46 protein-coding genes, 1 tRNA gene and 2 pseudogenes (1 of these 49 cut by a window edge) are annotated in these 56,434 nt (G+C 67.6%); 25 read left to right on the forward strand and 24 right to left on the reverse strand.

The window, feature by feature from the left end; genetic code table 11:
* The 3 genes and pseudogenes from J2728_RS17500 to J2728_RS17510 all read left to right on the forward strand — a co-directional run.
* A pseudogene (locus J2728_RS17500) lies at positions 1 to 1,147 on the forward strand (ice nucleation protein); the annotation flags it as partial.
* Positions 1,148 to 1,303: 156 nt separating this feature from the next.
* Entirely contained in the window at positions 1,304 to 3,316 is a 2,013-nt protein-coding gene (locus J2728_RS17505) for an O-linked N-acetylglucosamine transferase, SPINDLY family protein (RefSeq protein ID WP_310001233.1), read from the forward strand.
* Entirely contained in the window at positions 3,313 to 5,727 is a 2,415-nt protein-coding gene (locus J2728_RS17510; protein ID WP_404979791.1) for an FkbM family methyltransferase, read from the forward strand. Before J2728_RS17505 ends, J2728_RS17510 begins: the two co-directional genes overlap by 4 nt.
* 6 nt (positions 5,728 to 5,733) lie before the next feature.
* Here J2728_RS17510 and J2728_RS17515 read toward each other — a convergent pair whose 3' ends face one another.
* From J2728_RS17515 to J2728_RS17525, 3 genes are all read right to left on the reverse strand, one after another.
* On the reverse strand, positions 5,734 to 6,534 hold the full coding sequence (locus J2728_RS17515) for an HTD2 family dehydratase (protein ID WP_310001234.1): 801 nt from the start codon (positions 6,532 to 6,534) through the stop codon (positions 5,734 to 5,736).
* Complete coding sequence (locus J2728_RS17520; RefSeq protein WP_310001235.1) at positions 6,534 to 7,700, reverse strand: acyl-CoA dehydrogenase family protein; 1,167 nt, start codon at positions 7,698 to 7,700, stop codon at positions 6,534 to 6,536. The genes J2728_RS17515 and J2728_RS17520 overlap by 1 nt, the downstream gene beginning before the upstream one ends.
* A gap of 122 nt (positions 7,701 to 7,822) precedes the next feature.
* Positions 7,823 to 7,898, reverse strand: a tRNA-Lys gene (locus tag J2728_RS17525).
* An 84-nt stretch (positions 7,899 to 7,982) separates the two neighbouring features.
* Between J2728_RS17525 and J2728_RS17530 the strand changes: the two genes are divergently transcribed.
* Positions 7,983 to 8,321: an Hpt domain-containing protein gene (locus J2728_RS17530; protein WP_013078407.1), complete on the forward strand. Its 339-nt coding sequence runs from the start codon at positions 7,983 to 7,985 to the stop codon at positions 8,319 to 8,321.
* Positions 8,322 to 8,397: 76 nt separating this feature from the next.
* On the forward strand, positions 8,398 to 9,225 hold the full coding sequence (locus J2728_RS17535) for an AIM24 family protein (RefSeq protein WP_310001237.1): 828 nt from the start codon (positions 8,398 to 8,400) through the stop codon (positions 9,223 to 9,225).
* 132 nt (positions 9,226 to 9,357) lie between these two features.
* On the opposite strand, the gene J2728_RS17540 is transcribed toward J2728_RS17535, so the two are convergent.
* Together J2728_RS17540 and gcvA are read right to left on the reverse strand one after the other, a co-directional pair.
* On the reverse strand, positions 9,358 to 9,690 hold the full coding sequence (locus tag J2728_RS17540; RefSeq protein ID WP_310001238.1) for a chorismate mutase: 333 nt from the start codon (positions 9,688 to 9,690) through the stop codon (positions 9,358 to 9,360).
* Between the two features lie 48 nt (positions 9,691 to 9,738).
* Complete coding sequence (gcvA, locus tag J2728_RS17545; protein ID WP_310001239.1) at positions 9,739 to 10,695, reverse strand: transcriptional regulator GcvA; 957 nt, start codon at positions 10,693 to 10,695, stop codon at positions 9,739 to 9,741.
* A gap of 231 nt (positions 10,696 to 10,926) precedes the next feature.
* Between gcvA and cobA the strand changes: the two genes are divergently transcribed.
* Genes cobA through J2728_RS17570 form a run of 5 tightly spaced genes read left to right on the forward strand, consistent with a single transcriptional unit; the run spans position 10,927 to position 15,044 of the window.
* Positions 10,927 to 11,793 (forward strand): uroporphyrinogen-III C-methyltransferase, encoded by an 867-nt coding sequence (cobA, locus tag J2728_RS17550; RefSeq protein ID WP_310001240.1) that lies wholly within the window; start codon positions 10,927 to 10,929, stop codon positions 11,791 to 11,793.
* Complete coding sequence (locus J2728_RS17555) at positions 11,790 to 12,155, forward strand: DUF2849 domain-containing protein (RefSeq protein WP_310001241.1); 366 nt, start codon at positions 11,790 to 11,792, stop codon at positions 12,153 to 12,155. The genes cobA and J2728_RS17555 overlap by 4 nt, the downstream gene beginning before the upstream one ends.
* A 6-nt stretch (positions 12,156 to 12,161) precedes the next feature.
* The gene (locus J2728_RS17560; protein WP_310001242.1) at positions 12,162 to 13,820 is read left to right on the forward strand and encodes a nitrite/sulfite reductase; all 1,659 of its coding nucleotides are present in this window, start codon (positions 12,162 to 12,164) and stop codon (positions 13,818 to 13,820) included.
* On the forward strand, positions 13,804 to 14,310 hold the full coding sequence (locus J2728_RS17565) for a DUF934 domain-containing protein (protein ID WP_310001243.1): 507 nt from the start codon (positions 13,804 to 13,806) through the stop codon (positions 14,308 to 14,310). Before J2728_RS17560 ends, J2728_RS17565 begins: the two co-directional genes overlap by 17 nt.
* Positions 14,310 to 15,044: a phosphoadenylyl-sulfate reductase gene (locus J2728_RS17570; RefSeq protein WP_310001244.1), complete on the forward strand. Its 735-nt coding sequence runs from the start codon at positions 14,310 to 14,312 to the stop codon at positions 15,042 to 15,044. Before J2728_RS17565 ends, J2728_RS17570 begins: the two co-directional genes overlap by 1 nt.
* Here J2728_RS17570 and J2728_RS17575 read toward each other — a convergent pair.
* The gene (locus J2728_RS17575; protein WP_310001246.1) at positions 15,041 to 16,141 is read right to left on the reverse strand and encodes an ATP-binding protein; all 1,101 of its coding nucleotides are present in this window, start codon (positions 16,139 to 16,141) and stop codon (positions 15,041 to 15,043) included. The two genes, J2728_RS17570 and J2728_RS17575, sit on opposite strands and share 4 nt — an antisense overlap.
* Before the next feature lie 47 nt (positions 16,142 to 16,188).
* Positions 16,189 to 16,878 carry a response regulator gene (locus J2728_RS17580; RefSeq protein ID WP_310001248.1) on the reverse strand — a complete coding sequence of 230 codons (690 nt, stop codon included), beginning with the start codon at positions 16,876 to 16,878 and terminating at the stop codon, positions 16,189 to 16,191.
* A gap of 248 nt (positions 16,879 to 17,126) precedes the next feature.
* Here J2728_RS17580 and J2728_RS17585 point away from each other — a divergent pair, with 248 nt between their 5' ends.
* Positions 17,127 to 17,762, forward strand: a complete 636-nt coding sequence (locus J2728_RS17585; RefSeq protein WP_310001249.1) for an outer membrane protein — start codon at positions 17,127 to 17,129, stop codon at positions 17,760 to 17,762.
* Positions 17,763 to 17,808: 46 nt separating this feature from the next.
* On the opposite strand, the gene J2728_RS17590 is transcribed toward J2728_RS17585, so the two are convergent.
* Positions 17,809 to 19,992: an acylase gene (locus J2728_RS17590; RefSeq protein WP_310001251.1), complete on the reverse strand. Its 2,184-nt coding sequence runs from the start codon at positions 19,990 to 19,992 to the stop codon at positions 17,809 to 17,811.
* A 95-nt stretch (positions 19,993 to 20,087) separates the two neighbouring features.
* The gene (locus J2728_RS17595; protein ID WP_310001253.1) at positions 20,088 to 20,612 is read right to left on the reverse strand and encodes a 3D domain-containing protein; all 525 of its coding nucleotides are present in this window, start codon (positions 20,610 to 20,612) and stop codon (positions 20,088 to 20,090) included.
* Between the two features lie 199 nt (positions 20,613 to 20,811).
* Between J2728_RS17595 and J2728_RS17600 the strand changes: the two genes are divergently transcribed.
* Genes J2728_RS17600 through J2728_RS17610 form a run of 3 tightly spaced genes read left to right on the forward strand, consistent with a single transcriptional unit; the run spans position 20,812 to position 22,894 of the window.
* Positions 20,812 to 21,399, forward strand: a complete 588-nt coding sequence (locus J2728_RS17600; RefSeq protein ID WP_310001590.1) for a glutathione S-transferase family protein — start codon at positions 20,812 to 20,814, stop codon at positions 21,397 to 21,399.
* 15 nt (positions 21,400 to 21,414) lie between these two features.
* Entirely contained in the window at positions 21,415 to 22,443 is a 1,029-nt protein-coding gene (locus tag J2728_RS17605; RefSeq protein ID WP_310001254.1) for a phospholipase C/P1 nuclease family protein, read from the forward strand.
* A gap of 4 nt (positions 22,444 to 22,447) precedes the next feature.
* Positions 22,448 to 22,894: an NUDIX domain-containing protein gene (locus J2728_RS17610; protein ID WP_310001255.1), complete on the forward strand. Its 447-nt coding sequence runs from the start codon at positions 22,448 to 22,450 to the stop codon at positions 22,892 to 22,894.
* Here the strand turns inward: J2728_RS17610 and J2728_RS17615 are convergent.
* The 4 genes from J2728_RS17615 to J2728_RS17630 all read right to left on the reverse strand — a co-directional run bounded on the left by J2728_RS17615 (position 22,891) and on the right by J2728_RS17630 (position 29,540).
* Positions 22,891 to 23,238, reverse strand: a complete 348-nt coding sequence (locus tag J2728_RS17615) for a UrcA family protein (RefSeq protein ID WP_310001256.1) — start codon at positions 23,236 to 23,238, stop codon at positions 22,891 to 22,893. The two genes, J2728_RS17610 and J2728_RS17615, sit on opposite strands and share 4 nt — an antisense overlap.
* A gap of 144 nt (positions 23,239 to 23,382) precedes the next feature.
* A complete protein-coding gene (pleC, locus tag J2728_RS17620) occupies positions 23,383 to 25,914 on the reverse strand; it encodes a cell cycle histidine kinase PleC (RefSeq protein WP_310001592.1) in 2,532 nt (843 codons plus the stop codon).
* Between the two features lie 149 nt (positions 25,915 to 26,063).
* Positions 26,064 to 28,655 carry an aminopeptidase N gene (gene pepN, locus J2728_RS17625; RefSeq protein ID WP_310001257.1) on the reverse strand — a complete coding sequence of 864 codons (2,592 nt, stop codon included), beginning with the start codon at positions 28,653 to 28,655 and terminating at the stop codon, positions 26,064 to 26,066.
* A gap of 48 nt (positions 28,656 to 28,703) precedes the next feature.
* A complete protein-coding gene (locus tag J2728_RS17630; RefSeq protein ID WP_310001259.1) occupies positions 28,704 to 29,540 on the reverse strand; it encodes a hypothetical protein in 837 nt (278 codons plus the stop codon).
* 330 nt (positions 29,541 to 29,870) lie between these two features.
* Here J2728_RS17630 and J2728_RS17635 point away from each other — a divergent pair, with 330 nt between their 5' ends.
* The 3 genes from J2728_RS17635 to J2728_RS17645 all read left to right on the forward strand — a co-directional run bounded on the left by J2728_RS17635 (position 29,871) and on the right by J2728_RS17645 (position 33,232).
* Entirely contained in the window at positions 29,871 to 30,785 is a 915-nt protein-coding gene (locus tag J2728_RS17635) for a CPBP family intramembrane glutamic endopeptidase (protein ID WP_310001261.1), read from the forward strand.
* Between the two features lie 94 nt (positions 30,786 to 30,879).
* A complete protein-coding gene (locus J2728_RS17640; protein WP_310001263.1) occupies positions 30,880 to 31,995 on the forward strand; it encodes an acyl-CoA dehydrogenase family protein in 1,116 nt (371 codons plus the stop codon).
* Positions 31,996 to 32,008: 13 nt separating this feature from the next.
* Positions 32,009 to 33,232, forward strand: a complete 1,224-nt coding sequence (locus J2728_RS17645) for an acyl-CoA dehydrogenase family protein (RefSeq protein WP_310001265.1) — start codon at positions 32,009 to 32,011, stop codon at positions 33,230 to 33,232.
* Here J2728_RS17645 and J2728_RS17650 read toward each other — a convergent pair whose 3' ends face one another.
* The 8 genes and pseudogenes from J2728_RS17650 to J2728_RS17685 form a co-directional block, all read right to left on the reverse strand.
* Positions 33,233 to 35,011 carry a vWA domain-containing protein gene (locus J2728_RS17650; protein WP_310001267.1) on the reverse strand — a complete coding sequence of 593 codons (1,779 nt, stop codon included), beginning with the start codon at positions 35,009 to 35,011 and terminating at the stop codon, positions 33,233 to 33,235.
* Positions 35,012 to 35,143: 132 nt separating this feature from the next.
* Positions 35,144 to 36,687, reverse strand: a pseudogene (locus J2728_RS17655) (amidase).
* A gap of 51 nt (positions 36,688 to 36,738) precedes the next feature.
* A complete protein-coding gene (locus J2728_RS17660; RefSeq protein ID WP_310001269.1) occupies positions 36,739 to 37,527 on the reverse strand; it encodes a thioesterase family protein in 789 nt (262 codons plus the stop codon).
* Positions 37,528 to 37,576: 49 nt separating this feature from the next.
* Complete coding sequence (locus J2728_RS17665) at positions 37,577 to 39,616, reverse strand: S9 family peptidase (protein ID WP_310001271.1); 2,040 nt, start codon at positions 39,614 to 39,616, stop codon at positions 37,577 to 37,579.
* A gap of 83 nt (positions 39,617 to 39,699) precedes the next feature.
* Positions 39,700 to 39,897, reverse strand: coding sequence for a hypothetical protein (locus J2728_RS17670; protein WP_310001273.1), 198 nt, complete (start codon positions 39,895 to 39,897; stop codon positions 39,700 to 39,702).
* Between the two features lie 128 nt (positions 39,898 to 40,025).
* Entirely contained in the window at positions 40,026 to 42,248 is a 2,223-nt protein-coding gene (locus J2728_RS17675; protein ID WP_310001274.1) for a S9 family peptidase, read from the reverse strand.
* 73 nt (positions 42,249 to 42,321) lie between these two features.
* A complete protein-coding gene (locus J2728_RS17680; protein WP_310001275.1) occupies positions 42,322 to 43,224 on the reverse strand; it encodes a polysaccharide deacetylase family protein in 903 nt (300 codons plus the stop codon).
* 3 nt (positions 43,225 to 43,227) lie between these two features.
* Entirely contained in the window at positions 43,228 to 44,466 is a 1,239-nt protein-coding gene (locus J2728_RS17685) for an SGNH/GDSL hydrolase family protein (RefSeq protein ID WP_310001276.1), read from the reverse strand.
* A gap of 293 nt (positions 44,467 to 44,759) precedes the next feature.
* On the opposite strand from J2728_RS17685, the gene J2728_RS17690 reads away from it, so the two are divergent.
* Entirely contained in the window at positions 44,760 to 45,089 is a 330-nt protein-coding gene (locus J2728_RS17690; RefSeq protein WP_310001277.1) for an EF-hand domain-containing protein, read from the forward strand.
* 5 nt (positions 45,090 to 45,094) lie between these two features.
* On the opposite strand, the gene lepB is transcribed toward J2728_RS17690, so the two are convergent.
* Positions 45,095 to 45,865, reverse strand: coding sequence for a signal peptidase I (gene lepB / locus J2728_RS17695; RefSeq protein WP_310001279.1), 771 nt, complete (start codon positions 45,863 to 45,865; stop codon positions 45,095 to 45,097).
* A 155-nt stretch (positions 45,866 to 46,020) separates the two neighbouring features.
* Positions 46,021 to 48,330: a TonB-dependent receptor gene (locus J2728_RS17700; RefSeq protein WP_310001281.1), complete on the reverse strand. Its 2,310-nt coding sequence runs from the start codon at positions 48,328 to 48,330 to the stop codon at positions 46,021 to 46,023.
* 228 nt (positions 48,331 to 48,558) lie between these two features.
* Here J2728_RS17700 and ettA point away from each other — a divergent pair, with 228 nt between their 5' ends.
* Together ettA and J2728_RS17710 are read left to right on the forward strand one after the other, a co-directional pair.
* A complete protein-coding gene (gene ettA / locus J2728_RS17705; protein WP_310001283.1) occupies positions 48,559 to 50,226 on the forward strand; it encodes an energy-dependent translational throttle protein EttA in 1,668 nt (555 codons plus the stop codon).
* A gap of 220 nt (positions 50,227 to 50,446) precedes the next feature.
* Positions 50,447 to 52,090 (forward strand): M10 family metallopeptidase C-terminal domain-containing protein, encoded by a 1,644-nt coding sequence (locus tag J2728_RS17710; RefSeq protein ID WP_310001284.1) that lies wholly within the window; start codon positions 50,447 to 50,449, stop codon positions 52,088 to 52,090.
* 101 nt (positions 52,091 to 52,191) lie between these two features.
* On the opposite strand, the gene J2728_RS17715 is transcribed toward J2728_RS17710, so the two are convergent.
* Complete coding sequence (locus J2728_RS17715; protein ID WP_310001285.1) at positions 52,192 to 52,632, reverse strand: hypothetical protein; 441 nt, start codon at positions 52,630 to 52,632, stop codon at positions 52,192 to 52,194.
* Between the two features lie 211 nt (positions 52,633 to 52,843).
* Between J2728_RS17715 and J2728_RS17720 the strand changes: the two genes are divergently transcribed.
* From J2728_RS17720 to metF, 5 genes are all read left to right on the forward strand, one after another.
* Positions 52,844 to 53,809 carry a 2-hydroxyacid dehydrogenase gene (locus J2728_RS17720; RefSeq protein WP_310001287.1) on the forward strand — a complete coding sequence of 322 codons (966 nt, stop codon included), beginning with the start codon at positions 52,844 to 52,846 and terminating at the stop codon, positions 53,807 to 53,809.
* 81 nt (positions 53,810 to 53,890) lie between these two features.
* Positions 53,891 to 54,094 carry a hypothetical protein gene (locus tag J2728_RS17725; RefSeq protein ID WP_310001289.1) on the forward strand — a complete coding sequence of 68 codons (204 nt, stop codon included), beginning with the start codon at positions 53,891 to 53,893 and terminating at the stop codon, positions 54,092 to 54,094.
* Positions 54,095 to 54,187: 93 nt separating this feature from the next.
* Complete coding sequence (locus tag J2728_RS17730; protein WP_310001291.1) at positions 54,188 to 54,562, forward strand: VOC family protein; 375 nt, start codon at positions 54,188 to 54,190, stop codon at positions 54,560 to 54,562.
* A 43-nt stretch (positions 54,563 to 54,605) separates the two neighbouring features.
* A complete protein-coding gene (locus tag J2728_RS17735; RefSeq protein WP_310001292.1) occupies positions 54,606 to 55,583 on the forward strand; it encodes an ArsR/SmtB family transcription factor in 978 nt (325 codons plus the stop codon).
* Positions 55,580 to 56,434, forward strand: the 5' portion of a protein-coding gene (gene metF, locus J2728_RS17740) for a methylenetetrahydrofolate reductase [NAD(P)H] (protein ID WP_310001293.1). 90 nt of this gene lie beyond the right edge of the window; the window shows 855 of its 945 coding nt (coding positions 1-855); it begins with the start codon at positions 55,580 to 55,582; its stop codon lies off the right edge, out of view. The genes J2728_RS17735 and metF overlap by 4 nt, the downstream gene beginning before the upstream one ends.

Raw genomic sequence — 56,434 nt, forward strand, 5'->3', positions numbered from 1 at the left:
TCTGTCCTCGACGCAGCTTGGCGCGATCAGCACGGCCAACATCAGCCAGCTGGCGACCACGCAGCTGGCGGCGCTGACGACGACGCAGGTCAAGGCGCTGACGGCGGGCCAGTTGGGGGCGTTGAACGCCACCAACGTGGGCGCGCTGGCCACCACCCAGATCGCGGCGCTGACCTCGACCCAGATCGCTGGCCTGGGCGCGGGGAACTTCTCGGCGCTGAACGCCACGCAGATCGGAGCCCTGGCCGACACGCAGATCAAGGCGCTGACGACGTCGCAGCTGAAGGGTCTGACGACGACCGACATCGGCGAGCTGTCGAGCACGCAGGTGGCGACCTTGTCGGTGGCGCAGCTGACCTCGCTGTCGGCGACCAACGTCTCGGCGCTGAGCGCGACGCAGACCAAGGCGCTGACGACGACGCAGATCAAGGGTCTGACCACGGATCAGCTGAAGGGTCTGTCGGCGACGGACCTGGGCGAACTGGCCGACACCCAGATCGCGGCTCTGACGACGCCGCAGGTCGCTCTGCTGACCTCGACCCAGACCGGGCAGCTGTCGACGACGCAGGTGGCGGCGCTGGCCACCACGCAGATCACCGCGCTGACGACGACGGCGTTCTCGTCGCTGACGGCGACGCAGGCGGGGGCGCTAACGACGACGCAGGTCGCGGCGCTGACGACGGCGCAGCTGAACGGGCTGACGACCACGGATATCGGCGAGCTGGCCACCACGCAGGTGGCGGCGCTGACGACGAGCCAGGTGGCGGCGCTTTCGGTGACCAACCTCACGGCGTTGAACGCCACGCAGTCCAAGGCCTTGACCGCCACGCAGCTCAAGTCGCTGCTGAGCACTCAAATCAAGGGCCTGTCCTCGGTGGATGTCGGCGAACTGGCCAGCACCCAGGTCGGCGCCTTGACGTCGACGCAGATCGGCCAGCTGACCACCACGGTGATCGGCGCGCTGACGACGACCCAGGTGGGCATGCTGCAGGCCAGCCAGATGGCGGGCCTGACGATCACCCAGCTGGACTCACTGTCGACGACGAACATCGAGGCGATGAGCAGCACCCAGGCCAACGCCTTGACCCAGACCCAGGTGCAGAGCTTCAGCGCCGCCCAGGTCGAATCGTACATCAAGGTCATCTAGTCGAGGTTCCCGGCGCCCGCGTCTTCACGCGCGGGCGCCGGGCGCCGCCTCTGGCCCATTGGTCGAGGCTCCCTTCACATGTCATGATCCCGTTCGGCTGACTCGCGCGCCGTCCTCGTCGACGCCTGTCCGCCGTCCAAGTGCTTCAGGAAGACCATGGCCGACGTCGATACGCTGGACCTGCTGACCCAATTGACCGCCGAGAGCTTTTCGCTCGGCGACCTGATCGTCCTAACGGCCGGTATGGCGGATCGCCCGGCGCTGGCGGATCAGGCCTACAAGATCTGGATTCAGTTCAACGCCGGGCACCCGCAACTGAGCGTCGCCCACTTCAATCGCGCCGTTCTGCAGGCGGTTTTGGGCGACTCCGCGGGCGCGGCGGCGTCTCTGGAGGCCGCGATCGCGCTGAACGCCGATTTCCTTCCGGCCTATGTCAATTTGGGCGGCATCCAGGAACGCGCTGGCCTGACCGAATTGGCGATCGCCACGTGGGAGGCCGGGGCCAACCGCTCGGCTGTGCCCAGCGGCGTCAACACCGGCTACGCCTTCACCTGCCTCAAGCAGATCGCGCGCGTGCTCAGCGAGACGCATCAGACCGCCCGCGCCGAGATCGCGTTGCAGCGGGCGGCCGATCTGGATCCCCACGCGCTGGACGTCCTGGGCCAGCTCGTCGCGGTCCGCATGACCCAGTGCAAGTGGCCGCCCATTCAGCCCAATGACCGGCTGAGCCGAGATGTGCTGTTGAAGGGGGTCAATCCGCTGTCGATCGCGGCCCTGACCGATGATCCCCTGCTACAGCTGGCCGCCGCCAATCGCTTCATCGAGCGCGAGGCCATGGCGACGCCCGAGCAGATCCGGATCGATCGTCGCGACGCGCCGATCGATCCGACGGGGCGTCGCCCCCGGATTGGCTACATCTCGTCGGACCTGAGAGATCACGCCGTCGGCTATCTGATGGCGGAGCTGTTCGAGGTGCATGACAAGGAGAAGGTCGAGGTCTTCGCCTACTACTGCGGCCCCGAGTCCAGCGACGGCCTGAACACCCGCATCCGCGCGGCGGTCGAGCATTTCACCGACATCCGTCCGTTGACGGATGATCAAGCCGCCCAGCGCATCGCCGACGATGGGATCGACATCCTGGTCGACGTCAATGGCCACACCCGCGACGCGCGGACCGCCGTGTTCGCGCGCCGTCCGGCTCCCATCCTGGTCAACTGGCTGGGCTATCCCGGCACGATGGGCAGCGACTATCACCACTACATCATCGGCGATGACTGGATCATCCCGCCGGAGATGGAGCGCTACTACTCGGAGGCTGTCCGCCGGATTCCCTGCTATCAGCCCAATGATCGTCGCCGGAAAGTGGCCGAGACCTGCCCGACCCGGGCGGAGGCCGGCCTGCCAGAAGACGCCTTCGTATTCTGCTGCTTCAACGGCCCGCAGAAGATCACCTCGCACGTCTTCGACCGTTGGATGGAGATCCTGAAGCGCGCGCCTGGCAGCGTTCTGTGGCTGCTGGACAGCAATCCGGAAACGAACACCCGTCTACGCGAGGCGGCCGAGGCACGCGGGGTGGACCGCGCTCGCTTGGTCTTCGCGCCGAAGATGCCGAACGCGCATCACCTGGCGCGCTATCCGCTGGCTGATCTGTTCCTCGACACGACCCCCTATGGCGCGCACACCACGGCGTCCGACGCCCTCTGGATGGCCGTGCCCGTGCTGACGTGGTCGGGCCGCTGCTTCGCCTCGCGGGTCTGTGGCAGCCTGGTGCGGAGCGCGGGGCTTCCGGAACTCGTGGTCGACAGCGCCGAAGCCTATGTCGAGAAGGCCATCGAAATTGGTGCCGATCGCGAGAAGGCCAAGGCCTTGCGCCAAGTCCTCGAGGCTAGCCGCGACAGCTGCGTGCTCTTCGACATGGATCTGCTCGCCGGCAAGCTCGAGGCGCTATACGGCGAGATGATCGCTGAATACCAGGCCGGCCGTCGCCCCCGGCCGAACCTGACCAACCTTCCGACCTATCTCGAGATCGGGACCGCCCTGGATCGCGACGACCGCGAGATGCAGGCCGAGCCGGACCTCGACGCCCTGTATCGGTCCGAACTGGCCCGTCGCCATCTGGTCAAGGCCCAACCGGCTGATGGCCGCCTCTGGGAGGGCGGCGATCAATGAACCGCGCGCAGCTGGAAGCCCTGAAGCTGGACGGCTACGCGCCGCGCACGATGCTGGACGTCGGCGCGCATATCGGCACCTTTTCCTTGGGCTTTCTGCAGGCGTTTCCCGACTGCGTCCCCACGATGGTCGAGCCCAATCCCTTCTGCGAGGAGGCCCTGGCCAAGCTGCCGTTCGAGCGCCACATGGCCGCCGCCTCGGACGAGAATGGCGAGGCCGAGCTGTTCCTGACCCAGGAGTGGCTGCAGTCGACCGGCACCTCGCTCTATCGCGAGAACACCGACTTCTTCCGTGACGAGGTGACGATCAAGCGCACCGTGCCGAAAGCGCGGCTTGACGACCTGTTCAGAGGGCGTCGGTTCGACTTCGTCAAGATCGACACCCAGGGGTCCGAGCTGGACGTATTGCGCGGCGGCGAGACCGTCCTTCGCGGCGCGGACTACATCCTGATCGAGATCTCGCTGGTCAACTACAACGCCGGCGCCGCGCCGGCCGAGGCGGTGTTCGCCCAGCTGGCCGCGATGGGCTTCGAGCCGGTCGACGTCACCGACTTCCATCGCCTGCGCGGCGTCCAGGAGGGCGGTCTGCTGCAGATCGACCTGCTGTTCCGCCGCCGCACGGCGCGACCGTCGCAGTTCGGCCGTCTGACGGCGCTCAACGACCTGGGCGGTCTGTTCGCGCATCTGCGCGCTCGCAAGGCCCAGAGCCCGGATTTCCGCGTGCTGCTGATCGGCGGCGGCCCGGCCGGATGGCCCGAGGATCTGCGCGACGCCACCCTGGGGGGCGACGGCGAATTTCCTGGCGACTTGTCCGACGCGGGGACCTATCGCGCGATCCTGGCCCATGTGGCGCGTCACGGCCGCTTCGACTACTGCGTCGCGCCGCACGTGCTGCAAACCCTGGCTCGGCCGTCGGTGCTTCTGGAACACCTGCCGCTGATCGCGGAAGCGGGTTGGATCACCACGCCGTCGCGTTATCTTGAGGTCCTGAAGCCCGAAGGGCGGCATCGCGGCTACGCCCATCATCGGTGGATCGCCGACCATCTCGACAACGCGTTGGTCCTGGCGCCAAAGGCCCCGCTGATCGAACACATGGACTTTCCGGACGAAGCGGCCTGGAGCCAGGCGCCCGAACGGTTCGAGCTGCAGGTCGGATGGCGCGGCGGACTACGCTTCGAGCTTCTGGCCGGGGAGGGCGCTCTGCCGCCGCACGAACGGGCGGTGTCGTTGCTGTCGCGGTTCCTCGAAGGCGGCGTGATTGACGGGCCCGTTTCGCATTCGGCGCCGGTGGCCATCGATATCGAGGGCGAACTGAAGGCGGCCTTGGCGCAGGCGCGCGATCCCAATTCCGGACTGCATCCGCTGGGCCGGCTGAAGTTCTACCACGACGCGCTGGGCCTGATCCTCTGCGCGCCGCTGACGGCGGAGCGTCTGGAGATGTTCGAGGCGCTTCTCGTCGAGGCGAGGGCGATGGATGTCCAATCGCCGGGTCCGCAATGGGACGGCTGGGCCATGCACTATCGCGTGGTGCTGGACGCTCTGACGGACGCGAATATCGCCGGACCGACGCCCCCGGCGGTCGATGACGGGCCGGGGACCTTCCTGACGGGGAAGGGCAAGACCCTCAACGCCAAGGGTCTCAAGGCGCACGCCGACAAGCTGGGAGCCCAGGTCGTCTTCTTCGCGGCCGCCGACGCGCGCTATGTCGAGCTCTACGGACGGCTGCTGGCTCGCTCGGTGTTCAAGCATAGCGATACGCCATGCCTGGTGGTCATCCACGTCATCGGCGGCGCCGGGCGGCTGGCCGAGGCCGCCGCCACGGTCGGCGTCGACGACGCCCGCTTGATCCTGACCGGCGATGACTTCGACGCCTCGGCCCTGACAACGCGCTGCTATGAAGCGCCGCCGACGGAGTTGATCGAAATTCCGGTGGCGCATTACCAGTCCGTGCGCTTCCAGCGGCTGGGCGGCTTGTTGGACTTGCTGCAACGGCCGGTCTTCGTGTCCGACATCGATCTGCTGTTGCAGCGTGGCGTGGAAGACCTCCTAGAGCGCTGGAGCGACGCCGATTTCGTGATCAACGAGAACGAGGGCAACACCCAGGCGGGCTCGCGCGTCACCGCCAACCTGCTGCTGGCCCGCCCGACGCCCGCGACCGCCGTGATGCTGCGCTGGCTGCGCGCTTATCTGGATGAGCGTCTGTCGCGCGAGACCGTCACCCGCTGGATAGATCAGGTCGCCCTCAATCTGGCTCGCCATCATCTGGCGCTGCACGTTCCGAACGCGAAGGTGGGGACCTTCGACACCCTCAGCGACATCAACAATCTGATGTTCAGCGAGTACATGCCCGGCCATCCCTTCCGGTTCCTGTCGCTGTACCACGGCTTCGACATGTCGACGTTGGAGGACTAGACGGCCTCAGACGGTCGCCTTCGCCTTCATCAGGATCGCGCCGCCGCTCTTGGCCCAGAGGTCGGCGCCGTCGTCGTCCAAGCGCCCCTCGGCGGTGATCGTCTCGCCGGCGAACGCCGGCTTGAGGGCGCGGAAGGTGAAGCGTTTCAGCGGCTTGGCGGGCATGGCCTCGAGCAAGAGCAGCGCGATGAGCGGGCCGTGCCCGACGAGGCCGGGATAGCCTTCGACGCGCGTGGCGTAGTCGAGGTCGTAGTGAATGCGGTGGCTGTTGGACGTCGCGGCGGAAAAGGCGAACAGCAGAAGCGGATCGGTCTGCGTGTCGCGGCTCCAGTCGGCGGCCGGTGGCGGATCGGCGTCGGTCGTTCGCGGGGCGGGCGGGGCGGCCGTATAGACGATCGTCTGTCGCTCGGTGACGCGCGCCGCGCCGGCCTGACGGAAAACCCGCTCCAAGGTCACGAAGGTCAACGGACCACTCGCGCCGCTCTTCTCCTCGATATTGACGATCGTCTCGACCAGGTCGGTCTCGACGTCGGCCAAGAGAGGGCCGGTGAAGGTCATCTCGGCCGCCGCGAACATCCGGCGGGGCGCGTCGATCGGCGGCAGGAACAGGCCGCGCCGGGGATGGCCGTCGCGGCCGAGATCGGACCTCCTGACCGGCTCGCCCAGGCATGCCCAGTGCCAGGCCGGCGGGACCTCCGAGGGCGGCGCGGGGCGGTCCAGGACCGCCGCCAGGCGCGCGAGGTCCGAAGCCTCCAGAACCGCCGCCCGTCGCCGCTGGCGGCCGATCCAATCGGCATGGGCGCTCATCAGTAGGATCGGGGCAGGCCGAGCACATGCTCGGCGACATAGGCCAGGATCAGGTTCGTCGAGATCGGCGCCACCTGATAGAGGCGGGTCTCGCGGAACTTGCGCTCGATGTCGTACTCCTCGGCGAAGCCGAAGCCGCCGTGAGTCTGAAGGCACATGTCGGCTGCCGCCCACGAAGCCTCCGAGGCCAGCATCTTACCGATATTGGCCTGCTCGCCGCACGGCTGACCGGCGTCGTAACGCGCGGCCGCGTCGTAGATGGTCAGGCGGGCGGCGTGGCTCTGCGCGTAGGCGCGGGCGATCGGGAACTGCACGCCCTGGTTCTGGCCGATAGGACGGCCGAACACGACGCGGCTGTTGGCGTAGTCCCGGGCCTTGTCGATCAGCCAGGCGGCGTCGCCCAGACACTCGGCCCCGATCAGGATCCGCTCCGCGTTCATGCCGTCCAGGATGTAGCGGAAGCCCTTGCCTTCCTCCCCGATCAGGCTGTCGGCGGGGATGACGAGGTTGTCGAAGAACACCTCGGTCGTGGCGTGGTTCAGCATGGTGGCGATCGGCTTGATCGTCAGGCTGTTCCCCTTGGCCGCGCGCATGTCGACCAGGAACACCGACAGGCCGTCGGCCTTGCGCGTCACCTGATCCTTGGGGGTGGTGCGGGCCAAGAGGACCATCAGGTCGGAATGCTCGGCCCGGCTGGTCCAGACCTTCTGGCCGTTGATCACATAGGCGTCGCCCTCGCGCCGAGCGAAGGTCGAGATCGAGGTGGTGTCGGTCCCGGCGGTGGGCTCGGTGACGCCGAACGCCTGCAGGCGGATCGAACCGTCGGCGACCCGGGGAAGCCAGGCTTCCTTCTGCGCCTGGGAGCCATGCCGGAGCACCGTCCCCATCGTGTACATCTGGGCGTGTAGCGCCGCGGCGTTGCCGCCGCTGGCGTGGACCTCCTCCAGGATCGCCGCCGCCGCCACCAAGCCCAGACCGCCGCCGCCGTACTCTTCGGGGATCAGCACGCCTAAAAGACCGGCCTTGGTCATGGCCGCCACGAAGTCGGTCGGATAGGCCTTCTCGCGGTCCAGGCCGCGCCAGTAGGCGGGCGGAAAATCGCGGCAAAGCGCGCGCACCGTCTGGCGCAGGGCTTCGATCAGTTCGGGGTCGGCGAGGGCGGACATGAGGCCAGCTTCGAGCCTCTCGGCAGCCGCGTCCAGACTCCCGTTAAGTCAGCGCCGCGAGCCCGCGAGGCGGCTCGCGGCCGCTTGCGCGGCCCCGTCTAACATACTGATTTTAGAAGGAATGGTGGGTGTACAAGGATTCGAACCTTGGACCCGCTGATTAAGAGTCAGCTGCTCTACCAACTGAGCTATACACCCATTCGCGGTTCCGAAGCACTTGCGAGCCCCGGCGGCGAGGCGCGGAACATACGCAATGATTTTGGGAGCGCAAGAGCTTTTTTCATGGCGAGACGAGATATTAGCGGAGCCGTGGATTTCGCTTACCTGGAAGGGTTCGCGGCGGGGGATTCCACGGTGATCGACGAGGTGCTGGCGCTCTTCCGCGAACAGGCCGCGCTGTGGACGCCGATGCTCGATCCGGCTCATCCAGGTTGGAAGGACGCGGTCCACACCGTGAAGGGCGCGGCGCGCGGGGTGGGGGCCTTCGCGCTGGGAGAGGCCTGCGAACGCTGCGAGGCGGGCCAGGAGAGCCTGGACGGCGTGCGGACGGCCCTGGACGTCGCGCTGATGGATATCGCCGCCTACGCCCACGAACGGGCGCTGCGCTCCTTGAAGGGCTGACAATCTGACCCAGCTGTAATTGGCGCCGACGCCAGGGTCTGGCTAGAACGGCGCTCCAAGACACGAGGAGACGTCCATGCCCACCAGCCCCTGGAGCCATCAGCGCAGCGCCAACGTCGCCGATGACATCGACTTCGAGATCAAGGGCGATGACCTGCAGTTCGTCGAGATCGAGCTCGATCCGGGCGAGAGCGCGGTGGCCGAGGCCGGCGCCTTCGTCTGGAAGGACGCCACCGTCCAGATGACCACCGTCTTCGGCGATGGCTCGGGGGACCAAGGCTGCGGCTTCATGGGCAAGCTGCTGGGCGCGGGCAAGCGTCTGGTCACGGGCGAGAGCCTGTTCACGACCGTCTTCACCCACACGGGCTCGGGCAAGGCGCGCGTGGCGTTCGCCTCGCCGACGCCCGGCTCGATCCTGCCGCTGAACCTGGGAGAGCTGGGCGGAACGTTGATCTGCCAGAAGGACAGCTTCCTGGCGGCCGCGCGCGGCGTGTCGATCGGCCTGCACTTCCAGAAGCGGATGATGACCGGCCTGTTCGGCGGCGAGGGCTTCATCATGCAGCGCCTGGAAGGCGATGGCTGGGTGTTTGTCCAGATGGGCGGCGCCCTGGTCGAGCGCGAGCTGGCGCCGGGCGAGGAGCTGCACATCGATACGGGCTGCGTCGCGGCTTACACGCCCAGCGTCGACTTCGATCTCGTCATGGCCGGCGGCGTGAAGAGCGTGCTGTTCGGCGGCGAGGGCCTGTTCTTCGCTCGCCTGCGCGGTCCGGGTAAGGTCTGGATCCAGTCGCTGCCGTTCGCGCGCCTGGCCGGCCGCATGCTGCAGGCCGCCAACCACCAGGGCGGCAACCAGGGCGAAGGCTCGATCCTGGGCGGCCTGGGCCGGATGATCGACGGGAACTGATGCTCGCGCCCTTCTCCCCTTGCGGGAGAAGGTGTCAGCGAAGCTGACGGATGAGGGGTTTCTCGGCGTCGCCGCGCGACCCCTCATCCGGTCCTTCGGACCCCCCTCTCCCGCGGGGGGAGAGGGAAAGGCTTACGAGCCCTTCGTCCGGTCCCAGCTGTCGTATTCGTAGGCGATGCAGCGGTCGATCAGTGTGCGCCAGACCGGTTCGGCGATCGCCTCGGAGAGGCCGGACGCGCGGGCGGCGACCTTGACCTTTTCCACCACGTCCTCGATCCGCGCGCGGTCGAAAACCTTGGAGCGGTCCGGCTTGATGCGGGCGGCGGCGTCCATGAAGGCCTGACGCTCGGTCAGGAGCTGGACCAGGGCCCGGTCCAGGGCGTCCACGCCCTGACGCACATCGGCCATGGTCTGGCAGTCGGCGGGCGCAAGACGCGCGTCGACCGTGAGAGTCGTCGTTTTCATGGGCCTCTTAAAGCCGGTTCCGGTGACAGAAACCAGAGCCGCGAAAGGCTAAATGCCCGAGCCGTTGTCCATGGTCTGCAGAGCCGCTTCGTGCGCCTCCGCCTCGGCCTTCAGCCAGTTCACGAACGCCTTGACCTGCGGCAGGCGGCCCTTGGCCTTGGGGTGGACGACGTAATAGGCGAAGTCCACGGCGGTGGAGGCCTCGAACGGGATCACCAGGCGCCCGGCGTCCAGGTCGGCCTGGGCCAGGGTGCGCTTGGCTAGCGCGATGCCGCGGCCGTTGGCGGCGGCTTCGATCACCAGGCTGGACTGGTTGAAGCGCGGACCGCGGGCGCCGTCGACGCCCTTGATCCCGCGCGCCGCCAGCCACATCGCCCAGTCGGGGCAGCTGTCGTCGGCGTCGGGCGAGCCGTCGTGAAGCAGGATGTGGTGCGCCAAGTCGTCGGGGCGCTCCAGGGCGTTCTGTTCCAGCAGTTCGGGGCTGGCGACGGGCACCACCGACTCCTGCATCAGGCGGATGACCTCCAGGCCCGGATAGCGGCCCGAGCCATAGCGGATGGCCATGTCCACCTCGCCGGTGGCGAAGTCGACGACCTCCATGCCAGCCGATAGCCAGACGTCGACCTGCGGATGAGCCTGCTCGAACTTGCCCAGGCGCGGCACCAGCCACTTGGCGGCGAACGAGGGCGCGGCGGTCAGCGTGAGTCGGCGGCCATCGACGGCGGCGGTCAGCAGGGAGGCGGCCTCGGCCAGCCGGTCGAAAGCCTCGCGCAGGGCGGGCAGGGCGGTCTGGGCCGCGTCAGTCAGCAACAGGCCCTTGGGCGTGCGCTTGAACAGCGCCGCGCCGACATAGTCTTCGAGATTCTGGATCTGCTGGCTGACGGCGCCGGGCGTCACCGACAGCTCGTCGGCGGCGCGGCTGAAGTTCAGATGCCGCGCGGCCGCTTCGAACGCGCGCAGGGCGTTCAGGGGCGGCAGGCGGCGGCGCTCGTTGGGTCTTTCCATAGTTTTACTGAACGCCCCGGCAGAAGTCCTTGTTTGCGAATTGGCCTCTTCGGGCCGAGTTTGCAAGCGTTCGCTGGCGGATTGGCCCTTTTCGCCGGCTTACACCGTGGGGTGGCCTCCAAGGCCACCCCACTAATTTTCAAGGTTTTTGGCCGGGGTCGTCTTTAGGGGCGACCCCGTCTTGCATTCCACCGTCTTATTCCCAGTGCGCTGATAGAGGTTCTAAAACCCATGGCTCGCCAGCCGCCCCGAAACAGGAAGCCTGGCCTCGTCGCTATCGGCGGGACGCGGGCCCGGCGCGCCCTGGGCGCGGTGTGGCTGGTCGGCGCCGGCCCGGGCGATCCCGACCTCCTGACCTTCCGCGCCTTCAACGCCCTGAGGGGCGCCGACGTCGTCGTTCACGACGGCCTGGTCTCCGAAGAGATCCTGGACCTGGCGCCCAGCCGCGCCCGGCGGATCAACGTCGCCAAGCGCAAGTCGCGCCACACCCTGCCGCAGGACGACATCAACCAACTGCTCGTGGCCCTGGCCCTCGACGGCCTGACCGTCGTGCGCCTGAAGGGCGGCGATCCGTTCCTGTTCGGTCGGGGCGGCGAGGAGCTGGCCGCGTGCCGCGAGGCTGGGGTCGAGTGCCATGTGGTTCCGGGCGTCACGGCCGCCCTGGCGGCCAGCGCCAACGCCGGCGCGCCGCTGACGCATCGGGGCAGCGCCCAGGCGGTCACCTTTGTCACCGGCCATGCGGCGCACGGCGAGCCGGATCTGGACTGGACCGCCCTGGCGCGTCCCAACCAGACCGTCGTCGTCTATATGGGCATCTCGACCGCCGGCCTGATCGCCGAGCGCCTGATGGCCGCCGGCCGCCCCGGTTCGACCCCCGCCCTGATCGTCGAGAACGCCAGCCGCGCTGACGAGCGCCGGGTCCTGACCACCCTGGCCGGCCTCGCCGAAGCCGCCCAAGGCGTGAAAGGCCCCGCGTTGCTGATGGTCGGCGAGGCGATGGCGATGGCTCAACAGGGTTCAGCCTCGCTCCGCCAGTGCGCGAGCGAGGTTTCGGAATGGCTCCCGGCCGTGGCGGGGATGAGCGGAGTAACCGAGTGAAAGCGATCACCGCCAACCGCCTGATCGACGGCGAGGTCGTGTTCTGGAAGTCGGGACAATGGGTGGACCGTTTCGGCGACGCCCAGCTGTTCGACGACCACCACGCCGCCGATGTCGAGGCCGCCGTCGCCACCGGCAAGAGCCAGCCGACCGTGGTGGTCGACGTCTATCCGATCGACCTCGTCCAGTCCGAGGGCCGCTGGGCGCCGCTCAGCTATCGCGAACGCATCCGGGCGCTCGGCCCCTCCAATGAACCCACGCACGGCAAGCAGGCCGAGGGCGGCGACGTTGTCGAGGCCCTCCGCCACGCCGCGGGCGCGGCGCGCTCGACCGGCCGCGTCGATCTGATCCGCAGGAAGTAGGGCGGCATGTACCAGTACGATCTCATCGACAAGGAATTCCTGGCCGACCGCTCGGCCGAGTTCCGAGGGCAGGTCGCCCGCCGCCTCTCGGGCGAGCTGACCGAGGACCAGTTCAAGCCGCTGCGGCTGATGAACGGCCTTTATCTGCAGCTACACGCCTACATGCTTCGCGTGGCGATCCCCTACGGCTCGCTGAACCCGACCCAGGCTCGCCGCCTGGCCCAGATCGCGCGCGACCACGACAAGGGCTACGGCCACTTCACCACGCGGCAGAACATCCAGTTCAACTGGATCAAGCTGAAGGACGCGCCGGAGATCCTGGACAAGCTGGCGGAGGTCGATCTCCACGCCATCCAGACCAGCGGCAACTGCATCCGCAACACCACGTCCGACCCGTATGCCGGCGCGACGGCCGAGGAGGTCGACGACCCGCGCGTCTGGTGCGAGGTGATCCGCCAATGGTCGACCCTGCACCCGGAATTCTCGTTCCTGCCGCGCAAGTTCAAGATCGCCATCACCGCCTCGGCCAAGGACCGCACGGCGGCTAAGGTCCACGACATCGGCTTGCTGATGCGCAAGGGGCGCGACGGCCAGCTGGGCTTCGAGGTGATCGTCGGCGGCGGCCAGGGGCGCACGCCCTATGTCGGCCCGACCATCAGAGAGTTCCTGCCGACCGACCGGCTGCTGAGCTATCTGGAAGCGGTCCTGCGCGTCTACAACCGCCACGGCCGCCGCGACAACATCTACAAGGCCCGGATCAAGATCCTGGTCGCGGCCCTGGGTGCCGAGGAGTTCGCCCGCCAGGTCGAGGAGGAGTGGAGCAAGATCGACGCCGCGCGCGCCGACCTGCCGGCCTCCGAGCTGGCCCGTATCCGCGCCGCCTTCGCCACGACGCCGTTCGAGACCCTGTCGGCGCGCTCGGAAGCCTTCGAGACCGCCAAGGCCCATGACCCGGCCTTCGCCCGCTTCGTCCGCAACAACGTCCGCGCCCACAAGCAGCCGGGCTATGCGATCGTCGAGATCTCGCTGAAGGCCCAGGAGCAGACGCCCGGCGACGCCTCGGCCGACCAGCTGGACGTCGTCGCCGATCTGGCCGAGCGCTACGGCTTCAACGATCTGCGCGTCACCCACGCCCAGAACCTCGTCCTGCCGCATATCAAGCTGGACGACCTGCCGACCGTGTTCGCGGCGCTGCAAGCCGCGAACCTGGCCACGCCCAACATCGATCTGGTCAGCGACATCATCGCTTGCCCGGGCCTCGACTACTGCGCCTTGGCCAACGCCCGCGCGATCCCCATCGCCCAGGACATCGCCCGCCAATTCGCCGATCTCGATCGCGCCGAACAGGTCGGCGAGCTGAAGATCAAGATCAGCGGCTGCATCAACGCCTGCGGCCACCACCACGTGGCCCACATCGGTATCCTGGGAGTCGATAAGAAGGGCGAGGAATTCTACCAGCTGTCGCTGGGCGGCTCGGGCGCGGAAGACGCCTCGATCGGCAAGATCCTGGGTCCGGCGCTTCCCGCGGACAAGGTCGCCACCGCCGTCGACCAGCTGGTCGGCGCCTATCTCGCCGTCCGGACCGACGGCGAGCGCTTCCTCGACACCTATCGCCGCGTTGGCCTCGAGCCCTTCAAGGAGGCTGTCTATGCCCAAGCTGATTGAGCTGGTGGACGGCGAGGCTCGCTGGACGGACGACACCTTTGTCTCCGTGGCCGACGAGGACGCCATCCCGGAAAGCGGCGATGTGATCCTGTCGCTGGCCCGCTTCCAGGCCGAGGGCGATGCGCTCCTGGCTTCGAACAGTCGCCGCGTCGGCGTGCGGATCGAGCCGGACCAGGAGGTCGAGGCGCTGGCCTATGACCTGCCGCGTATCGCCGTGGTCGCCCTGGCTTTTCCGAAGTACCGCGACGGTCGCGCCTACACCTCGGCCCGCCTGCTGCGTGAGCGGTTCGGCTATCACGGGCAGGTCCGCGCGGTGGGCGACGTGCTGCGCGAGCAGGCCGGCTTCATGGTCCGCTGCGGCTTCGACGCGTTCGAGCCGGCCGACGGCGCCACGCCGGAGGTCTGGAGCAAGGCCGCCCAGCGCTTCCGCCACGTCTATCAGCGCGCGGCCGACGCGCGCGCCGTGGCGTTCGAGGAAAGGGCCTCCTGATGGCCTACGACCAGAGCGCGGGGACCGCCGCGGGTCTCGCGGCCCGGCTGGACGCCGAGCTGCGCGAGGCCCATCCGCTGACCGTGCTGCGCGCCGCGCACGACCACTTCGGCTCGCGCCTCGCCCTGGTCTCGTCGTTCGGCGCGGAGTCGGCCGTGCTGCTGCATCTGGCCTCGCAAGTCTCCGCGAGCATTCCGGTCCTGTTCCTGGACACCGGCATGCTGTTTGGCCAGACGCTGGACTACCGCAAGACCCTGGCCGCTCGGCTCGGCCTGACCGATGTCCGGGATCTGCGACCGGCCTATGCCGATCTGGCCACCCAAGATCCTCAATCCGACCTTTGGCGCACCAGCGTCGACGCGTGCTGCAACATCCGCAAGGTGCTGCCGCTGGACCGGGCGCTGGGCGGCTTCGACGCCTGGATCACGGGGCGCAAGCGCTTCCATGGCGGGGACCGCCTGAGCCTGCCGGTGGTCGAAGCGGCCGACGGCAAGGTGAAGTTCAATCCGCTCGCCAACTGGGGCAAGGCCGAGCTAGAGGCCTATGTCGCCGAGCACCGGCTGCCAGCTCATCCGCTGGTCGCCCAGGGGTACGCCTCGATCGGCTGCTGGCCCTGCACCCAGCCGTCGGATGACGGCCGTTCAGGACGCTGGGCGGGCCAGGAAAAGACCGAGTGCGGCATCCACGTCGCCCGCGCGCCCGGCGTCGCGCCGAACGTGGGTGGGGATATTTAGCCTCCTTCGGCCGCGAACCGCAGCTCGACCGCGGCGCCACCTCCGCGGCGGTTGCTGATCTTGACCTCGCCGCCATGCGCGTCAGCCAAGGCCTTCACGACCGACAGCCCGAGGCCCGAGCCGCCGGTGGCGCGGGTGCGTGAAAGGTCGGCGCGCCAGAAGCCTTCGAACGCTCGGTGGTCCGACGGGAAGCCCGGTCCACGGTCGGCGACGCGAAGCAGACAGACCCCGTCGCGCCGCTGGGTGCTGACCCAGAGACGACCGCCGTCGGCCGCATAGCGCCTCGCGTTCTCCAGCAAGGCCAGCAGCATCTGTCGCACCCGAACCGGGTCGGCCCGAACGGGCGTTGGATCCAGCTCGGCCTCGACGCTCATGCCCGCCGCCTCGAACCGTGGTCGCATGGAGCGCAGCACCGAACAGGCCTCGGCCGCGAGGTCGCAGAGGCCGATCTCCAGGGCCAGGGCTCCGGACGAGGCTAGGCTGACCGTCCGCAGGTCGTCGATGATGCGCGACAGATCCTCCACCTGCGTCAACAGGGCGCGCATGTGCTGGTCGTCGCGTGGGAAGACCCCGTCCAGGGCGCCCTGGATGTACCCGTTCAGGATGGTCAGGGGCGTGCGCAGCTCGTGGGCGACGGCGGCGGTCTGGAAGCGCATGCGGCGCTCGGAGTGTTCCAGGGCCTCGGCCTGGGCGTTGAAACCGTCGATCAAGCCCTGCAACTCGCGCGTCAGCTTGGGCGGCGGGGCGATACGATGGCTGAAGTCGCCGGCCGCCACCTTGCGCGCGCCTTCGATGACGGCGTGGACCGGGGCGGCGAAGCGGCGAGCGATTAGCCCGGCCAGCCAGACGCATACGGCGATGACCATCAGAGAGAGCAGCGCGACGCCTATATAGCTGAGCACCGTCGCGCGCGGTTGTTCGCCCGACATGGTGTTCATCAGCAGCAGCATGTCCGCGTTGGACGGCACGCGGTTTTGGTTCAACTGGTCGACGGCGTGGAGGAGACGAGCGGAAAGGCGGCCCTTGATCTCCAGCTCGATCAGCTTGTCGATCCCGGCCGACGCGGTGGCCACGAAGAGGACCGCGCCTGCCAGCATGGCCGCGATCGCGCTCCCCAGACGGTGGGCGAAGGTGGGCGGCGGCTTCACGCGGCGACGAGGCGGTAGCCGACGCCGCGCACATTGATCACGAAGCCCGTGGCCCCCGCCGCATCCAGCTTGCGCCGCAGGTTGCTGACATGGCTGTCGACGGTGCGTTCCAGGGCGTCGCTTTCGGGCAGGCAGGCGTCGAGGATCTCGGCCCGGCTCAGCACCTTCATCGGCGCGCCCAGGAACCGCACCAGAATGCGGAACTCGCTGAGTGTCAGGTTCAGCACGGTGGGGGGCTCGTCCAGGATCACCCGCGCCACGTGGGCGGTCAGGTTGGCCTCGATAGGACCTTGGCGTAGCAGTTCCGCGCGGGCGCCGCCCGCGGTCCTGCGCAGCACGGCCTTGACCCGCGCGACCACCTCGGCCGGGTTGAAAGGCTTGACCACATAGTCGTCAGCGCCCATCCGCAATCCGGTGAGGCGGTCTATGTCCTCGGCCATGGCGGTGGTGAAGATCACGGGCGTGTCGCCGCGGCGCCGCACCTCGGCCAGCACGGCGTAGCCGTCCTTCTTCGGGATATTGATGTCCAGCAGCATCAGCGCGGGGTTGAGGCTGTGGTGTTGGGCCAGAGCGGCCTCGCCGTCGGCGGCGCAGACCACGCGCAGGTGTTCGCGCTCCAGATAGGTCCGCAGGATACGAGCGATGTTGGGGTCGTCCTCGACCACGCAGATCAGCGCGTTTTCCATCTTAGAGTCCTGAGGCGTGAGCGGCGATCTTGGCGGGGGACTGTCGAGATTTCGTGGAGGTTTGGCGAACGGCGCGCGAGCCTCATGCAAGGCCCGCGGATTGGCGTCGTGGCAAATGAATTACTCTTAAGGTCGCCCCGACACGGTCTCGACAGTTCCCCCGCGGACCCTCCATCACTCGCCGCCACCTAGGCTCCATCCAAGCCAGCCTCTCGACTGGCGTAGTCAACGAATGTGGAGTCTCTTTCATGCTGAAAACCACGATCATCGCCGCGGTCTTGCTGAGCGCCGCGGTCGCCGCCCCCGCCATGGCCGAGGAAGGCGATGTGTTGAGCGGCTTCTACGGCGGCGCCGAGGTCGGCTACGGCAAGTCCAAGACCAAGCTGAATCTCACACCCAAGATGGGCGCGCCCATGTCAGGTTCGAACAACAAGACCGGCTTGGACTATGGCGGCTTCATCGGCTACGGCGCGGTGGTCGGCGAGAGGCTCTATTTCGGCGCGGAAGCCGGCCTGGGCGGGGGTGGCGGCAAGGCATCGCGGACCCTGTCCGGCGCGAAGGTCTCGATTGACCCGGGCCTGCGCTATGGGGTGGCCGCCCGCGCCGGCTTGGTCGTGGCCGACGACTCCCTGGTGTACGCCAAGGTCGGGCTGGAGCGTCGCAAGCTCGAGACCTCGATCACCGGTTCCAAGAAGAAGGTCACCGAAAAGGGCTTGGTCTATGGCATCGGCTATGAGCAGCAGCTGACCGCCAACCTGGCCATGCGCGGTGAGCTGCTGCGCGTACGCTACGACGACAAGACGGTGAACTTCTCGACCGGCGACAAGGTCAAGCTGGACGGGAGCGAGACGCGCCTGAACCTCGGAGCCGTGATCCGGTTCTAGACGGCGCCTGGCGTCATCCCGCTCCCTCGCCCTCGCGGGATGGCGCTTACTCTCCCGGCCGATACGTCCGCACCGCGTGCTTCTTCACGTCCTCGGGATAGAAGTAGACGTCCCGAAGGTTGCCGATCGCGTAGCGCGGCGCCTGGTCGTTGAAGTGCGGCGAGGCCGGGTCGCCGCTTTCGCCGCCGGCCGAGATGGCGCGGGCGCGGACCTTGTCGCCAAACTGCACGACCGCCACGAAGCTGTTGCCCAGCGTGCCATAGTACTTCTTGGTCCCCGGCCAGCGCTTGGCGCCGAACGAGGCCAGCGAACCCCACTGCGCCGAGGTGAACGGGACCGGGATGCTGGGCTTTGCGTCGTCGAACGTCTGGACGATCGACCCGTCATTGCGCTGGAAGCGATTGATCTGGCCCCATGGCGTCTTCCAGGACCCGAAGTCGGCCGTCAGGCGGTCTGATGCCTCGGCCAGGCTGGCCAGCTTCTCGGCCGGGGTCAGTTTTTCGGCCATGTAGTCGTAGGTGTTCAGCCCTTGCGCCTTGGCCGCCGGCGCGGCCTTGGCCCACATCGCCTCGCCCCAGAACACGGCCAGAGAGGTCTCGGTCGAGCGCGCCGACCACTTGCGGTCCCAGGCGCTCAGCGCCGCGACCTGCTGGGCGACCTTGGCCTTCAGCGGATCGCCGTCGGGCGTGGCGGCATAGGCCGCTTCCAGGGCCGGGATCAGTCGGGCGAAGGCGGTCAGGTAAGGGTCGTAGGCCTTCTCGATCAGGCCGCCCAGGGTGAGGTCCTTGACGTCCTTGAGCACGAGCTCGGCGTGGAGGCCGCGCGGGTTTTCGCCAAAGGTGTCCATGTACTTCGGATAGTCCGCCTTCTTCGGGCTGTAGGGGCCCGCCGCGGTCCACGGCCAGTTGTTGGTGTTGAAGGCCCAGCCCGTGGGCGGGTTGACCGCCTTCGGCGTCTTGTCGAGCGGGGTCAGGCCCTTCCAGTCCGTCGCGGGATCGGCGCCATCCACCGGCTTGGTGTAGTCGAAGCGGTCGTCGCGGATCGGGATGAACTGCGGGTGCAGATAGGCGATCTGGCCCTTGCTGTCGGCGAACAGGGTGTTGTTCGACGAATTGGCCTTCAGCTCCGCCACCTTCATGAAGCTCTTCAGGTCGGTGGCCTTGGTGCGCAGGAACGACTGCTCTAGGGCCTCCACCGGCTTGTTCATCAGGGCGATGCTGATCCACTTACCGTCGGCCTCCCGGACGATCGGGCCGTGGTGGGTCTTGAAGACGGTGAAGCGCTTTTCGGCCATCGCGCCGTCGGCGGCGCGGTAGGGGACGGCGATCACCTCGGTCTTCAGCGGCCGCAGTTCCGCGCCGTACTTGTAGAAGCGCTTTCCGTCCTTCTCGATAATCGTCTCGGCGAACTCGTCGACCACGTCGACGCCGCTGGAGGTGTGCATCCAGCCGGCCTTGGCGTTGAAGCCCTGGTAGATGAAGAACTGCCCCCAGGTCGTCGCGCCATAGGCGTTGAGGCCCTGATCGCTGGAGACCTGTATCTCGGAGCGGAAGAAGAAGCTGGTGTGCGGGTTGATCAGCAGCATGGCGTGACCTTCCAGCGTGTTCCTCGGCGCGATGGCGATCCCGTTCGAGCCCTTGGGCTCCTTGAACAGCAGGCCTTTCTCGTCGGCGGTCATGGCCAATTGCCGCTGGCCATAGAAGCTTTCGAGCTGGGTGAGAGCCACGCGCTCGATATCGCCGCCGATGCTGCCTTCCGAGAAGCTGAGCGCCATCCAGGGCTCGAAGCGCTTGATGACCTTGGGCTTCACGCCCGGATGGGTGGCCAGATAGTAGTTCAGGCCGTCGGCCCAGCCGTTCATCAGCGCCTTCAGCCAGGCGGGGCTTTTGGCGTAGTCGGCTTTCAGGACCGCCGGATCGATGAACAGTTTCTGGCGCAGGTCGGCCCAGATCGCCTTCTCGCCCTCCGCCTCGGCCGTGCGGCCAAGCGCGGTCATGAAGTTGGTCTCGACGCGGTTGAAGTCGTCCTCGGCCTGGGCGTAGGCCATGCCGAACACCGCGTCGGCGTCGGTCTTGCCGTGGATGTGGGCGATGCCCCAGTCGTCGCGGGTGATGGAGACGGCGGCCGCGCGGACCTTCAAGCGGGGCAGGTCGTCAGCGGCGCGGGCCGGTGTCGTGGCGAGGGCCGCGCTCAAGGCAAAGGCCAACACGCTGGCCGATAGATTTCGCATGATCGTCCCCCAAACCGCTTACCCCGCGAGAACCGCGATCCAAGCCGAGTTTGGAGATCAACGCCAGTCCGCGCCGCGCGGGCGGACGCAAACTGCTATTGCGGCGGGCAGCCCTTGAACTCGCCGACCTTGCTGACCGACAGGCTGGTGAGATCGATGCCGCGCAGGGTTTTCATCGACGCCGCGCCGAAGCCGCTGAACAGGTCGAGCTTCAGGCCCTTGATCGCCCCGCCAATGTCGGAGGCGTACCAGTAGCCGTCGTGCTTGCCGCCGTCCGGCATGGGCAGGCCGACGGTTTCCTTGATGAAAATGACCGTGCGGCGCGGGATCACCTTGGGATCGACCGCGACGGTGCGCATGGCCGCGACCTTGCAGCCCAGCGAGTCGAACGCGCGGATGCCCTTGGCGCCGGCGTGGTACATCGTCGCCCGCATCTTGTACTCGACCGAACCGGGCAGGGCGCCGCCGCCCAGGGCGGTGCTGATCAGCTCGCCCAGCGGGTCGACGCGCTGCATCTGGGCGGACGCGGAGTCCTGGTCCGGAGCGGCGTTGGCGAGGGCGGGAGCGGCGAATGCGGAGATGACCGCGGTGGCCAAAATTCCGGCGAGCTTGCGTCGCATCGAGGGTGTCCTCTTATCGGCGTGTCTGTCGGGCGGGGGTCTGGATAGTCCGATCACGGCCTCGTGACAACCCCAGCCACCACCCACGACCGGCGAGATTCGCCCGATGAGCGAAAAACGAGCATGGATTCAGCGGCTTGAAACCTGGCTGTTTCCCGTCGATTTTCCCCGCTTCGGCAGCTTCACGGAAGGAACCGCCATGGTGATGCGCATCTACGGCGACTCGATCTCGGGCAATTGCCTCAAGGTGAAGTGGGTCGCCGAGCATCTGGGCTTGGCCTTCGACTGGGTTGAAACCAGCGTGCTCACGAGCGAGACGCGGACGCCGGCGTTCCTGGCGATGAACCCCGCCGGGCAGGTTCCGCTGGTGGTGTTCGACGACGGGCGTCCGCTGGCGCAATCCAACGCCATCATCCTGCATCTGGCCGACGGCTCCTCGCTGATCCCCGGCGACCCCTATGCGCGCGCCAAGATGCTGGAGTGGATGTTCTGGGAGCAGTACAGCCACGAGCCGTACGTGGCCGTGGCGCGGTTCCAGATGCTGTACCTTGGCAAGCCGCGCGAGGATCTCGAGCCGCGACTGGTGGAGCGGGGAGGGCAGGCCCTGGCGCGCCTCGAAACACAGCTGCGACAAACGCCGTTTCTGGTTGGCGACAATGTCACCCTGGCGGACGTCGCCCTGGTGGCTTACACCCGCGTCGCGCATGAGGGCGGGTTCGACCTCGCGCTCTTCCCGGCCGTGAAGGCCTGGGTCGGGCGGACCGAAGCCGCCCTCGGCATTATTTGATCTCGGAGTCCGTCCTTGCGTCTCTCGACCAGCCTGAAAGTTCTCGCCCTGGCCGTCGCGGTCTCCGCCCCGGCTCAGTCGGCGCTCGCCTGGGGGGCTTCGGGCCACCGGGTCGTCGGCGTCGCCGCCGCCTCGACGCTGCCGGGCGACGTTCCGGCCTTCCTGCGCACGCCGCGAGCGGTGGCCGCGATCGGTGAGTACGCGCGCGAGCCGGATCGCTGGAAGGGCTCGGGCAAGATCCACGATCATGACCGCGATTCAGCGCACTTCCTGGACGTCGATGACCAGGGCCGCATGTACGGCGGTCCGGCCTTCACGGTGGCCACCTTGCCGCCGACCCGCGCCGACTACGAAAAGGCCCTGCAGGCCGCTGGCGTCGATAGCTGGAAGGCCGGCTATCTGCCGTACGCGATCATCGACGGCTATCAGCAGCTGGTGAAGGACTTCACCTATTGGCGCATCCTGACCGCGGCCGTGAAGACCGAGAAGGACCCGACACGGCTGGCCTACTACAAGGCCGACCTCATCCGTCGCGAAGAGCTGCTGCTGCGCGACCTGGGCGTCTGGGCCCACTATGTCGGCGACGCCAGCCAGCCCTTGCACCTGTCGGTGCACTACAACGGCTGGGGCGACTATCCCAATCCCAATGGCTACACCCAGTCGCGCGCGATCCATGGGCAGTTCGAGGGGCCGCTGACCAAGGCCTTGGCGGACGAAGCGTCGATCAAGGCTCTGGTGCCGGCCTACAAGGCTTGCGACTGCTCGATCGAGACGCGCGTGGTCGGCTATCTCACCGAGACCTGGAAGCAGGTCGAGCCGCTCTATCAGCTGGAAAAGGCTGGCGGCATGGTGGAGACCGATCCGCGCGCCAAGGCCTTCGTCCAGATGCGGGTCGCGGCGGGCGCGACCGCTCTGCGGGACCTGGTCGTCGACGCCTGGCGCGAAAGCGCCAACGGCAAGATCGGCTACCGTCCGGAGATCAGCGTCGCGGATGTCGAGGCCGGCAAGGCCGATCCGTGGTTCGACCTCTACGGCAAGGACTAGGGTCTTGCTGAGGTTCGGCTCGCCCCTGCCGGGGCTGACCTATCTCGACCGGCGCGCGGCGTTCGGCGTGGTCGAGAACGCGGTCGGCCAGATCGCGCTCGCCCAGGTGACCAAGCCTGGCAAGGCGCCGTACTTCGACCTGCCGGGTGGGGCGGTGGATGGCGATGAGACGGAAGAGCAGGCCGTGGCGCGCGAATTTGGCGAGGAGACGGGGCTGGTCGTCGAAGCCATCCGTCTGATCGACACGGTCTCCCAATACTTTCTGAAGTCCGACGGTCAGCCGGTCCGCAATCACGGCGGGATCTACGCCGCCAGATTGAGCGGGGAAGATCCGGCCTTGAAGGTGGAGGACGACCACGCGCTGGTCTGGCTTGACCCGCGCGACGCCGTGGTCGCTCTCCGCCACGACGCCCATGCCTGGGCGGTGGCGGCCTGGATGCGCCGGAGCTAGTTCGCCGCCAAGGCGACCTTGGCGCCGGCGCGGTTCGCCATGCGCAGCTCCGCGACCTGCTTTTCCGACAGCGCTTCCTTCACCTCGTCCTTGAAGTCGGCCACGCAAGCGCGGGCGGCGAGCCCTCGGGCGCCGAAGGCGTCGCAGGTGTCGCGGGCGGCGAGATCGACGCGACGGGCGAAGCGCTTGGCGTCCGTCGGGTCCGAAAGGCGCAGATCGCCGACGGTGATGCGGGCGACGGGCTCCTGGCGTTCGGCGGCGTGGGCGGCGGTGAGGCCGATGATCGGGGTGGCGGCCAGGGCCAGGGCGGCGACGGCGGCCATGCGGCTGACGATCTTGTTCATGATGGATCCCTCTCTTCCGTATTGCCGCCCGCGGCGGTCCGTTGAGAGGAGGTGTAGTTCGGAGGGGCGCGGAAAACCCGTTACGACGGCGTCATGACGTCGAATTAAGCTTATGAATTAGAAGTAATATTTCGACATCCCGCCTTAGGCGGCGGCGAAGTCTCTGGCGATGCCATGCTCGCTTTGGCGGATCGGCAGCGCGAAGCTGACCGTCGTCCCCTCGCCAGGCGTGGACGTCATGTCCAGCACGCCGTCGTGCATGCTGATCAGAGACTTGGTCAGCGCCAGGCCAAGGCCGGTCCCCTGGGTGGTCTTGGAGAACTGGCTTTCCACCTGCTCGAACGGGCGCGCCAGGCGGGCCAGATCCTCCTTGGCGATCCCGATCCCGGTGTCGGCGACGGACACCCGGACCATGTCGCCGAACGGATCGCGTCGGATCTCGGCGCTCAGGGTGACGCTGCCCGCGCGCGGCGTGAACTTGATCGCGTTGGACAGCAGGTTCAGCAGCACCTGCTTGATGGCGCGATAGTCGGCTTCGATCTCTGGCAGGGGCGGGAAGTCGATGCCGAGGTTCAGACCCGCGGCCTCGGCGCGGTTGCGCACCAGCCGGACGGCGTCCTCGGCGACATCCTCCAAGTGCATCGGCTCGAACTTCAGGTTCATCTTGCCGGCCTCGATCTTGGACATGTCGAGGATGTCGTTGATCAGCGCCAGAAGGTGTTGACCCGACGAGTGAATATCCTGGCTGTAGCCCTTGTAGCGCTCGTCGCCGAGCGGGCCGAACATCTCGTTCATCATGATCTCGGAGAAGCCGTTGATGGCGTTCAGCGGCGTCCGCAGCTCGTGGGACATGTTGGCCAGGAATTCGCTCTTGGCCCGGTTCGCCCCCTCGGCCCTGACCTTCTCGGTCTCGTACTTGCGGGCCAGTTCGGCCAGTTGCTCCTGGCTGCGCTCCAGGCCCGCGACGGCGTTCTGCAGCTGCTCCTCGTTGAGGCGGCGGGACTCTTCCTGGTTCTTGATCGCGGTGATATCCGAGGCGGTCATGACGAGACCGCCCTCGGCGGTGCGGCGTTCGCTGATCTGGATCCAACGGCCATCACGAAGCTCGGCCTCGCGCGCGCCCTTGGCGCCGTCGGGCGCGGCGTGGTCCTGCCGGATGGCGAGCGCGGCGTGGCGGTTGATCTCGGCGCGGGCCGCCCCCGGCCGCAGGAGCTTCGGGTCGAGGGAAAAGACGTTGCGGTAGTTGCGGTTGCACATCAGCAGCCGCCCGTGGCGGTCCCACAGGACGAACGCCTCGGAGACGCTCTCGATGGCGTCGCGCAGTCGGTTCTCCGCGGCCTGGGCGCGGGCTTGGGCCACCCGCTCCTCGGTGACGTCGAGCGCCACGCCGATGATGCGGGCGTAACCGTCGGCGTCGGCCTTGCCAAAGCCCTGGCCACGCGCGTCGATCCACAGCGAGCGCTGGCCCTGCGCCGCGGCAGGAACGCGGAACGAGACGTCGAAGGCGCCGTACAGGGCGGCGTTGGTCAGGGCCTTCCTTAGCCGCTCGCGGTGATCCGGCGAGATGCGTTCCAAGAGATCCTGGCCCGAGACGACGCCCCCACCGCCCCAACCGAACATGGCCCCCGTCACGTCGGACAGGAACACCTCGTCGGCGTTCAGGTCCCATTCCCAGATGCCGCAGCGCGCGGCCTCGACCGCCAGCCGGAAACGTTGTTCGCTGTCGATGAACTCGCGCTGGGCGGCCTCGGACTTGCGGCTCTGGATCACCAGCAGGAGCGCCAGGGCGATGCCGGCGGCCAGCGGGATCAGCAGGCCGAGGGCGTCGCTGGCGCTAACGCCGTCATCGCGAGCGCTTGGCGCCGCCGAAAGGACGGCGAGGGCGCCTTCGCCGACCGGCTTGACGGCGACGTCGAGCGGCTTTCCGTCGAGGGCGCGGCCTCGCAGGTGGCTCGCGGGGCGCCCAAGGTCCGCCGGCGACAGCGCGAACGCCCGCCGCGGCCCTGTCGCGCCCTGGGCCAGGGCGCCGCGGGCGACGATCAGCGAGCCGTCCGGGAGCGCTAGGGCGCTGCTTTCGCCCGGGACTGGCTCTTCGATGAGACGGGAAGCATCGCCGCTGGCGATCAGAACGGCATGCGTCGAGCCAAGCGACGCCAAGGTCGCGACATAGAGCCGTCCCGACGCGCCCACGGAGCCGGTCCAGATCGTCCGACCGGACGCCTGGGCCGCTCTGGCGGCCGACTTCCAGTCCGCGCCCTCGTCCCGTCCGGCGATGGCCAGAATTCCCGTCGGGGCGACCACGGCGATGGCTGCCGCCTCGCCGCCGGCGGCCCGCAAGGCCATCTGGGCGGCGTCCGCCGCGGCGTCGGGATCACGGGTCAAAACGTCCGCGGCGGCTGAGAGCCCCGCGCGTTGAGCGGCGAGGTTGGTCTCGACGCGACCCGCGATCAGTCCAGCCTTCGCCGCCAGGGCGGGTGTTTCAAGCCGTGCGCGGCTCTCGTCCTCGATCCGTTTCAGACCGAAAGCGGTGTAGACGGCCAGCAGAAGCAAAGCCGACAGGATCGCGATGCGCGCGAAGGTCTGAGACGGCGCGCGCACGGGCTTCGCCCGCGAGGCCGCGGGCGCGGTCGGTCCGGCCTTGGCCGTCCCCCCGTGTCTCGCCCCGCCTCTACCCAAACGCACGACTCCCGTGGAACACCCCGGCGAGTCACTTCGCCAGAACGTGAATCTAGCTTACGGGCCATGGTGGCGTCACCGCCGAACCGTCATTTCCGCACGGATGGGCGTATTGGTCGCAATGTATCCGCGGTTCAACGCTCGCGGCTTCAGCTCAAAGACTTGGTGGTCAGCTCCAAGACATTCTTGGAGAGATCCGGATGCGCCGCGATGCGCTCGAGCTCTTGCCGCATGAGAGCGCCAAGATCGGACCTGTACCGCCGCCAAGCGCCCAGCGGCTCGACCAGCCTCGCCGCCGTCATTGGGTTGAACTTGTCCACGGCCAGGATCTGGTCGGCCAGGAAGCGATAGCCGCCGCCGCTTGGGTCGTGGAAACGCGCGGGGTTGAAGTTGGCGAAGGTGGACACCAGGGCTCGCAGCCGGTTCGGATTGGTCGGCTCGAAGGCCGGGTGGCGCGTCAGGGCGATGACGCGTTCCAAAACATCGGGGTTGGGGTCCCGCGCCTGTATGGCGAACCACTTGTCGAGCACCTGCGGCTCGGCGGCCCAGGTCTCGTGGAACCGCGACAGCGCCTTGTCGCGCGCCGCGCCGCCGATGCTGACCAGAGGGTAGAGCCCGCCGATCATGTCGGTCATGTTGCGCGCGGCTTCGTAGTGGCCCAGCAGGCGCGCCAGATTGTCTTCGTGAGGATCGGCCGACAGCATGTCGGCGCAGGCGTTCCGCAGCGCCCGGCGGCCCGCGGCCTCGGCGCTGGCGGAGAACTCGCCCGCGTCCTGCATCTCGCCATGCAGTCGGCGCAGCAGGTCGCCCAGGTGGACCGCGATCCGGACGCGCAGCGCGTCTCGGGCCTCGTGCAGGGCGGTCGGATCGGCCGGCTCCGACATCAGGGCGAGGTCGGGTTCCGACGGCAGGCTCAGCAGGAGCGCCTTGAAGGCCGGCTCGGACGAGGCGTCGACCAGAGCCTGGCCCAAGGCGTCCGCGTAGCGCTCCTCGCCGACCTCGTCCGGCGAACCGCTGGCGCGGAGCAGGACCAGGTCGCGCGCCAGGGTCTGGCCGGCTTCCCAGCGGTTGAAGAGGTCCGGATCCGCGCCGAACAGCACGTAGCGATCCGCGGGGCGCGCGTCCGTCGTCAGATTGACGGGGGCCGAGAAGCCACGCAGCGCCGACAGGACCGGCGGCTGAGCCACGCCTTCCCAACGCAGGGTCATGGCGTCCTCGTCGAGCAACACGACCTCGGTGTCGCGCAGGCTCTCGCCGTCATGAGACAGCAGACCGATGGCGACGGGGATCGGCAGGGCCTTCTTGGTCGGCTGGCCCGGCGTGGGCGCCGTCGATTGGCGCAGGTTCAGCGTCAGCGCCTGGGTGTCGGCGTCATAGTCGCTGGTGATCGTCACGGACGGCGTGCCGGCTTGCTCGTACCAGGCGAAGAAGTTGGAGAGATCCTGGCCGGAGGCCTCGGCGAAGCAGGCGATGAACGCCTCGACCGTCGTGGCCTCGCCGTCGTGGCGATCAAAGTAGAGGTCGCAACCCTTCCGGAACGCCTCCGCGCCCAGGATGGTCTTCAGCATCCGGATGATCTCCGAGCCCTTCTCGTAGATCGTCGCGGTGTAGAAGTTGTCGATCTTCAGATAGCTGGACGGACGCACCGGATGGGCCAGCGGACCGGCGTCCTCGGCGAACTGGCGCGCGCGCAGGGCCCGCACGTCCTTGATGCGCTGGACAGCCGCGCCGCGCATGTCGGCGCTGAAGCTCTGATCGCGGAAGACCGTGAAGCCTTCCTTGAGGCACAGCTGGAACCAGTCGCGACAGGTGATGCGGTTTCCGGTCCAATTGTGGAAGTATTCGTGGGCGACCACGGCCTCGATCCGTTCGAAGTCGGCGTCCGTCGCGGTCTCGGGATCGGCCAACAGCAGGGAGCTGTTGAAGATGTTCAGTCCCTTGTTCTCCATGGCCCCGAAGTTGAAGTCGCGCACCGCGACGATCATGAACAGGTCGAGGTCGTACTCGCGGCCGAACGCCTCCTCGTCCCACTTCATCGCGCGCTTGAGGCTGTCCAGCGCGTAAGTCGCGCGCGAAGCCTGGCCGGGGTCGACGAAGATCTTCAACGCCACCTCGCGACCGCTCATTGTCACGAAGCTGTCCGTCAGGACGTCGAGGTCGCCCGCGACCAGGGCGAACAGATAGGCCGGCTTGGGGAAGGGGTCGATCCACTCGGCGAAGTGGCGCGCGCCGTCCAGCGCGCCCTGGTCGACCAGGTTGCCGTTGCTGAGCAGGTGGGGCAGGCCGCCGTCGGCCTCGATCCGCACGCTATAGCGGCTCAGCACGTCCGGACGGTCGGGGAAGAAGGTGATGGTGCGGAAGCCCTCGGCCTCGCACTGAGTGCAGAACCTGCCGCCGGACATGTAGAGGCCCGTCAGGGCCTTGTTCGCCAGCGGATCGATCTCGACCTCGGTCGTCAGGACGAACTGGTCGGGCGTCTCGTGGATCGTCAGATATTCCGCGTCCAACGCGTATTGGTTGGCGCCCAGCGCTTGCCCGTCGATGGCCGCCGACAGCAGCTTCAACCGCTCGCCGTTCAGCACCAAGGGCTCGCCGGCGTCGCCGGTGCGCCGCACCACGAGCTCGGCCCGGACCCGAGTCGCGGAGGGATTCAGGTCGAAGACCAGTCGCGTGGTCTCGATCGAGAACGGGAAGGGGCGGTAATCGGTCAGCCGGATCGGCTGGGGCGTGTCGGTGCGCATGACCCCTAGCTAAGACCGTCCACGCGTTTGCGCCAGCGCGAGGCGCGATTACTTGGGGTGTCGCCGCGGGAAATTCGTCGGTTGAACGCTTTCGGGCCTCTCCGCCGAGGACGGCCTGGCGGCGCGAGGCGCGGGAGCGAAGGCGCTGGAAGCGTTGGGGCGCAGGTTCAGCTCACGCTCGAGCGCGGCCATCCGCTCGGAAAGGGAAGGCGCCCTCAGGCCCCGCGGGGCGGGCGAAGACTCTGGCGCGGGGGGCGAAGAGCGCGGCCGAGGCGGGGGCGGTCGCTCCGCGGCGGGAGCGGTGGTCGTCTTCGCGCGAGCGGCCTCGTCGCCGTGCATGTCGCGAAACTCCAGCTCCAGGGTCGCCGCGCGGCGGGCCAGGCCGCGTAGCACCTCGGGCGTCGCCGCGCCGTTGGCCACCAGCGTGATCAAGTCCTGGATCAGGGCGCGCATCCTGGGCGCGGCGGCGATCATCCGCGCTTGCGCCTCGATACGCTCGGGATCGCGGTCGTACTCCGCTCTGGGCACGCGCCATCCGCCCCAATCCTGGGGGTCTGTGAACACGATCGGATAGGTGCCCGGGTTCGGATGCCGAGGGGACTCGTCTTGGCTTCGCCAACGGTTGGGACCGCGCGCGAGGCGCCAATGCTCCTGGCTCGGCGGGGCCGGGGCGTCTCGGGGATCCGCGGTCAGCTCGAAGGCGTGGAACATGCGGCCCAGACCGAGGTCATAGGTGACGCGAACCGGTTCCGGCAAACCACCGACCCATGTCGGCACGACGCGTTCAACGGTCGCCCAGGCGCCGACGCTGTCCACCCACACTCGCTGGTTTTTCTTGAACTGAGCCTTGGTCATGGCTTTCGGAGAATCGCGTTCTGCGAGCATGGCATCAATGATGCCCGTACCGTAAGGCAAAATATTCAGCTCAGTAGTAAGCGGATTTCAACTCCAGGTATAACTGTACAACCTGGTAACGACTTCACTAACCTTGATCGATTGAGTTGTTGTGGGTTTCGAGAACAGCAACCTCCGCGCTGATGCCGATTGATCGTCGTTTTTGAACTGAGCGTACCGTTTGCTCAAAGGCCGTCAGACGGCTGACCATCATATGCGGAGGTCGTCGGCGTGGAGCGTCGGCAAGGACCTCTCTGTCCGTGATTGACAGCTAGGGGCGAAGCAACGGCTGGTTTTGTTTCGATCTTGGCGGAGGGACTCGTGACGGACGTTCAACGGGGTATGGAAGTCGGTCGCCGACGCGTGTTGCATCCGGGGCCGTTGCGCTGGCTAAGGGCGCTCGGCTGGATGGTGGCGCTGTTCGTGGTTTTCACGATGATCTACGCGGGCGCGCAGGTCATCGAGAGCCCGATCTCCGGCAAGGCCGGCCACGGCGCGGCGGTGCTTGGCGTCGCGGCCGTCTGCCTGGCTGGCCTAGCGCTCTACGCGCTCGTCGTCCGCCTCGCCGAAGGGCGATGGCCGGAGGAGTTGAGCCTTCGCCACGCGCCGCTGGACTTGGCGTTGGGCCTGCTGATCGGCGCTCTGATGCTCAGCGCGGCGGTCGGGGGGCTCTACGCGATGGGCGTCTACGACATCAGCGGCCCGCGCTCGGCCTCGCCCTGGAGCACGATCGCCATGGCGATCGAGTCTGGTGTCATGGAAGAGCTTCTGATGCGCGCGATCGTGCTGCGCCTGCTGATGCGCGCCTTCGGGATCTGGCCCGCGCTGGCGCTACAGGCCCTGCTGTTCGGCGCCCTGCACCTGGCCAACCCCAACGCCACCTTGACCGCCGCCATCGCCATCGCGATCGAGGCCGGTTTGATGCTGGCGGGCTTCTACCTGCTGACGGGACGCCTGTGGATGTCCATTGGCGTGCACGCGGCGTGGAACTTCACCCAGGGCTGGATCTGGGGCGCGTCGGTCTCGGGTATTCCGGTCAAGGAGAGCTGGCTGGTGAGCACGCCCAAGCCTGGCGCGCCGGAGTTCCTCAGCGGCGGCGCGTTCGGGCCGGAAGCCTCGCCGGCGGCCATGGTCGTCGGGACCACCGTCGCGGTGGTCGTGCTCTGGATGGCGTGGCGCGAAGGCATGTTCAAGGCGCGCCCGGACGCGACGCCCGAGACGGTCGCCGCCGACTGAAATTCTTGACGCCGGGGCAGGCTTTCCCTTCGCGTGAACGTCGTTCAGTGTGCTCCCGAGGCCGGCCGAAAGAGCCCGGTCCAGGGAGGATCCAGTGGATTTCGACTATTCGGACGACCAGAAGTTCCTGAAGGACGAGGCGCGCAAATTCCTCGCTGCTCATTGCGATGTCAGCGTCGTGCGGGGCGTGCTCGACAACCCCGAGCGCGCCTTCGATGAGAAACTCTGGAAGCGCGTGGCCGAGCAGGGCTGGCTGGGCGCCTGCATCCCGGAGGAGTTCGGCGGTCTGGGCCTTGGCCGCGTCGAGCTGTGCGCCATCGCCGAGGAGCTGGGCCGCGCCGTGGCGCCGATCCCGTTCGCCTCGACCGTCTACGTTCTGGCCGAAGGGATCATGGCCTTTGGCTCCGACGCCCAGAAGGCGTCGATCCTGCCGCGCGTCGCCGCTGGCGAGCTGATCGGCTGCCTGGCGACCTCGGAAGGTCCCGGCGTGGTCGGGCCCGCCAGCCTGCAGTGCCGCGTCGAGGGCGGCAAGCTCTCCGGAACCAAGATCCCGGTCACCGACGGCGACGTCGCGGGCGTCGCCCTGGTTCTGGCCAGCGAGGGCGGCCGCCCCGGCCTGTTCCTGGTCGACCTGACCGGCGCGGGCGTGACGCGCGAGACGCTGAAGAGCCTCGATCCCACCCGCAGCGTCGCCAAGCTGACCTTCGCCGGCGCGGCCGCCGAGCGGGTGGGCGACGCGGGCGCCGGCTTCGAGATCGTCCAGGCGATCCTGGATCGCGCCGCTGTCCTGCTGGCGTTCGAGCAGCTGGGCGGCGCCGACCGCTGCCTGGAGATGGCGCGCGAATACGCCCTGGGCCGCTACGCCTTTGGCCGCGTGATCGCCGGCTATCAGGCCATCAAGCACAAGCTGGCCGACATGTACGTCAAGAACGAGGTCGCCCGCTCCAATGCCTATTACGGCGCCTGGGCCCTGAACGACGACGCGCCGGAGCTGCCGATCGCGGCGTCGGCGGCGCGCATCGCCGCGTCCGAGGCCTTCTGGTTCGCCAGCAAGGAGAACATCCAGGTGCACGGCGGCATGGGCTTCACCTGGGACGTCGACTGCCACCTCTACTACCGCCGCTCGCGGCAGCTCAGCCTGGTCGCCGGCGCGCCCAAGGTCTGGAAGGAACGGCTGGTCAGCCAGCTCGAACAGAAGAACGCGGCGTAAGGGAGACTGGATCATGGACTTCAACGACTCCCCGGAAGAAGCGGCCTATCGCGAGAAGGCCCGCGCCTGGCTGGCCGAGAACGCCGCCGCCCACCGCGCCAAATGGGGCGAGGTTAAGCCGAACACGCCCGAGCATATGGCCGCCGCCAAGGACTGGCAGGCGACCAAGGCCTCGGCGGGCTATGCCTGCATCACCTGGCCCGCGGCGATCGGCGGGGGCGGCGGCACGCCGATCCAGTCGGTGATCTTCGGCCAGGAAGAGACCAAGGCGGGCCTCGGCTACGGCTACTTCACGATCGGCCTGGGCATGTGCGTGCCGACGGTCATGGCCTTCGCCGACGGCGAGACCAAAAAGCGCTTCGTCGGCCCCGCCGTGCGCGGCGAGGAGATCTGGTGCCAGCTGTTCTCCGAACCGGCCGGCGGCTCGGACGTCGCGGCCCTGCGCACCCGCGCCGTGCGTGATGGCGACGAATGGGTGATCAACGGCCAGAAGGTCTGGACCACCGGCGCGCACTATTGCGACTACGGCATCCTGCTGACTCGCACGGACCCGGATGTGCCCAAACACAAGGGCCTGACCATGTTCTGGATCGACATGCGCGACGCCGCCGTCGAATGCCGGCCGATCCATCAGATGTCGGGCGGTCGCGAGTTCAACGAGGTCTATTTCACCGACCTGCGCGTCAAGGACAGCCAGCGGCTTGGCGAGGTCGGCGACGGCTGGAAGGTGGCCCTGGTCACCCTGATGAACGAGCGTCTGGCGGTCGGCGGCTCGGCCGGCCCGAACTATCGCGAGATCATGAAGCTGGCCCGCGAGCTGTCGGGCGTCGCCGGTCCGGCGCTGAAGGACCAGGGCTTCCGCGACAAGCTGGCCGACTGGTACGTGCAGTCCGAAGGGCTGAAGTTCACCCGCTTCCGCACCATGACCGCCCTGTCGCGCGGCCAGACCCCGGGACCGGAAAGCTCGATCGGCAAGATCATCTCGGCCAACCAGCTGCAGGAGCTGGCCAACACCGCCGTCGAGATGGAGGACCAGTACGGGATCCTCGTCGATGCCGACCAGGCCCCGGCCGAGGCGGCGTTCCAGCAGAGCCTGATGTGGGCCCCGGGCCTGCGCATCGCTGGCGGCACTGACGAGATCCTCAAGAACATCATCGCCGAACGAGTGCTTGGCCTGCCGGGTGACGTCCGCGTCGACAAGGACGTGGCGTTCAAGGACATGCCGACGGGACGGTAGCTATCGCGCTTTCACGTCGCGGGCGGCCTTCGTCAGCTGGACGAATTCCGCCCGCAGGCCGTCCGGGTCGGCGCCGCGAGCGCCCTGCGCCAGAGCGGTGATCGCCGGCCAGTCGAAGCCCGGCTCGAGCCAGGGATCGCCGCGCAGCTTCTGGCCGTAGGCGGCGACCGCCACCGCGAAGCGGGTCGATTCCGGGGCGGCGGCCAGGGGGGCGTAGCGGTCGGCGGGCCCTATGGCGCGCTCGATCACCTTCGAGGTCGATCCGCCCGGCGGCTTGTAGCGCACCTTCAGAAAGGCCAGCTCCCCGGCGGGGACCTTCGACGCGGGGGACGTCTTGTCGCCGTAGCGTAGCGGGTCGGAGGAGGGGCGCGCGCCAACGGGCGTGATCTCATAGAGCGCCGTGACCGACGCCCCCGCGCCCACCTCGCCGGCGTCGACCTGGTCGTTGTTGAAGTCCTCGCGGTTCAGAAGGCGCGTCTCGTAGCCGATCAGCCGATACTCGCTGACCTGACGCGGATTGAATTCGACCTGGATCTTCACGTCGTCGGCGATCGGGAAGAGGCTGCTTTCGAAGTCGTCGCGCAGCAACTTGCGGGCCTCGTTCAGCGTGTCGACATAGGCCGCGACCCCGTTTCCGTTCTGGGCCAGGGCCTGCATCATCGTGTCGTTGTAGTTGCCGCGACCAAAGCCATAGACCGACAGGTAGACGCCGCTCTTGCGCTGATCGGCCACGAAGTCCTTCAGTCGCGTCGGATCGGCGATGCCGACGTTGAAGTCACCATCGGTGACCAGGATCACGCGATTGACCGCCCCCTTGGCGAAGTTCTGCTTGGCCAGGGCGTAGGCAAGCTCCAGGCCCTGGCCGCCCGCCGTCGAGCCGCCCGCGCGCAAGGCGCCCAGGGCGCATCGCATCTTTAGCTTGGAGCGCCCGTCGGTGGGCGCCAGCACCGCGCCGGCGGAACCGGCGTAGGCGACCATGGCCACTCGATCCCGCGGCCCTAGCTGGTCGATCAAGATATTCAGCGCCTTCTGGGCCAACGGCAGGCGGTCTGGCCCCATCATCGAACCCGAGGTGTCGACCAGGAACACCAGGTTCAGCGGCGGCGCGTCGGTGCGCGGCGCGGCGTAGCCTTGCAGGCCGATATGCAGGATCTGGCGTTGGCTGGACCAGGGCGAGGGCGCGACCGCCACGGTGGCGCGGAACGGCGTCTCGGCGCTGGCCGGGCGGGCATAGCCGTAGTCGAAATAGTTGATCAGTTCCTCGACCCGGATGGCGTCACTGGGCGGGACGGCGCCGTCGTTGAGGAACCGGCGGGTGTTGGCGTAGGCGGCCGTGTCGACGTCGATCGAGAAGGTCGAAACCGGCTCCTCGGCCACGCGCTTGACTGGATTGGCCGCCGCGCCGGGATAGCGCTCGGTGTCCTGGCGGGGAATGACGTCGCCGCGCATCGGATAGCTGGTCGGGACGGGCGGGGCGGCGCTGATGATCGATGGCGCCGGGCGTGGCTGGACAGGGGGTATCGGTAGCGGCGGGGGAGGCGGTGGCGGCGCGCCGACTGGAGCCGCGTACGCCATTACGGGCGCGCCGTTCGTGGTCGCGCGTTTCATCCCCGAAACATGAAGATCGCTGTCTCGACCGGTCGAGAAGCCGAGCGCCGCGCAGGCTTCGGGCGTAGCCGCGCCGTCGTCGGGCGGCGGCAGGGCCGATGCGGGAGAGCTCTCGATCAACGCCATGGATAGAACGCTGACGCCGGCCGCGCGAAGGTGGCGACTGAGCATGGCCGATCTCCCTTAGCTGCTATGTCGATTATTGATTACGTGTGTAATATGACGAAAGCTTGGCGCGAGGAAAATCAACCTAGGGAGTAGGTCGTCCGGTCTAAGGCGCAATGGTCCTCGGGTCACGCGCCATCAAGGCGCGATCGTCTTCAGGAACATTGGCGGCTTGCGGTGGCGGGTCGCCTGTTCGTAGGCGTAGCCCAGATTCAGCAGCAGCTTCTCGCTCCAGGCCGGGCCGATGAAGGACAGGCCGACCGGCAGGCCGGTGACGTCGCCCATCGGCACGGTCAGGTGCGGATAGCCGGCGACGGCGGGCAGGGTGGTCGAGGAGCCGCCGTAGTTGTCGCCGTTCAGCGGGTCGATGGTCCAGGCCGGACCCGTGGTCGGGGCGACGATGGCCACCGCGCCCGTGTCCTTCAGGATCTTGTCGATGCCTTCGGGACCGGCCAGGCGCTTGGAGTCGGCCAGGGCCTTCAGGTAGTCGGGATCGGTCAGGCCCTTGGTCTTTTCGGCTTTCTCGAAGCTCTCTTGGCCGAACCACTCGAACTCCTTCGGGGTCGCCTTGTTGAAGGCGATCAGGTCGGCCAGCGTGCGGCTGGGGACCTTCTTGGGATCGGTCGAGGCAAGGTAGGCGGCCATGTCGGCCTTCAGCTCGGTGTAGAGCACCACGCCCTCGGCCTTGCCGATCGGGCCTTCGTCGAACTCCTTCACGTCGACCAAGATCGCGCCCTGGGCCTGCAGCTCCTTCAGCGCCCGCTCGAACACCGCGTCGGTCTTGGGCGAGTAGCCGGTGTAGAAGCGCGCGACGGCCAGCGTCACGCCCTTCAGCGCGTCCTTGGAAAGGCCCTTGGCGTAGTCGGTCTTGCGGGCGTCGGCGTCCTTGGTGGCCGGGTCGGCGGGGTCGGAACCGGCTATGATGGTCAGCACCTTGGCCGCGTCCTCGACCGTGGTGGTCATCGGGCCGGCGGTGTCCTGGCTGTGGCTGATCGGCACGATGTGGGTGCGCGAGACGAGGCCGACCGTGGGCTTGAGGCCGACCAGGCCGTTGATCGCCGCCGGGCAGGTGATCGAGCCGTCCGTCTCGGTGCCGATGGCCAGGGGCGCCAGGCCCGCCGCCACCGCCGCGCCCGAGCCGCTGGACGAGCCGCAGGCGCTGCGGTCCAGGACGTAGGGGTTGCGCACCGTGCCGCCGACCGCGCTCCAGCCGCTGATCGACTTGTTGGAGCGGATGTTGGCCCATTCCGACAGGTTGGCCTTGCCCAGCATGACGAGCCCCGCCTCGCGCAGGCGCTTGGCGATCGGCGCGTCGCGGCCGGTGACATTGTCCTTCAGAGCCAGCGAGCCGGCGGTGGTGGGCAGGGGATCGGCGCTTTCGATGTTGTCCTTCAAGAGGATTGGGACGCCATGCAGGGCCGAGCGGACCTTGCCGGCCTTGCGCTCGGCGTCGAGCGTCTTGGCGTCGGCGAGGGCGTTGGGGTTTGTGGCGATCACCGCATGCAGCGTCGGGTTCTTGTCCTGGATCGTCGCAAGAGCGGCCTTGGTCGCCTCTTCGGCCGATTGGGCGCGGGCGCTCGTGGCGAGCAGGGCCAGGGCGGCCGCGCCGGCCAGGCAGGCGATCTTGGTCATGGACGTTTCCCCTCGCGCGGCCGCGACTCTGGCGGCCGAGACGCGAGCATGGAAGCAGAATTCCGCGTTCGCCAAGAGGCGCGAACGTCGTTTGTCGCGAACTAGACGAACACCGCAACGTTCTGTCGCGCCAGGATCAATGGGCGGCCCTTGGCGTCCCACAGATGCATCTCCTGGGTCGAGTAGCCATGACCGATGGTCTCGGCCCGGCTACGCAGCAGGCGCCAGCCGTCGTCGCCCGGGTCAGGCAAGCCGACCACGTCCAGCGACCAGGTCATGGTCGAGATCGGCCCGAATTGGCGGAACAGGGTCATGGCCGGCGGCGGCGGGGCGTCGCCCAAGGCGATCAGGGCCGTCAGCGAGGTGGCGGCGGGATCGCGGTGGCGGATCCACAGCAGATATTCCGGCGGCTCGCCCGAGCCAGGCCGTCCGCCGCCCGCGACGCGGAAGTCGAATTGCCGGATGAAGCTGGGCGCCATGCTGGTGTCGCCCTTGTGGAACGGCTCGCACTGATCCGGCGGCGCGACGACCGGGCAAGGGACGTCCTCGTGCGACACGTGCGACTCGCGGGCCGCGCCGAAGGTCAGGGTCGCGTGGGTGGCCACGCCTTGCTCGCCGACCAGGTCCACGGCGGCGAACAGGGTCGACTTGCCTTGGCGCAGCGTTCGGACCGCGATCGACAGCTCACCCGCCGCTGGGCCGACGAAGGCGAATTGGCCCGACCGCAGCGGCGGGGCTTCCGGAAAGGCCCGCTGGGCGGCCTCGACGCATAGCGCTGCGGAGAGGCCGCCATAGGTGGTGCGCCCCTGCTTCCAGTCGTCGGTGACGTGGGCGGAGAAGCCGGCGTCGGTGTCGACGACGCCGGCGAGCAGTTCGGAGTAGCTTGTCATTCAGCGAGGTTCGTTTTCTTTCGCTACGGAATTCAACGCCCTCCGGGCGCTATTTCGCCCCCAGCGCCTCCCGCAGGCCTGGCGTGAAAGCCGCCCCGGCCTTCACTTGAGCCGTCGAGGGTTTCAGGGCGTCCCCGATCGGCTCGGAGCGCCCGCCAAGGCACCCTTTCAGGAATTGTTCGGTCACCGCGTTGAAGGCGATGTTGTTTTCAGGCCGGGCGAAGCCGTGACCTTCGTCCGGGAACAGGACATAGGTGACGGGAATGTTCTTGGCCTGCATGGCGGCCACGATCTGGTCGGACTCGGCCTGGTTCACGCGCGGGTCGTTGGCCCCCTGACCGATCAGCAAGGGCTTGGTGATCGCTCCCGCGCGATAGACGGGCGAGCGATCCTTGAGCAGGGCCAGGCCGGCCGGCGTCGTGGGATCGCCCATGCGCTTGTAGAACTGCTGCTTGCCGGCTTCCCAGTAGGGCGGGATCGTCTTGAGCAGGGTCTCGAGGTTCGAGGGGCCGACGATGTCGACGCCGCAAGCGAAGACCTCGGGCGTGAAGGTCAGGCCCACCAGGGTGGCGTAGCCGCCGTAGGAGCCGCCCATGATGGCCGTTTGATTTCGGGTGGTCACGCCGCTGGCGACAGCCCAGTCGACCGCGTCGATCAGATCGTCATGCATCTTGCCGGCCCACTGCAGATTGCCGGCGTTGATGAAGTTCTTCCCGAACCCCGTGGACGCCCGGTAGTTCACCGACAGCACCGCGTAGCCGCGGTTGGCCAGCCACTGGTGGTAGCTGTGGTAGCCATAGGCGTCGCGACCCCACGGCCCCCCGTGAACGAACAGGACCATGGGCGTGGGCTTGTCGGCCTTGCCGTCGCCATTGGCGTCCGCCCCTGGCGGCAAGGTCAGGTACGAGACCAGGGTCAGGCCGTCGCGCGCCTTGATTTCGACGGGATGCATCGGCTGGAGCGGCAGGCCCTCCAGTTCGGGACGCGAGACGAACAGCTTGGTCAAGGCCTTGGCCTTGCGGTCATAGAGATAGGTCGCCGAAGGCGCGCTGACGGGATCCACCGCGACGGTCCAAAGATCGTCGGCGTCGGTGCGCGACGTGACGCCGATCTCGCCCTTCAACTCGCGTTGCAGGAAGTCGAGATCGGCCTTCACGGCTGGATCGACGGCGGTCCAGGTGTTCCGAAGATAGTTCACGGCATAGGCTTGGACCGCGCCCGTCTTCGGGTCGGCCAGGATCTGACCGATGTCGGCCTTGGCGTCCTGCGCCACGATCTTGGTCTGGTCGCCCTCCTGAGCGACGAGGGCCGCCGTGTCACGGCCACGCGAGTCCAGCCAGTACAGCGTCTTGCCGTCGGTGGTGAAGCCCAGCGCCGCGGTGGTCAGGGAGTCGTCGAGGCCGTAGCTGACCACCGGCGTGGCTTCGACCTTGTCGCCGGCCATGCGATAATAGTCCGCCCCGCCGTCCGGGCGCGCCTTTTGCGCCAGGCGCAGGGTCAGGGTCTCGTCGGCGACGAAGCCGGCATAGCCGTCGTTCTTGAACACCAGCTTCAGGTCGCCGCTCTTGAGGTCCAGGCTGTAGACGTCGTGCCAGCGGGGGTCGCGGTTGTTCAAGCCCACCAGAATGCGGTCTTTGACTTCCCGGCTTATGCCCAGGATCTGGGCTCGGGTCTTTTCGAAGGGGGTGAGGGCCCGCTGGACGCCGGTGGCGACGTCGACGCCATACAGCAGGAAATTCTCGTCGCCGCCCTTGTCGTTGATGAACAGGATGGACGAGGAGTCCGGCGACCAGAAGAAGCTGCGGATCGGCCGCGTCTTCTCGCTGGTCAGCGGCTTGGCCTGGCTGGGATCGGACCGGGGCGCGACCCAAATGTTCATCACGCCGTCCCGCGGCGCGCCCCAGGCCAGCCATTTGCCGTCCGGGCTGATCAGGCCTCGACCGCGACTGGGATTGCCGAACAGCTTCGCCCGTTCGATCAGCGGGGTCGACGCGACCGCCTGCGCGGCCGTCCGAGCGGCCGTCTGGGCATGGGTGACTGAGGGCAGGATCGCGAGCGCCGCGACGGCGGCGAAGAACATTGTGCGCATGAGGTGCTCCCCGGATGGAGCTCAACTCTGGGCGCCCGCGCCACAACGCGCAAGTTACGAAGGTTTAAGCCTGCCGAGCCCGATCAATGGATCGTCGGCGACGGTTCGATCCAGGCGCCCAGGCTGCGTTCCTCGGTCTCTTCCTCGATGGCCATTTCCTCGAGAAGTACGGCGGCCAACAGCCATTCCTGCAGATCGTCCTCGGACGCGGTCCCGTTCTCCAGGGCCTCCTTGACGGTCTCGATCAGCCATTCGACGGCGTCAGCGTGGGTCTTGCTCATGGTCCTGCCTCACAACCTGAGGACAAGAGTAATGGTTAAGACAGCCAAAAGCGCTGCGACACAGGGTCATTCGGGCGCCGCATGTCGCCGCGGGGCCCGCGCGACCGAAGCCGCGCGGGAACGCTTGTCTACTGGCCGCCCTTCAGCTTGCGGTCGAAGAAGTCGAGGTGGGTCTTCAGCACGCTGAGGCCCTTGGACTTGCCGCTGCCGGCGCTGTGGCGCTCGCCGGGATACAGCGCCATCTCGAACGGGACCGCCTTCTTCTGCAGCGCCGCCATGACGCGGGTGCTGTTTTCCAGGATCACGTTGTCGTCGGCCATGCCGTGCAGCAGCAGCAGGCTGCCGGGCTTGAGCTTGTCGAGACGCGTGTTGATGTCGGCATAGGCGTAGCCGGCCTTGTTCTCGTCCGGCTTGCCCATGTAGCGCTCGGTATAGGCGGTGTCGTAGAGGCTCCACTCGGTGGGCGGCGCGCCGGCCGCCCCGGCCTTGAACGGCGTGTTCTCGGCCGTCATCAGCATCAGGGTCATGAAGCCGCCGTACGACCAGCCCATGACGCCCAGCTTGTCGGGATCGACATAGGGCAGACCGGCCAGGAACTTGGCGCCTTGCAGTTGATCATCGACCTCGACCGTGCCCATGCGGCGGTCCAGGGCGCGTTGGAACTTCGCCGAACGGTTGCCGCTGCCGCGGTTGTCCAGCTTGAAGATCACGTAGCCGGCTTCGAGATAGGTCCGCTCGGACGGGCTATGCCAGCCCTTCATCACGCGCTGGGCGTGGGGACCGCCATAGACCGAGACAATCGCCGGATACTTCTTGGCCGGGTCGAAGTCCGTCGGCTTGAGGATCTCGTAGTGAAGGGTCTCGCCATCGGCGGCCTTCAGCGTCCCGAACTCCGGAACCGGGAGGGTCGAGGCGTACGGCCAGTAGGGGTGCCCCTCGGCCAGCTTGTTCTCCTCGATCCAGCGCACGCGCTTACCGTCGGCCGAATACAGCGCCGTCTGGGGCGGGGTCTTGGGATCGTCGTAGGTTCCGGCGAAGGCGCCGCCGTTCGACGCGACCTTGACCTTCCACCAGCCGCCGGCCGCGGTCAGGGCCTTGGGCTTGCCCGGCTTGGCGTAACTGACTTCGTACAGTCGACGCTCGATCGGCGTGTCCATCGCGGCGGTGAAAAGCGCCACCCCGCGGGCTTCGTCGACGCCTTCCAGCGCCGAGACCGGCCAGTCGCCCTTGGTGATTTGCGCGATCGGCTTGCCGTCCACGGCGTAGCGATAGAGGTGGCGGTTGCCGTCCTGCTCCGACGACCACAGGAACGAGCCATCCTTCAGCGGATGGAAGTCGTCGGCCACCTCGATGTAGTGCGGATCGGTCTGCGTCAGGATCACGCGGCCCTTGCCCGTCGCCGCGTCGAAGGCGATCAGGTCCAGGGCTTTCTGATCGCGCGAGAGGCGCTGGACATAGACCGTCTTGCCATCGGCCGACCAGTCGACGCGGGCCAGGTAGATGTCCTTGTTCGCGCCGAGGTCCAGCGCGGTCACCTTGCCGGTAGCCAAGTCGCGGACGAACAGCTCGACCACGGCGTTGGGACGGCCGGCGCGGGGATAGCGCTGACTGACGATCGTCGCGCCGCTGGGGCCGATGTCGGCGCGCGGGACGATGTCGACGCCGCTCTCGTCGACGCGGGTGTAGACGATGCGGGCCTCGTCGGGGCTCCACCAATAGCCGGTGAAGCGGTCTAGCTCCTCCTGGGCGATGAACTCGGCGGTCCCGAACGACAGGGCGTCCTTGCCGTCGGTGGTCAGGGCCGTCTCGGCGCCGCCGGTCGCCGGCTTGATATAGAGGTTCTGGTCGCGGACGTAGGAGACGTAGCCGCCCTTGGGCGAGACCTTGGCGTCCACTTCGTCGCCCGGCGTTTCGGTCAGGCGCGTGACCTTCCCGTCGGCGACGCTGTCCAGATAGAGATCGCCGTCCAGCGGCACGAGGATGAAGCGACCCTGCTTGTCCCAGCTGTATTCGACGATGCCGCGGGTGGCGGCGACGCGGGCGCGTTCGCGGCGGGCCTTTTCGGCTTCGGAAAGCTCCTTGGTCCCGGAGGACAGAGCCGCCGAGTCGATCAGGCGATAGGGCTCGCCGCCCTTCACGTCGGCCGCCCACAGATCCTGCACGTTGGCCGCCTCGGGCTTGCCCTTCAGATAGGTCACTCGCTTGCCGTCCGGCGACAGCGCCACGCCCTTGGCCGTCGGACCCGACAGGCTGGGATCGGCGAAGATGCGTTCGGGGGTGAGTTTTTCCGCGAGAGCGGGCGAGGAGAGGGCGAGGACGGCCGCGAGCGCGGTGAGCGAGGGTCTGATCATGGCGCGCGACGCTATTCGCGAGCGTGGCGGTTGTCAGCAGTGAAGTTGTTTCAGGCGTGAAACGGAGGCCGCGCTATCGGCAGAAGCCTTCGAGCGCCTTCAAATCCACCGGATTGGGCGGAACCGGCAGGCCCTTGGCCTTCAGCGCGTCTGGCAGCGTGGTGGGCTGAGGCGGCAGGCTGGGGTCGATATCGGTCCGGTAGAACGGGTGCTCTTGCGCCTTCGCCAGCGTGGTGAAGCCAAAGCCCTTGTCCTGGTAGAGCTTGAACAGGCGCTGGGCCATGCGGGCGTCGAAGGCACCCGCGTGCATCAGCAGGACATAGGGAATGTCCTGGCCGTACAGCGCCTTGGCCATGGCGCGCGAGCGGTCGGCCACGGCGGCCGCGCCGTCCATGAAGCGCCGTTCCAACGCGGCGACGGCGGCCGTGTCGCCCTTGGCCATGCAGCGGGCGTAAGGCTCGTTGAAGGCCCAGTCGTCGAAGCTCATCGTCACGCTGGCGATCTTGTAGTGGTTGGCGGCCAGCCACTGGCGCACCGCCAAGCGCTTCTCGGGCGTGTCGCCTTCCGACAGGAACGGATAGCGCAGCCAACGCCAGTCCTCGTCGCCCATCAGGTCCTTCAGCATCGGCTCGTTGCCAGCGATCTCGGCCGTGAACTGGTCCGGCGTGAGGGCGGCGAGGTTTGGGTGCGACCAGGTGTGATTGCCCAACGGCTGGCCGGCCTCGCGCCACATCTTCAGCACGGGGGTGGAAGCCGGTTCCTGCTCGGTGTGAACGCCGTTGATGAAGCCAAACGCGGGCGCCTTGGCGTCGGCCGAGGCCTTCAGCAGGTCGGCCGCGATCTGGACGCGCGTCACCCCTGGCGGCAAGGCGCTATGGGCCGGCAGGTCGTCCCAGGTGACGGCGATCACCGGTTTGGGCGCGGCCTCGGCGGCGGTGGCGACGAGAGCGAAGACAGCCGCGAGCACGACGCGCATGGATCAGTTCCCGAACAGGCTCAGCGGAATGGCCTTCGCCATCGCCTTATAGCCCGCCATGTTCGGATGCAGGCCGTCGTTGTCATAGGCGGCCAGCAGGTGGGTCGGTTTGGCCGGATCGCGCAGGGCCTTGTCCCAGTCGATGACGCCGTCGAAGTTTCCAGGCGCGCGGATGAAGGCGTTGATCGCCTGGCGGTCGGCCTCGCTCTCCGGGCCCGGGTGGTAATAGGCCGAGCCGCTGTAGGGCAGGATCGTCGCGCCGATCACCTTGATCCCGCGCGCTCGCGCCCGATCGATCATCTGGCGATAGGCCGCGATCACCTGTTCGACGACGGCCTTGTGGGCCTCGGGCGTCGCGGGGGCGTCGCGGGTCAGCGTGCCCAGGTCGTTGACGCCTTCCAGCAAAACGAGATGGGTGACGCCCGGCTGGCTGAGCGCGTCGCGTTCAAAGCGGGCCAGGGCGTTGGGGCCCAGGCCGTCCAGCAGCACCCGATTGCCGCCGATGCCCAGGTTCAGAACCGCGAGGTTCTTGCCCTTCAGCCGCTCGATCAGCGCGTCGGTCCAGCGCAGGTTGGTGTTGGGCTGGACGCCGTAGCCGTCGGTGATGCTGTCGCCAAAGGCGACGATCGCGCCGGCCTTCTTCGCCGTCGGAACGACCTCGACCCCCGAGATCTGGAACCAACGGTCGACCGTCTTGGCGCCGGGCAGATCGGCCGCCGCCGCATGGTCGCCCGCCAGAACGTAGGAGGTCGCGCGCGAACCGGGGTGGCCGGTCTGGACGTCGGGCGCTTCGACATAGCGCAGGCTGATCGCCAGGTCGGTCAGGGGGGCGACCTTGAGGGCGACGGGATCGGACCAGTAGTCGGCGCCGGCCGGGATGGTCACCTCGGTACGACCCGAGAAGGTGAGGGCGCGGTCGGTTTCGGGCTTGATCCGGGCGCTGTCGAGCGCGGCGGAGACCGCGACATGCGCCGTCTTGATCGTCAGAGGGCGCGTTCCGAAGGCGTTGGACAGGCGGATCCGCAGCGTGTCGCCGCCCAGGCTAAGCCGCACGATCTGGCGCAGGGTGGCGTCGCGATAGTCTTCCGGGGCGAGACTGTTCTTGGCATCCGGCGCCAGCTGGGCGCTGGCCCAGGCGCCCACCCAGCGTTCCCGCGCCTCAGCCGCGTGGGCGCCCAAGGGCAGCGCCATGGCGAAGGACAGGGCCAGCGCGGCCAGCGATCGACGCGTACGCAACATCATCAGCGTTTCTCTCCCGCTCCGCCTCTATAGCGGTAGCGGTACCATTGGTATGACCTCTTCCGACGGCCGTAAAGCGGCGGAGACATTTTCTGGGAGGCGCGACGCCTGGCCGCATAAGAATCGCTTGCAATCGCACCTGTGTTAGCGCTAACAACGATCCGTGAGGCGCCGAGCGCCTCTGCCCTTCCTGGGCGTTTCCTCCCTATGAACTTTCAGCCCGGTCGTTTTGGCCGGGCTTTTCTTTTGCGCCAAGCGGCTCGATGATGACAGCTCGGAACGTCGGAGACGCCCTCATGCCCGTCGGCAGGTCGCCCAAGAAGACAGAAACCCTCGAGATCCGCCTGCCGCCCGAAACCAAGGCCGCGTTCATGGCGCGTTGCCAGGGCGCGCGCCGCACGGCCAGCGAGGCGTTGAGGGATTTCATCGAGCAGGATCTTCGAACCTCGGCGCCTCGTCGTCGGAACCTGGCTTGGCGCGTGCTGGCCGCGGCGCTGGCGGGCCTCGCCGTCGGGGCGGTGGCCGCGCCGTCTCTCGCTCGGCCTTCTGGCTCGGACGCGGCGTTCCAGCGCCTGGACGCGAACCACGACGGGGTCCTGAGCCTCGAGGAGTTCAAAGGACACTGAAGCGGCTATCGGATCGGCTGGACGAAGCGATCCCACTGAAGATTTAGCCAGGTCCACGGCTTGTAGACGGCCGCGCCGGGCTTCCATGAGGCCAGCACCAGTTCGGCCTTGCCCACGATGTTGTCGGCCGGCAGCAAACCGACGCCCAGTTCGCACGGCCAGCGACTGTCGAGCGAGTTGTCGCGATTGTCGCCCATCATGAAATAGCGGCCTTCGGGCACGACATAGATGTCGGTGTCGTCGCCCGGCTGTCCCGCGCCGCCGTCATAGGTGACATAGGCGCGGCCGTCCGGCTGGCGCTCGCGCACCTCCAGCACTTGGCGATACGGATCGTCATGATCCTGGACCACGGTCATGGGGGCCTGGGGCAGGGGCCTGTCGTTGACGAACACCTGGCCGCCCCGCACCTGGATCCGGTCGCCGGGCAGGCCGATCACGCGCTTGATCCAGGTCTGGCTGGGATCGCGCGGCAAGCGGAACACGACGACATCGCCCCGCTTGGGCGCGCCGCCTAGGATACGGCCGCCTGGCAGCGGCGGGTTGAACGGCAGGGAAGCGCGACTCCAGCCGTAGGCGAACTTCGAGACGATGATGTAGTCGCCCACGACCAGTCCCGGCTCCATCGAGGAAGAAGGGATCGTGAAGGGCTGGAACAGCAAGACCCGCAACACCACGGCTACCGCCAGGCCAGCCAGGACTGTTCGGATGACTTCCAGCACGTCGGACTTGCCGTGGGCCGGAGCGGAGGAAGGTGAGGGGGCGAGCATATCGGTCATGCCGGCGATGAAGGCCGCGCCGCGTCTTCCTCGCCATCGCGATCGTGTCCGGACAGAGCGAAAATCGTGTCCGGACAAAAGAAAGGGCCGGGCGACACGCGCCCGGCCCAAGTCATAGAGGGAGGAAGATCGGGAGCCTCAAGGCCCCCGAAGGATCAGAAGCGCTTCTTGACCGACAGGTAGGCCTGACGCGGCGGGGCCGGCAGGACGGTCATGGCCTCGCCGTTCGGATCGCTGTTGACGAAGCCGCCCGAGCCGATGGTCGAGATGTAGTCCTTGTCGGTCAGGTTGGTGACGTTGACCTGGACTTCCAGGCCCTTGCCCCAGCCTTCTTCGGCGAAGCGGTAGCCGAGGGTCAGGTCGGCCACGGTCGTCGAAGGCGCTTGGCCGCCGACGTTCTCGTAGGTGTAGTAGCGCTTGTCGGTGTAGGCGACGCCCAGCTTGCCGAAGAAGCCGGCCTGGTCGAACGCGATCTCGCCCTTGAAGATGTTCTTGGGCGTGTTGACGACGGTCTTGCCCTTGGTGCGGACCGTGACCTTGCCGGTCCCGTCGACGACGTCATCCTCGTACTTGGAGTCGTTGTAGGTATAGGCGCCGTAAAGGCTCCAGGCGTCGGTCAGGCGATAGGTGCCCGCCAGTTCGACGCCCTTGGTCTCTACCGAGCCCACGTTCGACAGCAGGGCCGGCAGGCCCAGGATCGGCGAGGCTGTGTTGGCCGCCAGCAGGCGGTTGTCGAAGGCCACGTGATAGACGGCGGCGACGCCTTGGAAGCGTTCCGTCCGGTAGCGACCGCCCAGCTCGAAGGTCTTGGAGCTTTCCGGCTTCAGGGTCTTGGCGACGTAGTCGACGACGGCCTGGCTTTGCGAGCCGAAAGGACCCGACGTGGCGGCCGAGACGAACGCGCCCATGTTCTCGGTGTAACCGCCGAACACTTCGAAGTCGGGGGAGGCTTTGTAGACGAAGCCCACCTGCGGCAGGAAGTTGTCCTTGCTCTCGATCTCGCCCGACAGCGGGTTGCCGACCACGGTCTTGACGCTGTTGGTGACCTTGATCGCCTTGAAGCCGAAATTGACCTTGAAGGCGTCGGTCACCGTCCACTCGTCCTCGACGTGGCCGGTCGTGGTCTTGGTCTCGAAGCTGTACTGCCACTGGGTGGCGAACGGGTTCGACTGGAAGTCCAGCGGATCGCGCGACGGCGCGGCGGCGGTCTCGGCGTAGAAGCGGCGCGCCTGGTTGAAGTGGTTCACCTCATGCCAGAAACCGCCGCTCAGGCGATGGGCGCCCAGGTCCACCGAGAGGCCGGCGGTCAGGCCGCCGCGGTCGATGTCGTATTCGGTGGTGCGGATCGACAGCGGCGCGGCGGCCGAGCCGGCGGTCCCGAAGCCCGGGCTGGCCAGGTAGGGCGTGTACCACAGGCCCTGGCCCTTGTTCTTGTGCTGGTAGGCGGTGGCGTCCAGCTTCACGCGGTCGGTGATGTCGAGGTTCAGCGACGCGCCGTAGAGGTCATCGTCACGGACACCGGCGCCGGCGTAGTAGGCGTCGTCCACGGTCTTGAACGGGGCGGGCAGGGCGGTTCCGGTCTGGTAGGCGCGCGCCGCGGCGACCGCCAAGCCCCAGTTCGGCTGGGTGTTGTCCCAGTCACGGCCCAGGCGCTGGATCATCGCGAAGGACATGTCCTGGTAGTCCTGCTCGCGACGTTCCGAGCGGTGGTAGAAGCCGGTCAGGTCGCCGCGCTCGCCCAGCGGCATCACCAGCTTGGCGTCGTACTGGCGCTGCTTCTGTTCGCCGCCGCCCTTCCACTTGTCGGCCTTCTGGTCGGCGACCGAGACGTAGCCGCGCAGGCCGCCCAGTTGCTCGATGGCGCCGCTCTCGAAGCGGGCGAACACGCGGTGCATGTTGTCCGAGCCGCCGGTCAGGTCCAGCTCGCCGCCCAGGGTTTCCCGCGGATCGCGCGAGAAGAACTGCAGCGTGCCGCCCAGGTTCGAGGTCGAGGCCGTGCCGAGGGCGCCCGCGCCTTGGGCCAACTCGACGCGGCCGATGTTCTCGCTGGCGATCGCGCGGCTGATGTGCAGGCCGTTGTGGTTGCCGTAGCTCATGTCGCCCAGCGGCACGCCGTCCAGGGTGAAGCCCAGCTGGTTCTGGTTGAAGCCGCGGATCGAGATGCGGGCCGACCACTCGTAGGCGCCGAAGGCGTCCGCCGACTGGAAGGTGACGCCCGGCAGCTTGTCGATCGCCTTCAGGGCGCTGGTGCCGGCGGCTTGCAGGCCGATCGCGTCGCTGTTCAGCGTCTGGATCTGGCGGCTCTGGCCCTGGCCGATGATGATCAGCGCGTCGACTTCGGAACTGTCGGCCGGCGCGGCGGTGGCCGGGGCGGCGGCGTCGACCTTGTCGTCGGCGAAGGCGGGCGCGGCGGCCATGACGAGCGCCAACGCGGCGGCGCCCAGAAGCATCTGGTTCTTTTTCATTGTCACTATCCCCTTGTCCGACGCGGAGCAGCATCGGTTGGGGGATCGGCTAACAGTGGTCGGCGACGGGCGAACGACGGTTCGGTGTCGGATCCTCGACAGCCGTGCGACGGAATGGTGAAGCTCGCGGGGAGGCGAATTCCCCGGCCGCGATTGCGCGAAGCGGCCCGGACCGCTATTTCAGCGGCCAATCCCCGAAACCCTCGTCCAGCGAGAACGCGAGCCCTCATGGCGCAGCAATATATTTTCCAGATGCAGGGCCTGACCAAGGCCTATCCCGGCGGCAAGAAGGTCTTCGAGAACATCTGGCTGTCGTTCTACTCCGACGCCAAGATCGGCGTCGTGGGCGTCAACGGCTCGGGTAAGTCGACCCTGCTGAAGGTCATGGCTGGCCTCGACAAGGAATTCTCGGGCGAGGCCAAGGCCGCCGACGGCGTCAAGCGCGGCTACCTCCCGCAGGAACCGGTGCTGGATCCGACCCTGGACGTCTGGGGCAATGTCATCGCCGACTGCGAAGACAAGAAGATCTTCGACAAGTACAACGCCCTGGCGGCCCAGCTCGGCGAGGAATATTCCGACGAGCTTATGGAAGAGATGACCAAGCTGCAGGAGGTCATCGACGCCCGCGACCTGTGGGACATCGACTCCAAGGTCGAGATGGCCATCGACGCCCTGCGCTGCCCGCCCAACGACGCCAACATCGAAAGCCTGTCGGGCGGTGAAAAGCGCCGCATCGCGCTGGCGCGCCTGCTGCTCAGCAAGCCCGACATGCTGCTGCTCGACGAACCGACCAACCACCTGGACGCCGAGTCGGTGGCCTGGCTGCAGCACCACCTGGAAGAGTTCCCAGGCTGCGTCATCCTGGTGACCCACGACCGCTACTTCCTGGACCAGGTCACGAAGTGGACGCTGGAGCTCGATCGCGGCAAGGGCGTCCCCTACGAGGGCAACTACTCGGGCTGGCTGGAGCAGAAGCAAAAGCGCGTCGTCCAGGAGCAGTCGGAATCGGAAGCCCGCCAGCGCGCGCTCACCCGCGAACTGGAATGGGTGCGCAGCTCGCCCAAGGCCCGTCAGTCCAAGTCGAAGGCCCGCCTGGCCTCGTACGAGGAAATGGTCGCCGCGCAGGAGAACGCCCGCGCCGCCCAGACCCAGGCCCACATCCAGATCCCGCCCGGCCCGCGCCTGGGCAACCTGGTGCTCGAGGTCAACGGCCTGGAGAAGGAGTACGGCGACAAGGTGCTGTTCAAGGACCTGTCGTTCCGCCTGCCGCCGAACGGCATCGTTGGCGTCATCGGCCCGAACGGCGCCGGTAAGTCGACGCTGTTCAAGCTGATCACCGGCCGCGAACAGCCCGACGCCGGCACGGTCAAGGTCGGCGAGACCGTCAAGCTCTCGTACGTCGACCAGTCGCGCGACGCCCTCGACCCGAACAAGACCATCTGGGAAGAGATCAGCGGCGGCACCGACGTGATGATCGTCGGCAAGCGCGAGATCAACAGCCGCGCCTACGTCGGCAGCTTCAACTTCAAGGGCGGCGACCAGCAGAAGAAGGTCGGCCTGCTGTCGGGCGGTGAGCGCAACCGCGTCCACCTGGCCAAGACCCTGGCCACCGGCGGCAACCTGCTGCTGCTCGACGAACCGACCAACGACCTGGACATCGAAACCCTGCAGGCCCTGGAAGAGGCGCTGGAAGAGTTCGCCGGCTGCGCCGTGGTCATCAGCCACGATCGCTGGTTCCTGGACCGCCTGGCGACCCACATCCTGGCCTTTGAAGGCGACAGCCACGTCGAGTGGTTCGAAGGCAACTTCGAGATGTACGAGGAAGACAAGAAGCGCCGCCTGGGCGCCGACAGCTTGATCCCCAAGCGCATCAAGTTCCAGAAGTTCGCCCGCTAGGGCTGGTCGGTCTTCTGTCATGACAAGAGCGGCGGGCGAAAGTCCGCCGCTTTTTTAATAGGCCAAGCTTATGCTCAAGTTTTTCGCTCCACCGGCTGCTTGGCCAGAACTCGCGATCTAATGTCGCGGAGGAACGGTTAACCGTTTCGCGGGCAAACTTCTCGTTGCATTGTTGATCGTGGGCCGCCCCGGGCGGTCGATCCTGTAACGGAGTTGCGCCATGGCCTACGACGCGCCGCTGAGCGATATCGCTTCGCTGGCTGACAGGGGCGGCGTCGAGGCGAACGGCAAGGCCTCCTACACGACCAGTCAGGCCGCCGCGCAACTGACCCGAGATTCTAGCGGCTGGAGCGGGGCCCTGGGGACGGCCGCGACCATCACCTATGCGTTCCGCTCGACCGCGCCCAGCACCCTGCCTAGCGATGTCGAGAGTTTCTCGCGCTTCAACGCGGCCCAGATCGCCGCCGCCGAAAAGGCTCTTTTGGCGTGGTCGGACGTGGCCAACATCACCTTCTCGCGCGTCGGAAGCGGGACGAGTGGCGAAGCGGCCTATTCCGACGACGCCACCATCCTGTTCAGCGACTATGCCCCGACCGCTGACGCCGATGGCGCGGCCTTCGCCTACTATCCGGGGAGCCGAAGCGCCGGTTCCAGGTCGGGTGATGTCTGGGTCAACAGCGCGCTCAGCTACAACACCAGCCCCGTGCTCGGGAACTATGGGGTCAAGACCCTTGTCCACGAGGTCGGCCACGCCATCGGTCTGTCGCACCCGGCGGACTATGACGCCTCCGACGCCGCCACGCCGAGCTACGCCTCGAGCGCCGTGTATTTCGAGGATTCGTACCAGTACACGATCATGAGCTACTTCTCGGGGGCCAACACCGGAGCCTCCCACGGTTCGACCTACGCGGCCGCGCCAATGCTCGACGACATCGCCGCGGCGCAGCGCCTGTACGGCGCCAACATGACAACCCGCGCTGGCGACACCACCTACGGCTTCAACGCGACGGCCGGGCGTGACTGGTTCGTGGCCACGGCCAGCAAGGCTCCCGTCGTCGCGGTGTGGGACGCGGGCGGCGCCGACACCTTCGACTTCTCGGGCTATGCGCGAAACCAGACGATCGACCTGACGCCAGGAGGTTTCTCCAGCGTCGGCGGATATACCTACAACGTCGCCATAGCCCAGGGCGTGACGATCGAGAACGCGATCGGAGGGAGCGCCGCGGACATCATCCAGGGCAACACGGCCGCCAACGTCCTGCAAGGAAACGCCGGATCCGACGCCCTATACGGCGCGCAGGGCCAAGACACGCTCCAGGGCGGAGCGGGCCTGGACACGCTGTGGGGGGGCGATGGCGCCGACTCCATCGTGGGCGGGGCCGACTTCGACCAGATCAACGGCAACGCCGGCGCGGACACCGGCTACGGCGGCGTTGGCGACGACTGGGTCGTCGGTGGAAAAGACAATGACGTGCTCTATGGTGAGAGCGGCGCGGACATCGTCTATGGCAACTTCGGCGATGATACTGTCGACGGCGGCGAGGGCGCGGACTGGGTTCGCGGAGGCCAAGGAGACGACATCGTCATCGGCGGCGACGGCGACGACTGGCTAGCGGGCGATAGAGGTTCGGACACCTTGAGCGGGGGAGCCGGCGCCGACCGCTTCTATTTCTTCAGCGGCGCGGGGATCGATCGTGTCACCGATTTCGTCAGCGCCTGGGGGGACCGCGTCCTCCTGGATGCTGGCCAACCCTACACGCTGTCCTTCTCGGGCGGGAACGCCGTCATTGATCTGGGCGGCGGCGATCAATTGATCTTGGTCGGCGTCACCAGCCAGACCTTGGGCGATTGGATCGTCGTATAGACACCCGTCGCGGGCTGTAAGCCGGGTCGTCAAAACGCGTTCGAAACCAACCGGGCCTGAACTCGATCCCGAGGACGTCCCGGGACCGAGCTTCCAGCGGTCTATTTCGGATCGGTCATCGGCGGCGACGTATTCGCCGGATCACCGGTCATGGGCGGAGGCATCGCGCCCCCATCCGTCGGAGGCGTCGATGGCAGGGTCGGCGTGGGATTCACCGAGGTGTCGACCGAGCCCGAAGAGCGGGTGGTCGACGAGCCCATCATCGACGAGCCCGTCGAGGAACCGCTCATCGCGCCGCTGTTCATTCCCGGCGCGGTGGCCGAGGTGTCGGTCGACATGCCGGTGGCGGCGCTCGCCGAGCCGGCCCACCAGTCCTTGCTGGCGCGGGCCTTGGGCGAGGCCTTCATATAGGCGTTGAGCTGGGAATAAGGGATCGGCTGCTTGGGACCCGCCATGGCGGAAGACTTGGACTGGGCGAGGGCCGAGCCGCCGCCGACCAGCATCGAGATCGCCGCGGTCGCGGCGAGCGTCTTGGTCAACATCGTGGATTCTCCGGACCTGGGACGACGCTTTCGAGCGCCAAGGATCAAACGCCTGACGGGCGGGCGCGTTCACAGCCTGGCCGTACGAGGCGACGCCAAGGTCAACTTGTCACCACCTCGTGATCCGGCTTCCCTGGCGAGGGCCCGCCGCTTAGCTCTGGCTTGAAGTCCGAATGCGAGTAGCCTCGCGACGCGCCTGAAGGAGGACACGATGCCCGACAGCGGGAAGCCGATCGACAAGCCGCACGTCCTGATCTCGCACGAGATGCTGCTGCCGCTACAGCCGCTGCTCGAGGACGCCTATACGGTGCACCGCCTGTGGGATTACCCGGATCGGCTGGCCTTCCTTGAAGGGCCAGGCCTCGGCGTCAAGGCGATCGTCCACGCGGGCGAGATGGCGCTGGGTCCGGACCTGCTTTCGGAAATGCCGCGACTGGGCCTGATCGCTTGTGTCAGCGTCGGCTATGACGGCGTGGACGTGCCGTGGTGCGCGGCCCACGGCATCGCCGTGACCCACTCGACCGGCCTCAACGCCGCGGACGTCGCCGACCACGCCGTGGGCCTGGTGCTGGCCGCCTGGCGTGGGATCGTCGAGGGCGACCAGCGCGTGCGGTCCGGCCATTGGAGCCACGCCGAACGGATGGCGCCGCGCCATGGCCTGCGTGGCCGCAAGGCGGGGATCGTCGGGCTGGGCCATATCGGCGAGGCGGTGGCCCAAAGGCTCTCGGCCTTCGAGATGAAGATCGCTTGGTGGGGCCCGCGCCCCAAGGACAGCGACTATCACCGAGCGGACAGCCTGATGGCCCTGGCCCGCGAGAGCGACGTGCTGGTCGTCTGCGCCCGGCCCGACGCCGAGAACCGCCACATGATCGACCGCGCCGTGATCGAGGCCGTCGGGGCGCGGGGACTGATCGTCAATGTCGCGCGCGGCGCGTTGATCGACGAGGACGCCCTGATCGCGGCGTTGAAATCGGGCGCCCTGGGCATGGCCGGTCTCGACGTCTTCGAGCGGGAGCCGACGCCGGCGGCGCGCTGGGAAGGCGTTCCCCACGTGGTGCTGACGCCTCATACGGCCGGGGCGACGCTGGACAGCATCCCGGCCATGGTCAACCTGACCCTGGAAAACCTGCGCCGCTACTTCCACGGCGAGCCTTTGGCGACGCCAGTGGCGGTTTAGGGGCGGGGACTTAACCTTGTTTGGTCAGCTCCGCTTAACGCTTCCAACCCAGGTTGCCGCGAAGCACCAAGGGAAGCCGCCATGCAGGTCTCGGCCGTCAACGTCGCCAGCTATACGCCCCGGCCGAAGCCCGCCACGGACTCCAGCCCGCCTCCGGCGCCTGTCGCGGATTTGACTCAGTTGGCGGTGGCGCAGACGAACGTCAAAATGGCGGCGGCGGCCGGCGCGGCTCTTGGCCAGGTCACGGCCGAACTCAGCGGAACATTGGTCAATATCTCGGCCTGAGGCGCGGGCCGTCTCCGCGCGCTCCGCGAAGGATCGCCAACGCGCCAGCCCCTGATAGGGTGTGTTGGTGGGCAAGCGTGGAGAAATCGACCGATGGCCAAGGTTCTCGGATTGGGTGGCTTCTTCTTCAAGGCCGAGGATCCCAAGGCGGTGCGCGACTGGTACGCGCGGGTTCTGGGGTTTGAGATCCACGATTGGGGTGGGGCGATATTCGAGGCGCCCAAGGGCAGCCAGGCGACCTGGTCGCCGTTCGCGGCCGACACCGACTATTTCGCGCCTTCGACCGCGCCGTTCATGATCAATTTCATTGTCGATGATATGGATGGCGTTCTCGCGCGCGCCGCCGCCGAGGGCGTCGAGCCGTTGGGTCGGCAGGACGAGGGCTATGGGCGGTTCGCCTGGCTGATGGACCCGGCGGGGGTGAAAATCGAGCTTTGGGAGGTCGCGAAGGTCGAGCCAGAGGCATAAATTCCTCTTGCCAAAACGGACATAAAGATATCTTTATGTCCCTATGAAGTTGAACGCCGAACAGGTCGTCGAGATTTTGCGCGCCGCCGGCGAGTCCACGCGTCTGCGGCTGCTGGCGCTGCTGGCGGCCGAGGAGCTGTCGGTGCTGGAGCTGTGCCGCATCCTCGACCAGAGCCAGCCGCGCGTGTCGCGGCACCTGAAGCTGCTGGCCGAGGCCGGCCTGGTCGAGCGCTTCCCGGACGGCGCCTGGGTGTTCTATCGGCTGGCCGCCAAGTCGGCGGGGCGGTTCATGGTCGAGCAGGCGCTGGATCTGATCGATGACGCCGATCCCGTCATCCGCCTGGACGCCGACAAGCTGGCAGCCGTGCGGGCCGAACGCTCCACGGACGCCCAGGCCTATTTCGCCCGCAACGCCGCCCGCTGGAACGAAATCCGCTCGCTGTATGTCGACGAGGCCGAGGTCGAGGCCGCGATCCTGCGCGCGACCGGGGAGGGGCCGTTCGACGAGATGGTCGACCTGGGCGCCGGCGCGGGCCGCATGCTGACCCTGCTGGGCAAGCGCGCCAGCAACGCCCTGGGCCTGGACCTCTCGCAGCAGATGCTGAACATCGCCCGCGACGAGGTGGCCAAGGCGGGCCTGGCCAGCTGTGAGCTGCGCCATGGCGACATCTTTCGCACCGGCCTGCCGGGCGGCTGCGCCGACCTCGTCACCGTCCACCAGGTGCTGCACTACCTGTCCGACCCCGCCAACGCCGTGGCCGAGGCCGCGCGTCTGGTCGCGCCCGGCGGCCTCTTGCTGATCGCCGACTTCGCCCCGCACGATCACGAGTTCCTGCGCGAGGTGCACCAGCACCGCCGCCTGGGCTTCGACGACAGCGAGATCGTTCCCTGGGTGCGCGCCGCCGGTCTCCAGCTGGAAAGCAACATCGCCCTGCCGCCTTCGACGGGCGAGGGCCTGACCGTCAAGATCTGGACCGCGCGTCGCCCCTTGAGCGTCGCCGCCGAGAGGACCGCCGCATGACCCTTCCGCCCACCCGTCGCGTGATCGGTCCCGTCGCCCGCGCCGGCGAGCGCACGGAGCGTCCGCGCGTCTCGTTCGAGTTCTTCCCGCCCAAGACGCTCCAGATGGAAGAGAGCCTGTGGCAGGCGATCACGCGTCTGGCGCCGCTGGACCCGGCTTTTGTGTCGGTCACCTACGGCGCTGGCGGTTCGACGCGCGAGCGCACGCACCGCACGGTCAAGCGCATCCTGGACGAGACGAGCCTCAAGCCCGCCGCGCACCTCACCTGCGTCGGGGCCTCGCGTGAAGAGGTCGACGAGGTGATCCGCGACTACTGGGACATCGGCGTCCGCCACATCGTCTCGCTGCGCGGCGACCCGCCTCCGGGCGAGGGCGGCATCGGCGGGGTCTATGTCCCGCGCGAGGACGGCTACGCCAACGCCACCGAGCTGACCAAGGCCGTGCGCGGCGTGGGGCCGTTCGAAGTGCTGGTCGGCGTCTACCCGGAAAAGCATCCGGAAAGCCCCTCCCTGGAGCACGACATCGACGTCTTGAAGCAGAAGGTCGACGCCGGCGCGACGCTGGGCATCAGCCAGTTCTTCTTCGATCTCGACGCCTTCCTGCGCTACGTCGACAAGGTCCGCGCCGCCGGGATCACGATCCCTATCGTGCCGGGGATCATGCCGGTGACGAACTTCAGCGGCCTCAAGAAGATGGCCGCCGCCTGCCAGACCACCATTCCCGGCTGGCTGGGCAACCTGTTCGACGGTCTGGAGAACGACGCCGAGACCCGCCGCCTGATCGCCTGCTCGGTCGCCACCGAGATGTGCGCCAAGCTGCAGGAGCAGGGCTTCGAGGACTTCCACTTCTAC

This window comes from Caulobacter segnis (assembly GCF_031454995.1).
Taxonomy (GTDB): Bacteria; Pseudomonadota; Alphaproteobacteria; order Caulobacterales; family Caulobacteraceae; genus Caulobacter; species Caulobacter segnis_E.

What these genes read in the sequence shown, in the direction of transcription:
- J2728_RS17505 (WP_310001233.1), top strand. Translation starts at nt 1,304, where the DNA reads ATGGCCGACGTCGATACGCTGGACCTGCTGACCCAATTGACCGCCGAG.
- J2728_RS17510 (WP_404979791.1), top strand. Translation starts at nt 3,313, where the DNA reads ATGAACCGCGCGCAGCTGGAAGCCCTGAAGCTGGACGGCTACGCGCCG.
- J2728_RS17515 (WP_310001234.1), bottom strand. Translation starts at nt 6,534, where the DNA reads ATGAGCGCCCATGCCGATTGGATCGGCCGCCAGCGGCGACGGGCGGCG.
- J2728_RS17520 (WP_310001235.1), bottom strand. Translation starts at nt 7,700, where the DNA reads ATGTCCGCCCTCGCCGACCCCGAACTGATCGAAGCCCTGCGCCAGACG.
- J2728_RS17530 (WP_013078407.1), top strand. Translation starts at nt 7,983, where the DNA reads ATGGCGAGACGAGATATTAGCGGAGCCGTGGATTTCGCTTACCTGGAA.
- J2728_RS17535 (WP_310001237.1), top strand. Translation starts at nt 8,398, where the DNA reads ATGCCCACCAGCCCCTGGAGCCATCAGCGCAGCGCCAACGTCGCCGAT.
- J2728_RS17540 (WP_310001238.1), bottom strand. Translation starts at nt 9,690, where the DNA reads ATGAAAACGACGACTCTCACGGTCGACGCGCGTCTTGCGCCCGCCGAC.
- gcvA (WP_310001239.1), bottom strand. Translation starts at nt 10,695, where the DNA reads ATGGAAAGACCCAACGAGCGCCGCCGCCTGCCGCCCCTGAACGCCCTG.
- cobA (WP_310001240.1), top strand. Translation starts at nt 10,927, where the DNA reads ATGGCTCGCCAGCCGCCCCGAAACAGGAAGCCTGGCCTCGTCGCTATC.
- J2728_RS17560 (WP_310001242.1), top strand. Translation starts at nt 12,162, where the DNA reads ATGTACCAGTACGATCTCATCGACAAGGAATTCCTGGCCGACCGCTCG.
- J2728_RS17565 (WP_310001243.1), top strand. Translation starts at nt 13,804, where the DNA reads ATGCCCAAGCTGATTGAGCTGGTGGACGGCGAGGCTCGCTGGACGGAC.
- J2728_RS17570 (WP_310001244.1), top strand. Translation starts at nt 14,310, where the DNA reads ATGGCCTACGACCAGAGCGCGGGGACCGCCGCGGGTCTCGCGGCCCGG.
- J2728_RS17575 (WP_310001246.1), bottom strand. Translation starts at nt 16,141, where the DNA reads ATGCTGGCAGGCGCGGTCCTCTTCGTGGCCACCGCGTCGGCCGGGATC.
- J2728_RS17580 (WP_310001248.1), bottom strand. Translation starts at nt 16,878, where the DNA reads ATGGAAAACGCGCTGATCTGCGTGGTCGAGGACGACCCCAACATCGCT.
- J2728_RS17585 (WP_310001249.1), top strand. Translation starts at nt 17,127, where the DNA reads ATGCTGAAAACCACGATCATCGCCGCGGTCTTGCTGAGCGCCGCGGTC.
- J2728_RS17590 (WP_310001251.1), bottom strand. Translation starts at nt 19,992, where the DNA reads ATGCGAAATCTATCGGCCAGCGTGTTGGCCTTTGCCTTGAGCGCGGCC.
- J2728_RS17595 (WP_310001253.1), bottom strand. Translation starts at nt 20,612, where the DNA reads ATGCGACGCAAGCTCGCCGGAATTTTGGCCACCGCGGTCATCTCCGCA.
- J2728_RS17600 (WP_310001590.1), top strand. Translation starts at nt 20,812, where the DNA reads ATGGTGATGCGCATCTACGGCGACTCGATCTCGGGCAATTGCCTCAAG.
- J2728_RS17615 (WP_310001256.1), bottom strand. Translation starts at nt 23,238, where the DNA reads ATGAACAAGATCGTCAGCCGCATGGCCGCCGTCGCCGCCCTGGCCCTG.
- pepN (WP_310001257.1), bottom strand. Translation starts at nt 28,655, where the DNA reads ATGCGCACCGACACGCCCCAGCCGATCCGGCTGACCGATTACCGCCCC.
- J2728_RS17630 (WP_310001259.1), bottom strand. Translation starts at nt 29,540, where the DNA reads ATGCTCGCAGAACGCGATTCTCCGAAAGCCATGACCAAGGCTCAGTTC.
- J2728_RS17645 (WP_310001265.1), top strand. Translation starts at nt 32,009, where the DNA reads ATGGACTTCAACGACTCCCCGGAAGAAGCGGCCTATCGCGAGAAGGCC.
- J2728_RS17650 (WP_310001267.1), bottom strand. Translation starts at nt 35,011, where the DNA reads ATGCTCAGTCGCCACCTTCGCGCGGCCGGCGTCAGCGTTCTATCCATG.
- J2728_RS17660 (WP_310001269.1), bottom strand. Translation starts at nt 37,527, where the DNA reads ATGACAAGCTACTCCGAACTGCTCGCCGGCGTCGTCGACACCGACGCC.
- J2728_RS17665 (WP_310001271.1), bottom strand. Translation starts at nt 39,616, where the DNA reads ATGCGCACAATGTTCTTCGCCGCCGTCGCGGCGCTCGCGATCCTGCCC.
- J2728_RS17670 (WP_310001273.1), bottom strand. Translation starts at nt 39,897, where the DNA reads ATGAGCAAGACCCACGCTGACGCCGTCGAATGGCTGATCGAGACCGTC.
- J2728_RS17675 (WP_310001274.1), bottom strand. Translation starts at nt 42,248, where the DNA reads ATGATCAGACCCTCGCTCACCGCGCTCGCGGCCGTCCTCGCCCTCTCC.
- J2728_RS17680 (WP_310001275.1), bottom strand. Translation starts at nt 43,224, where the DNA reads ATGCGCGTCGTGCTCGCGGCTGTCTTCGCTCTCGTCGCCACCGCCGCC.
- J2728_RS17685 (WP_310001276.1), bottom strand. Translation starts at nt 44,466, where the DNA reads ATGATGTTGCGTACGCGTCGATCGCTGGCCGCGCTGGCCCTGTCCTTC.
- J2728_RS17690 (WP_310001277.1), top strand. Translation starts at nt 44,760, where the DNA reads ATGCCCGTCGGCAGGTCGCCCAAGAAGACAGAAACCCTCGAGATCCGC.
- lepB (WP_310001279.1), bottom strand. Translation starts at nt 45,865, where the DNA reads ATGACCGATATGCTCGCCCCCTCACCTTCCTCCGCTCCGGCCCACGGC.
- J2728_RS17700 (WP_310001281.1), bottom strand. Translation starts at nt 48,330, where the DNA reads ATGAAAAAGAACCAGATGCTTCTGGGCGCCGCCGCGTTGGCGCTCGTC.
- ettA (WP_310001283.1), top strand. Translation starts at nt 48,559, where the DNA reads ATGGCGCAGCAATATATTTTCCAGATGCAGGGCCTGACCAAGGCCTAT.
- J2728_RS17710 (WP_310001284.1), top strand. Translation starts at nt 50,447, where the DNA reads ATGGCCTACGACGCGCCGCTGAGCGATATCGCTTCGCTGGCTGACAGG.
- J2728_RS17715 (WP_310001285.1), bottom strand. Translation starts at nt 52,632, where the DNA reads ATGTTGACCAAGACGCTCGCCGCGACCGCGGCGATCTCGATGCTGGTC.
- J2728_RS17720 (WP_310001287.1), top strand. Translation starts at nt 52,844, where the DNA reads ATGCCCGACAGCGGGAAGCCGATCGACAAGCCGCACGTCCTGATCTCG.
- J2728_RS17725 (WP_310001289.1), top strand. Translation starts at nt 53,891, where the DNA reads ATGCAGGTCTCGGCCGTCAACGTCGCCAGCTATACGCCCCGGCCGAAG.
- J2728_RS17730 (WP_310001291.1), top strand. Translation starts at nt 54,188, where the DNA reads ATGGCCAAGGTTCTCGGATTGGGTGGCTTCTTCTTCAAGGCCGAGGAT.
- J2728_RS17735 (WP_310001292.1), top strand. Translation starts at nt 54,606, where the DNA reads ATGAAGTTGAACGCCGAACAGGTCGTCGAGATTTTGCGCGCCGCCGGC.